37 protein-coding genes are annotated in these 41,653 nt (G+C 40.6%); 23 read left to right on the top strand and 14 right to left on the bottom strand.

Annotated elements, in window-relative coordinates:
- Positions 1-187 precede the first annotated feature (187 nt).
- Positions 188-2,206: a putative porin gene (locus ACESMA_RS14730; protein ID WP_372949612.1), complete on the top strand. Its 2,019-nt coding sequence runs from the start codon at positions 188-190 to the stop codon at positions 2,204-2,206.
- A 23-nt stretch (positions 2,207-2,229) separates the two neighbouring features.
- Positions 2,230-3,636: a transglycosylase SLT domain-containing protein gene (locus tag ACESMA_RS14725; protein WP_372949611.1), complete on the top strand. Its 1,407-nt coding sequence runs from the start codon at positions 2,230-2,232 to the stop codon at positions 3,634-3,636.
- Here the strand turns inward: ACESMA_RS14725 and ACESMA_RS14720 are convergent.
- Genes ACESMA_RS14720 through ACESMA_RS14710 form a run of 3 tightly spaced genes read right to left on the bottom strand, consistent with a single transcriptional unit; the run spans position 3,623 to position 6,557 of the window.
- A complete protein-coding gene (locus ACESMA_RS14720) occupies positions 3,623-4,246 on the bottom strand; it encodes an NUDIX hydrolase (protein WP_372949610.1) in 624 nt (207 codons plus the stop codon). The two genes, ACESMA_RS14725 and ACESMA_RS14720, sit on opposite strands and share 14 nt — an antisense overlap.
- A gap of 15 nt (positions 4,247-4,261) precedes the next feature.
- A complete protein-coding gene (locus tag ACESMA_RS14715; protein WP_372949609.1) occupies positions 4,262-5,515 on the bottom strand; it encodes an ABC transporter permease in 1,254 nt (417 codons plus the stop codon).
- A 19-nt stretch (positions 5,516-5,534) separates the two neighbouring features.
- Positions 5,535-6,557 carry a lysylphosphatidylglycerol synthase transmembrane domain-containing protein gene (locus tag ACESMA_RS14710; RefSeq protein ID WP_372949608.1) on the bottom strand — a complete coding sequence of 341 codons (1,023 nt, stop codon included), beginning with the start codon at positions 6,555-6,557 and terminating at the stop codon, positions 5,535-5,537.
- A gap of 185 nt (positions 6,558-6,742) precedes the next feature.
- Here ACESMA_RS14710 and rsmA point away from each other — a divergent pair, with 185 nt between their 5' ends.
- The 5 genes from rsmA to ACESMA_RS14685 are packed head-to-tail and all read left to right on the top strand — an operon-like array spanning position 6,743 to position 11,200.
- A complete protein-coding gene (gene rsmA, locus ACESMA_RS14705) occupies positions 6,743-7,498 on the top strand; it encodes a 16S rRNA (adenine(1518)-N(6)/adenine(1519)-N(6))-dimethyltransferase RsmA (protein WP_372949607.1) in 756 nt (251 codons plus the stop codon).
- A 13-nt stretch (positions 7,499-7,511) separates the two neighbouring features.
- Positions 7,512-8,870 carry a magnesium transporter gene (gene mgtE, locus ACESMA_RS14700; RefSeq protein ID WP_372949606.1) on the top strand — a complete coding sequence of 453 codons (1,359 nt, stop codon included), beginning with the start codon at positions 7,512-7,514 and terminating at the stop codon, positions 8,868-8,870.
- Between the two features lie 12 nt (positions 8,871-8,882).
- Positions 8,883-9,359 carry an ATP-dependent zinc protease gene (locus tag ACESMA_RS14695; RefSeq protein WP_372949605.1) on the top strand — a complete coding sequence of 159 codons (477 nt, stop codon included), beginning with the start codon at positions 8,883-8,885 and terminating at the stop codon, positions 9,357-9,359.
- Positions 9,356-10,228, top strand: a complete 873-nt coding sequence (gene rimK / locus ACESMA_RS14690; protein WP_372949604.1) for a 30S ribosomal protein S6--L-glutamate ligase — start codon at positions 9,356-9,358, stop codon at positions 10,226-10,228. The genes ACESMA_RS14695 and rimK overlap by 4 nt, the downstream gene beginning before the upstream one ends.
- A gap of 3 nt (positions 10,229-10,231) precedes the next feature.
- The gene (locus tag ACESMA_RS14685; protein ID WP_372949603.1) at positions 10,232-11,200 is read left to right on the top strand and encodes a succinylglutamate desuccinylase/aspartoacylase family protein; all 969 of its coding nucleotides are present in this window, start codon (positions 10,232-10,234) and stop codon (positions 11,198-11,200) included.
- 65 nt (positions 11,201-11,265) lie between these two features.
- On the opposite strand, the gene ACESMA_RS14680 is transcribed toward ACESMA_RS14685, so the two are convergent.
- Positions 11,266-12,519, bottom strand: a complete 1,254-nt coding sequence (locus ACESMA_RS14680) for an ABC transporter permease (RefSeq protein ID WP_372949602.1) — start codon at positions 12,517-12,519, stop codon at positions 11,266-11,268.
- A 276-nt stretch (positions 12,520-12,795) separates the two neighbouring features.
- Between ACESMA_RS14680 and purH the strand changes: the two genes are divergently transcribed.
- From purH to ACESMA_RS14645, 7 genes are all read left to right on the top strand, one after another.
- Positions 12,796-14,385 carry a bifunctional phosphoribosylaminoimidazolecarboxamide formyltransferase/IMP cyclohydrolase gene (purH, locus tag ACESMA_RS14675; protein WP_372949601.1) on the top strand — a complete coding sequence of 530 codons (1,590 nt, stop codon included), beginning with the start codon at positions 12,796-12,798 and terminating at the stop codon, positions 14,383-14,385.
- Positions 14,386-14,405: 20 nt separating this feature from the next.
- Complete coding sequence (locus tag ACESMA_RS14670; RefSeq protein WP_372949600.1) at positions 14,406-15,428, top strand: rod shape-determining protein; 1,023 nt, start codon at positions 14,406-14,408, stop codon at positions 15,426-15,428.
- Positions 15,429-15,449: 21 nt separating this feature from the next.
- A complete protein-coding gene (gene mreC, locus ACESMA_RS14665; protein WP_372949599.1) occupies positions 15,450-16,295 on the top strand; it encodes a rod shape-determining protein MreC in 846 nt (281 codons plus the stop codon).
- Positions 16,279-16,779 (top strand): rod shape-determining protein MreD, encoded by a 501-nt coding sequence (locus ACESMA_RS14660; protein WP_372949598.1) that lies wholly within the window; start codon positions 16,279-16,281, stop codon positions 16,777-16,779. Before mreC ends, ACESMA_RS14660 begins: the two co-directional genes overlap by 17 nt.
- A gap of 7 nt (positions 16,780-16,786) precedes the next feature.
- Positions 16,787-18,595, top strand: a complete 1,809-nt coding sequence (mrdA, locus tag ACESMA_RS14655; RefSeq protein WP_372949597.1) for a penicillin-binding protein 2 — start codon at positions 16,787-16,789, stop codon at positions 18,593-18,595.
- Between the two features lie 10 nt (positions 18,596-18,605).
- The gene (gene rodA / locus ACESMA_RS14650) at positions 18,606-20,033 is read left to right on the top strand and encodes a rod shape-determining protein RodA (RefSeq protein ID WP_372949596.1); all 1,428 of its coding nucleotides are present in this window, start codon (positions 18,606-18,608) and stop codon (positions 20,031-20,033) included.
- Positions 20,034-20,209: 176 nt separating this feature from the next.
- Positions 20,210-21,508 carry a KamA family radical SAM protein gene (locus ACESMA_RS14645; protein WP_372949595.1) on the top strand — a complete coding sequence of 433 codons (1,299 nt, stop codon included), beginning with the start codon at positions 20,210-20,212 and terminating at the stop codon, positions 21,506-21,508.
- Between the two features lie 11 nt (positions 21,509-21,519).
- Here ACESMA_RS14645 and ACESMA_RS14640 read toward each other — a convergent pair whose 3' ends face one another.
- The gene (locus tag ACESMA_RS14640; RefSeq protein WP_372949594.1) at positions 21,520-22,200 is read right to left on the bottom strand and encodes an ACP phosphodiesterase; all 681 of its coding nucleotides are present in this window, start codon (positions 22,198-22,200) and stop codon (positions 21,520-21,522) included.
- A 90-nt stretch (positions 22,201-22,290) separates the two neighbouring features.
- On the opposite strand from ACESMA_RS14640, the gene ACESMA_RS14635 reads away from it, so the two are divergent.
- The 3 genes from ACESMA_RS14635 to ACESMA_RS14625 all read left to right on the top strand — a co-directional run bounded on the left by ACESMA_RS14635 (position 22,291) and on the right by ACESMA_RS14625 (position 25,770).
- Positions 22,291-23,622 carry a cyclic 2,3-diphosphoglycerate synthase gene (locus tag ACESMA_RS14635; protein WP_372949593.1) on the top strand — a complete coding sequence of 444 codons (1,332 nt, stop codon included), beginning with the start codon at positions 22,291-22,293 and terminating at the stop codon, positions 23,620-23,622.
- Positions 23,623-23,758: 136 nt separating this feature from the next.
- Positions 23,759-24,679 carry a carbohydrate kinase family protein gene (locus ACESMA_RS14630; protein WP_372949592.1) on the top strand — a complete coding sequence of 307 codons (921 nt, stop codon included), beginning with the start codon at positions 23,759-23,761 and terminating at the stop codon, positions 24,677-24,679.
- A gap of 167 nt (positions 24,680-24,846) precedes the next feature.
- A complete protein-coding gene (locus ACESMA_RS14625) occupies positions 24,847-25,770 on the top strand; it encodes a 2-oxoadipate dioxygenase/decarboxylase family protein (protein ID WP_372949591.1) in 924 nt (307 codons plus the stop codon).
- Between the two features lie 3 nt (positions 25,771-25,773).
- Here the strand turns inward: ACESMA_RS14625 and ppk2 are convergent, their stop codons facing one another.
- On the bottom strand, positions 25,774-26,583 hold the full coding sequence (gene ppk2 / locus ACESMA_RS14620) for a polyphosphate kinase 2 (protein ID WP_372949590.1): 810 nt from the start codon (positions 26,581-26,583) through the stop codon (positions 25,774-25,776).
- A 189-nt stretch (positions 26,584-26,772) separates the two neighbouring features.
- Between ppk2 and ACESMA_RS14615 the strand changes: the two genes are divergently transcribed.
- Complete coding sequence (locus ACESMA_RS14615) at positions 26,773-27,768, top strand: SMP-30/gluconolactonase/LRE family protein (protein ID WP_372949589.1); 996 nt, start codon at positions 26,773-26,775, stop codon at positions 27,766-27,768.
- Positions 27,769-27,789: 21 nt separating this feature from the next.
- On the opposite strand, the gene ACESMA_RS14610 is transcribed toward ACESMA_RS14615, so the two are convergent.
- The 6 genes from ACESMA_RS14610 to ACESMA_RS14585 form a co-directional block, all read right to left on the bottom strand.
- Positions 27,790-29,097 carry an NAD(P)/FAD-dependent oxidoreductase gene (locus ACESMA_RS14610; protein ID WP_372949588.1) on the bottom strand — a complete coding sequence of 436 codons (1,308 nt, stop codon included), beginning with the start codon at positions 29,095-29,097 and terminating at the stop codon, positions 27,790-27,792.
- A 71-nt stretch (positions 29,098-29,168) separates the two neighbouring features.
- On the bottom strand, positions 29,169-29,468 hold the full coding sequence (locus ACESMA_RS14605; protein ID WP_372949587.1) for a hypothetical protein: 300 nt from the start codon (positions 29,466-29,468) through the stop codon (positions 29,169-29,171).
- A 1-nt stretch (position 29,469) separates the two neighbouring features.
- Positions 29,470-30,192, bottom strand: a complete 723-nt coding sequence (ric, locus tag ACESMA_RS14600) for an iron-sulfur cluster repair di-iron protein (protein ID WP_372949586.1) — start codon at positions 30,190-30,192, stop codon at positions 29,470-29,472.
- A 99-nt stretch (positions 30,193-30,291) separates the two neighbouring features.
- Positions 30,292-31,560, bottom strand: a complete 1,269-nt coding sequence (locus ACESMA_RS14595) for a hypothetical protein (RefSeq protein WP_372949585.1) — start codon at positions 31,558-31,560, stop codon at positions 30,292-30,294.
- 105 nt (positions 31,561-31,665) lie between these two features.
- Positions 31,666-31,875, bottom strand: coding sequence for a hypothetical protein (locus tag ACESMA_RS14590; RefSeq protein WP_372949584.1), 210 nt, complete (start codon positions 31,873-31,875; stop codon positions 31,666-31,668).
- 26 nt (positions 31,876-31,901) lie between these two features.
- Entirely contained in the window at positions 31,902-32,807 is a 906-nt protein-coding gene (locus tag ACESMA_RS14585; protein ID WP_372949583.1) for a lysophospholipid acyltransferase family protein, read from the bottom strand.
- A 96-nt stretch (positions 32,808-32,903) separates the two neighbouring features.
- Between ACESMA_RS14585 and ACESMA_RS14580 the strand changes: the two genes are divergently transcribed.
- Positions 32,904-33,680: a glycerophosphodiester phosphodiesterase gene (locus tag ACESMA_RS14580; protein WP_372949582.1), complete on the top strand. Its 777-nt coding sequence runs from the start codon at positions 32,904-32,906 to the stop codon at positions 33,678-33,680.
- A 159-nt stretch (positions 33,681-33,839) separates the two neighbouring features.
- Here ACESMA_RS14580 and ACESMA_RS14575 read toward each other — a convergent pair whose 3' ends face one another.
- Positions 33,840-35,624, bottom strand: coding sequence for a peptide MFS transporter (locus ACESMA_RS14575; protein WP_372949581.1), 1,785 nt, complete (start codon positions 35,622-35,624; stop codon positions 33,840-33,842).
- 205 nt (positions 35,625-35,829) lie between these two features.
- Between ACESMA_RS14575 and ACESMA_RS14570 the strand changes: the two genes are divergently transcribed.
- The 4 genes from ACESMA_RS14570 to ACESMA_RS14555 all read left to right on the top strand — a co-directional run bounded on the left by ACESMA_RS14570 (position 35,830) and on the right by ACESMA_RS14555 (position 40,753).
- Positions 35,830-37,365 (top strand): hypothetical protein, encoded by a 1,536-nt coding sequence (locus tag ACESMA_RS14570; RefSeq protein WP_372949580.1) that lies wholly within the window; start codon positions 35,830-35,832, stop codon positions 37,363-37,365.
- A 15-nt stretch (positions 37,366-37,380) separates the two neighbouring features.
- Positions 37,381-39,141, top strand: coding sequence for a hypothetical protein (locus ACESMA_RS14565; RefSeq protein WP_372949579.1), 1,761 nt, complete (start codon positions 37,381-37,383; stop codon positions 39,139-39,141).
- Positions 39,142-39,307: 166 nt separating this feature from the next.
- Positions 39,308-39,811 (top strand): response regulator, encoded by a 504-nt coding sequence (locus ACESMA_RS14560; RefSeq protein ID WP_372949578.1) that lies wholly within the window; start codon positions 39,308-39,310, stop codon positions 39,809-39,811.
- Positions 39,812-39,922: 111 nt separating this feature from the next.
- On the top strand, positions 39,923-40,753 hold the full coding sequence (locus tag ACESMA_RS14555) for a hypothetical protein (RefSeq protein WP_372949577.1): 831 nt from the start codon (positions 39,923-39,925) through the stop codon (positions 40,751-40,753).
- Between the two features lies 1 nt (position 40,754).
- Here the strand turns inward: ACESMA_RS14555 and ACESMA_RS14550 are convergent, their stop codons facing one another.
- A complete protein-coding gene (locus tag ACESMA_RS14550; RefSeq protein ID WP_372949576.1) occupies positions 40,755-41,588 on the bottom strand; it encodes a hypothetical protein in 834 nt (277 codons plus the stop codon).
- Positions 41,589-41,653 lie beyond the last annotated feature (65 nt).

Here is a 41,653-nt window from a genome sequence, read left to right as displayed (position 1 = left end):
CCCGCCAGCGCCGATGGTACTGCGTAAAAGTGGGAGAGTAGGCCGCTGCCGGATTTATCCAAAGCCCGTGTTCATCTGAGCATGGGCTTTTTTATTGGTAAATCCTGTTAATTTTCCTGAAAAGTATTGAAGTTATTTATTTCGTTTGCCTGCTTTTTTTAGTTTTGTTCTGCTTTTGCACTACGATATGCACAAAATACGTTTTATAAAAATTCTATATATAATCTGGATTTTTTTTCCAGTGCTGGCTTTTGCACAAACAAGGCCTCAATTAAGGGGAGCAGATGGTTCACAAAATCTGCCCGATATACAAAATCAGCGAGAAACCGGATCACCTCAAAAACAATTGGAGCCCGGAATTAAATTATGGTACCTCGACGGTTTTGGCGCATTTAAAGATTCCACAAAATTAGATACCCTTCAGGACTACTTTCATCTATACCATCCTGTTTTTAAAAATACTGTTACAGCTACTTATGTTGGGAATTATGCTACTCCCTATCTCGATAATAATTTTTTCAACCGTAAATCCAATTTGGATTTTTATTTCCTTCAAACCAGAGAAGCTTATTTGCTAACACCGCAATCCATACAATATTACAATACCCGAACACCTTATACTCTCCTGGATTTTACCCAAAGTGAACACAGAACACGCAAGAATGAAACCCGTTTTAATGTGCTGCATTCCCAAAATGTCAGTCCATGGTGGAATTTTACTTTCCGGTTCGATCAGGCACGGTCTGCCGGGCAGTATAAAAATCAGGAAACCAAAAATAATTTTGTTACGCTGTATTCAAGTTACAATAAAGATCGGTTAAGTTTTCACGGAGGATTCATCAGCAATAGTATTTTGAACAACGAAAACGGTGGTTTAGACAAAGATGCAAATTTAATGGAAGAACCAGATACCGATTTTCTGGATGTGAACCTTACTTCGGTTCGTTCTGAATTTGGCAGTAACTATTTTTTTGCTACCGGTGAATATCGGTTTGGCCGGTTTGACGAAATTATTATTGAACGGGAAATTTTGCTGGAAGAAGACGAGGAAGAGGCAGAACCGATTACAGTACAGGAATTTAAACCATTTGCCGGAATTATATATTCGTTTGAATATCAAAATCATAGTAAAGAATATTTTGATGAAGAGGATACCACCAATACTTTTTTCCAACATGCCTATTATGGTCAGGATTATATTAAAGATTCTATTCGTTTTTTTCAGATAAGAAACGTTGTTCAATTAAAGCAATACGAAAATCCTGAACGGAAAACCAGTTTTGGCAAACGGGTTTTTCTGGGACAAGAGTTTACAAAAGCAACTATGCCCGGTCTTGAGTTTGGAACTTTCCAACCAACCACTAAAAGATATTCCAATGTTTATGTTGGCGGGGGAATTTTTAGAGAAACAGGAAAATTTTGGACCTGGAATTTCGATGGACGAATATATCTTTTAGGTCGAAATGTCGGACAAACTGAAATCAACGGAAACATTTCCAAACCATTTACATTTTTGAGAGATTCCCTGGCATCACTCAGAATTAGAGGAAGTATTGAAAACCTGATGCCCCACTATTTTCAGGAGGAATTTTATTCGAACCGAATTCGGTGGAACGAAGATTTGAAAATGGAACAACGAATGACAGTTAACGGAACACTTAAAATTCCCCGGAGAAAAATAGAACTAAGTGCCAATTATGCCCTTATAAATAACTTCATTTACAACAACACGGAAGGAATTCCTTCACAATTTGGCGGACAATTGCTGGTTTTGTCTGCCTTTGCCGATAAAGATTTTAATTTTAGAAATCTGCATTTCAGAACAAGGTTGCTTTGGCAAAAACCATCCAATGAAGATATTTTGCATCTTCCCGATTTTTCAGGCTTTGTTTCAACATATTTTAAGTTTGTAATTTCCAAAGTGCTTTTTACACAGGTTGGTTTCGATGTTAGGTACAACACAGCCTATTATGCCGATGCTTATCATCCGTCAACCGGACTGTTTTATTTGCAAAACGAAACAAAACTGGGCGATTTTCCTTATATTGATGCATACGCAAACCTGCGCCTAAAGCGTACCAGGTTGTTTTTTAAAATGATGAATGTTGGTACTGAATTTATAAATAAAGAGTACTACACAACTCCGGGTTACCCCATGAACCGTATGACATTCAGGTTTGGCGTTGCATGGGCATTTTACGACTAATGAACTGGTGGGGAAAATATAAATTGCAAGTAAAAATTGCTTTTCTTTTTGTTCTTGTTGTGTTGCTTTCTGCTTGCGGAGGAGAAAAAAACAAGCAGCGCAAAGAAAAAGAAAAAGATGAATTGTCTGTTCTTAAGCGAATTCAGGAAACCGGTATTTTAAAGGTTGTAATCGATTATAACTCTACCAACTATTTTGTATATCGTGGAAAACCAATGGGTTACCAATATGAACTTATACTTGCATTATGCGAAGATTTGGAAGTAAAACCCGAGATTACAGTAAGTAATAATATGGCCGAAACTTTCGAAGGCCTGAATACCGGACGTTTCGATTTGGTGGCCAAAAACCTTACGGTAACCCGGGCCAGAAAACAGGAAATTGCTTTTACCAAACCCCTGAAACAAACGAGACAGGTTATCGTACAGCGAAAAGTTTCAAAGCAAAACCCCGACTCGGTATTCCTGAATTCAACATTGGAACTGGCCGGGAAAAAAATCCATGTTCAGCAGAATACAACTTATTACAGAAGATTGGCTCATCTGTCAGAAGAAATAGGTCAACCCATTGAAATTGTGGAAGACTCGGTGAACGGAGTGGAACAATTGGTGGCCATGGTTGCCCGAGGTGAAATTAACTATACGGTTTGCGACGAGAATGTGGCCCTGCTCAACCAATCCTATTATCCAAATCTGGATGTTTCGCTGAAAATAAGTTTTCCGCAGAATATTGCCTGGGCGGTTAAAAAAGATGCTCACGATTGGAAAGAATTCCTCGACAGATGGATTGTTCAATTTAAAAAAACCAGCGAATACCGTCAGATTTACAATCAGTATTTTGAAAGCCCGCGAACAGCGGGGCGCTTCAACAGTGGCTTTCACAGCATATCGGGCGGAAAAATATCTGTATATGATCCCATTGTAAAAGAACTGGCCGCAAAACATGGCTGGGACTGGCGGCTGATTTCATCCATTATGTATCACGAATCGCGTTTTGACCCCGAGGCTGAATCATGGGGCGGTGCTTACGGTCTGATGCAACTTATGCCAGCCACTGCTGAATCGCTGGGTGTAGATAGCATTTTAGACCCCCGACAAAATATTGAAGGAGGTATTTTATTGCTAAATTGGCTGGATGAACAGTTCAGTTCTACTATTCCCGATTCAACAAACCGGATAAAACTTGTTTTGGCCTCATACAACATTGGTCTGGGACACGTGAAAGATGCTCAAAGGCTGGCCAAAAAGAACGGCAAAAACAGCCATGTTTGGGAAAATAATGTGGATTATTACCTCAGAAACAAATCTTCGGAAACCTATTTTAAAGACCCGGTGGTAAAATGGGGCTACGCAAGGGGAGAGGAAGCGTACAATTTCGTTTACCGGGTAATTGGAAATTATGAGCATTACCGAAATCTTATTCCGGAGTAAGTCCATCTTCTATGGCATCATAAAACTCAGCCAAAATCATCGCCGTGGCGCCCCAGATAATTTCACCTTCAAAATGAAAACAGGGTACTTTCAATTTTCCGGAAACCGTTTCCAATTCGGTTTCGTCCAGGTTATTCAGGAACTTTAATAATGGAAACAGGATGGTTTTCTCCACTTCAGCAGGATTGGTTTTAAAGGTAGGTTTTTGGGCCAGCCATCCTACAAAAGGGTGAATAAGAAATCCACTTACATCTACAAATAATTCGGACAATGAGCCCAATATTTCAATTTTGTCGGCAGTTACACCAATTTCCTCCCAGGTTTCTCGCATGGCGGTTTCCAGGGGCGTTTCTCCGGGTTCATGCCTTCCGCCCGGAAGCGCAACCTGGCCTGCATGGTGTTTCATGTTTGCAGGCCGTTTTATGAGGCAAACGAATAGTTCATCGCCTTCAGAAAAAAGCAAAAGCAACACGCTGCTGGGTTTCAGCCGTTTTTTGTCGCTGTCGGCAGCGCGGAGTTTCCGGTTTGGAGGCATCATTTTTTGGTGAGATACTATTCCGCGTAAATTTCCGGCAAGTGCTTTTTTTATCTCTTTTTTCGAAATGGGCATAAACGTTTTTAAAAATTAATCGAACCGAATGGTTTTTTCGGGTGAAATTTTGCTTACCAGGTAACTGGGAACCACAAGCATTAGTGTTGTGGCCACAATGGTTCCTAGGTTTAAAAGAATAATATAAAGCAATGAAAAATTAACCGGCACCACATCGACATAATAGGTGGTTGGATTGAGTTTAAGTACTTCAAAATAGTTTTGCACCACAATAAACCCAATTCCAATGGCATTTCCCCAAATCATTCCGCGCGAGGTCAGAAAAACCGACAGGTACAGAAAAACCTTGCGGATGCTCCAGTTGGGGCTTCCGAGGGCTTTTAGTACGCCAATCATTTTGCTGCGTTCAAGAATGAGAACCAGCAATCCGGAAATCATGTTGAATCCGGCAACCACTGCCATCAGAAAAAGAATAATCCACACGTTCATGTCGAGAATGGAAAGCCAGTCGAAAATTTGCGGATACTCACGGGTAATGTTGGTAGTGCGCAAAATGGCATCGTTTTCAATACTGTAATCGAGCACTGTGTTTCGAACGTCCTGTTCAATTTCATCAATTCTGAAGAAATCGGAAATGACCACTTCAAAACCGCTTATCTGGTCGGGCTGCCAGTTGTTGAGCCGCTGCACCTGCTGCAAATCGCCCAGCACAAAAAGGTTGTCGAATTCCTCCATGCCCGTATTGTACAATCCGCAAATGGTAAGTTGCAACATGCGCGGATTGCTTTCATCTTCGTTTATAAAATAAAGTACAACGCGGTCGCCAACAGAAACCTCAAGCAATTTGGATACCTGGTCAGAAATCAGAATTTCTTCTGATCTCACTGAATCGTTAATACCCGGAAGGTTTCCATCTGTCAGATTTTTGCTGAAAAAACTCCAGTCGTAACCCGAATCAACTCCCTTGAGAACAATTCCCTGAATGTATTCGTCGGTTTTAATCATGCCGGGTTTGGTTGCAAAAACCTGCACCTGGCTCACTCCGTCGAGCGTTTTTAGTTCATCCAGAAAAGGTTGTTTTTGTGAAACAGGCCGGGTTTCGAATGAGTTGTTCGAGTCGAAATTCACCACCTGAATGTGTGATCCGAATCCGATAACTTTGTTTCGGATTTCATTTTTAAAACCGGTTACCACAGCAACGGAAATAATCATTACGGCAAGTCCCAGCGCAATTCCCACAAGGGCAATGCGTATAATTTTCTGCGACAAAAACTTTTTATTGCTTTTTTCGAAAAATAACCTGCGCGAAATGAAAAGTTCTGTATTCATATTCAGGTAAATAACCTGGTTAATTTATTTCCTCTGTGGTCACCGGCTCAGGCGACACCAGTTTTCTCCGATTTATAAACGGTAAAATAAGTACCGAAATTATTCCGATAACGATTATCATCCCGGTCATACTGCCATGGGCTACAAAGGCAAAAATTACACCGTTTGCTTTGGCAATACCGTAAAGTGCCAGTGCCTCGATGGCCATAAAATGCCAGGCGCCAATTCCACCCTGTACCGGAGCCACCATGCCAAAGCTGGCAAAAACAAAGGTGGTGAGCCCGGCTATCAGGCCCAGGTGGCTGGTAAAATCGAATGCAAAAAATACGGAATAGAGCATTAGGTAATACAATAACCAAATGGCCACCGAATGGAAAATGAACCACCCTTTTTTATCGATTGAGCGGATGGAAATGAAACCTTCTTTCAGGTTCATTAAAATGGTAAAAACCTTTTTGTAGAATAACGTATGTTGCAATGTTTTTCTGAAAATATAGGCCAGAATGAAAAGGGCGACCAGACCAAGAATTAATATGGGCGATGTAATCAGCGCCAGGAGCTTTGTTTTAATTTCCGGATTTTCTCCCAAAAAACGCAGCATGTGACCGAATTGGGAAAAAATGACAATCACAAGCAACACGAGCAGCGAAACCATATCAACAGCACGTTCGGCAACAACAGTCCCCAGCAGCTTGGTAAACGAAACCTTTTCATAACGCGACAGTACTCCGCAACGTGAAAGTTCTCCCATGCGTGGAAAAGCCATGTTCATAAGGTAGCCCACCATTACGGCCAGAAAAGTGTTGATAAACCGTGGTTTGTGACTGATGGGTTCAATCATTAATCCCCAACGTATGGTACGGCTGATGTGACTGATTAAGCCAATGCAAAGCGAGATAAAAATCCAGAAGTAATTTACATCATTTTTCAGAACCGATTTCATGTGCTCGATGTCCTGATCTTTATATATTAACCAGAATATAAATGCACCAATGGCAAAAAAAGCCAGAAAATTAATGATTTTTAAAACTATCTTTTTCAATATTAACTTTTTACGCCAAATTGCCCATCCAATTTTATATTTCCTGAATTTTATTAATTTCGGGTTGCGAAAAATAAGGGACAGTTTCGGCTGTTTTGTAGCTGACAAAAATATAAATTTGTTTGGTTTTTTACGTTAAAAGCAGTTTTTAGAAGGAAACCCGGAAATGAGCGAATCGGAGTGTAATGAATATGGTCAGGCCCAAAAAAAAGTTAGGTCAGCATTTTCTGAAAGACCGGAATATAGCCCGGAAAATTGTTGACAGCCTGGGCGCCACCGTTCCCAATGTATTGGAAGTGGGGCCGGGAATGGGAGTATTAACTGCATTTTTATTGCAACGCCCCGGTTTTAATCTTCATGTAGTTGAAATCGATACTGAATCGGTGGAATATCTTCAAAATCATTTTCCTGAGCTGAATAATAAAATTTATTCCTGCGACTTTTTAAAATGGAATGCTGCCGAATTGCCCCAACTTTTCAGCATTATCGGAAATTTTCCATACAACATATCTTCACAAATCTTTTTTCGGATTTTGACCTGGCGAAACCGCGTTCCAGAAGTTGTTTGCATGGTGCAAAAAGAAGTGGCAGAGCGATTAAGTGCCCCTCACGGTAGCAAAACGTATGGAATTTTAAGTGTGCTGCTTGGCGCTTTTTACGATATTGAATATTTATTTACCGTTTCTGAGCAGGTTTTTATCCCTCCCCCGAAAGTAAAATCGGCCGTTATCAGGCTGCGTCGTTATCCGCTTGAAAAGCTGCCCTGCAACGAAGAGTTGTTCTTCAGAATTGTAAAAGCGGCTTTTAACAAACGACGAAAAATGCTCCGGAATTCCCTGGGTGAGCTGGAACTGGAAATCCCGGAGCAATTTGCCGATAAACGGCCCGAGCAACTTTCTGTTGCCGATTTTATCCGGCTGACAAAAATGGTTGAAATCTGAAAAAATTCAGACTATGGAATTTGAAATTACACGAGAATATATTGACAGATTAAAAGATCTGATCGAAGGAAAAAATGCAGAAGAACTGAAAGCTACCATGGAACCGCTTCACCCGGCCGATATTGCCGAGGTGATGGACGATTTGACCATGGACGAGGCCAAATACCTTTACTTGCTGCTGGAAGGCGAAAAAGCTTCCGACGTACTCATTGAAATACCTGAAAATGAACGGAAACGTTTCCTTAGAGTTTTACCATCCGAACTGATTGCCAGCAAATTTATCGAGTACATGGACTCCGATGATGCTGCCGACGTTTTGGCTGATCTCGATGAAGAACAAAAGCAGGAGGTGCTCAAAGAAATTGAGGACACCGAGCAGGCCGGCGATATTGTGGATTTGCTGGAATACGAAGAGGATTCTGCCGGTGGTATTATGGCCAAGGAATTGGTTTCGGTGAACGAAAACTGGACTGTGGCCACTTGTTTAAAGGAAATAAGCAGGCAGGCAGAAGAGGTGGATGAAATTTACTACATCTATGTTACCGACGACCAGCAACGATTGAAAGGTGTGCTTTCCCTGAAAAAGCTGATTCTGAACTCCACCAACACCAAAATTTCCAATTTATACGAACCCGACGTAAAAAGTGTGAGAACAAATACCCGCCAGGAAGAGGTGGCCGAAATAATGGATAAATACGACCTGGTGGCCATTCCGGTGGTTGACGACATTGGCCGGTTGAAAGGGAGAATCACTTTCGACGACGTAATCGACTTTGTGCGTGAAGAAGCTGAACGCGACTACCAGATGATTTCGGGTATTACCGGCGATGTGGAACCTGACGATAAACCCTGGGAACTGATTCGTGCGCGATTTCCGTGGTTATTAATAGGCTTAATTGGTGGAATAATGGGCGCATTGGTTCTCGGAAATTACGAAGCGGAAATCAGTCACGTAACCGAGCTGGCCTTTTTTATACCGCTAATTGCCGCAATGGCCGGGAATGTAGGAGTACAATCTTCATCAATTGTTGTACAAAGTATTGCCAGCGGGGTAAAAGATGTGAGCACCACCGGAAAACGCCTTTTGAAAGAATTGTTGGTGGCCTTTGCCACGGCTTCCATTTTTGCCATTCTCATTTTTTTGTACAATTATTTTGTGCAGGGAAATATTAACCTCACACTTTCTGTTTCCATTTCTCTGTTTATTGTTATGCTTTATGCATCATTTTTCGGAACTTTGATACCGCTGATATTAAACCGCTTTAAAATCGATCCGGCACTGGCAACCGGCCCGTTTATTACAACAATGAATGATGTTTTGGGATTGTTTATTTATTTTGGAGTAGGAAAAATGTTTTTCGAATTTTTATAAAAAGAATTGGTTTTGAACAAGGAACGTATTATCATAGGTCGGAAAGACAAAGCAGATTTTCCCCAGCTCGAGTTGGAAGGAATTGAAGTGAAGATCGATTCCGGCGCATATACTTCCAGTTTTCACTGCCATCAAATTGAACAATTCACACAAAACGGAAAAGAAAAAGTAAGATGTTCCTTTCTCGATCCGGATCATCGCATGTACCACGAAAAGGAATTTATTTTTGATGTGTTTAAAATTCGCCGGGTTAAAAGCTCCAACGGGCAGGTGGAAGAACGCATCTCCATTAAAACCGATATTTTGTTGTTTGAAAAGGAATATTCCATAGAACTTACACTAACCGAGCGAACCGACATGAGACATCCGGTGCTGCTTGGAAGAAAATTTATTTCGAAAAAGTTTTTTATCGACACTTCGCGAAAAAATCTTTCCTTTGCGGGCCATTTTTTAAAAGCGAGAATAAATCAAGAATCGAAATTAAAATGAAAATTGTAATACTTTCCCGTAATCCAAATTTATATTCAACCCGAAGACTGGTTGAGGCTGGTATTCATCGCAAACACGAAATGCTGGTGATTGACCACACCAAATGCGACCTGATTATTGAAAAACGTAAACCGGTTATTATATATAAGGGCAAAATACTCGACAGTGTTGATGCAGTTATTCCGCGAATTGGCGCTTCGGTAACTTTTTACGGAACTGCCGTAGTCCGCCAATTCGAAATGATGAAGGTTTTCTCGGCCATTGAATCACAGGCTCTGTTGCGGTCGCGCGAAAAACTGCGCAGCCTGCAAATTCTTTCCCGTGCCGGTCTTGGACTTCCCAAAACTGTTTTTACCAACTATTCCCGAAATGTTAAAGAAATAGTTCAGGCGGCAGGCGGTGCGCCGGTTGTGGTAAAACTGCTCGAAGGTACTCAGGGTTTGGGCGTGGTTTTGGCCGAAACCGATAATGCTGCCGAATCGGTAATTGATGCTTTTAACGGACTCAAAGTTAGGGTAATTGTTCAGGAATTTATTGAAGAAGCCAAAGGCGCAGATATTCGTGCATTTGTGGTGGACGGTGTGGTGGTGGGCGCCATGAAACGGCAGGCAAAAAAGGGCGAATTCCGCTCTAACCTGCACCGGGGTGGCACTGCCGAGGTGATTGATTTGAACGAAGAAGAGGAAAACGCAGCTTTGAAAGCCGCGCGTGTTATGGGACTGGGAATTTGCGGTGTGGATATGCTGCAATCAAAAAACGGACCTCTAATTCTCGAAGTAAATTCATCGCCAGGTTTAGAGGGAATTGAAAAGGCTACAGGAAAAAATATTGCCAAAACAATCATTCGTTACGTTGAGCGCCATGTATAACCCATGAGAAAGAAAAATCATAAAACGATTACCATTCTGGGAGAGGAAATAATTCCTGGTAGGAAAAAATATCTGAATCTCGACATTGCCCGCCTGCATACCTACACCAAACTTGAAGTGCCGGTTGTTGTGGAACGTGCAAAAACCGACGGGCCGGTTTTACTGCTCACAGCCGGAATTCACGGTAATGAGCTGAACGGTGTGGAAATTGTGCGTGAACTGCTGGCCAAAAAATATACCCGACCCCATGCCGGAATGGTGATTTCCATTCCCACGGTTAATATTTTCGGGTTCATCAACCAAACCCGCGAATTTCCGGATGGAAAAGATCTGAACCGCGCTTTTCCTGGTTCCCAAAAAGGTTCACTGGCAAGTATTTTTGCCCATCACCTGATGAACGAAATTTTGCCGCATGTGGATTATTGTATCGATTTTCATACCGGAGGTGCACGCCGGTTTAACTCTTCGCAAATTCGTGTTTCAAAAGGCAATGAAGAGTTGTTGCAACTGGCCAAAGTGTTTAATCCGCGGTTTATTGTATATGCTACCCAACGCGATAAATCGTTCCGCGAGGCTGCCTCAAAAAATGGAAAAAAAGTGATGCTTTTCGAGGGAGGTAAGTCGCATGATTTTAACCAGCGGATTACCAACCGCGGTGTTTTCGGAACAATGCGGGTAATGCAGCATTTGGGCATGCGCGATTTTTCGGCAGAAATTCAGGCAAATGGTATTCAGCCACCGGTCATCATCAAAGAATCAACCTGGATTCGGGCAAGGCAGGGCGGTCTGTTCCGGTTTTTTGTGAAAGACGGTTCCAAGGTGGAAAAAGGGCAGGTAATGGGCACCATTTCCGATCCGTACGGAAAATATGAGTTTAAGGTAAAAATTCCGCATTCGGGTTACATCATCGGGCTGAACCACGCGCCGGTGGTTTATAAAGGCGATGCGCTGCTGCATTTGGGAGTGGTTTAAATCAGTTCCGCTGTCATACTATGACTTTGAGTCATGGTATGACTCATGGTATAACTTGCTCTGATTTACACCGAATTCATCGCCTCCACTGGATTCAACCTTGATGCTGCTCTGGCCGGCATCAGTCCTGCAATAAAACCAATTACACTGGAAATCATCAGCCCGGTAACAATGTTGCCTGCCGTTAAAATGATGGTGAATTCAGTAGCGTAACTTACAATCACGGTTCCTATGAAAATCAGAATTAGTCCTACAATACCTCCTATTATTGAAAGCACAACCGCTTCAAAAATAAATTGCAGCAATATGAAATATTTTTTGGCGCCAAGCGATTTTTGAATTCCGATAATTTTAGTGCGTTCCTTTACCGAAACAAACATAATGTTGGCAATGCCGAAACCGCCTACAATTATGGAAAACCCGCCAATTATCCATCCGGCCATGTTAAACACAATAAAAAACTGATCGAACTGGTTTGAAATCAAACTCACTTCGTTCATGGCAAAATTGTTCTCTTCCAGGGGTTTCAGTCGCCTGATGCTTCGCATAACGCCTTCCAGTTCAGCAATAAACCTCCCCTGATCGATACTGGGTTTGGCTTTCACACAAATGCTTTGGTTCATGTCTCGGTTTCGTACATCGAGCATATAAAACGATTTGATGACGCTGATGTGAATGTAATTGTCCATGCTGGTACCGAACATATCCTGGCCGGTTTTCTCGTAAACGCCAATCACCTGAAACCGGAATCCCTGAATTTTAATAAATTCTCCAACGGGATTTTGCCCGGGAAAAAGTTTTTCGGCAATTACCGCTCCAATTAGCGTTAACGGTGCACCCGACTGCATTTCACTTTCCGTAAAATAGCGGCCATCGGAAAGTTCCAGGTTCCAAACATCAATCAAATCATAGGTTGTTGCCAATACCGTTGCATTGTCCAACTGGTTGCTTGCATATTGTGCCGTACGGTTGAATCCGTAAAAAAAGGCAGCACTTTGGAAAGATGAACCCCGCCGCATAATTTCATCCACATCTTCTATTTGCGGAACAGGGCGGTTCAGGTATTTCCACCAGGGGTATTCGGTTTCCCCCTCGGGCGGTGCCCACGGCCATTTCTGAATGTAAACCATGTTGCTGCCCAGTGCATTCAGGCTTTCCCGAATGTAACGTTCAAGCGAGTCGATGACAGTAAAAACCGAAATAATAGCAAAAATGCCAATTGTAATTCCAAGTAACGACAGGAATGTTCGTAACCTGTTTGCCTTTAATGCATTAAAAGCAAAGGAGAAACTTTCAAATATCAGTCTTGTCAGCAACATTTACTATTTCATTCAAATTATTCTTTCAACTATTAGTGTTAATTTTTCTTAATGATTACATTTTACGCTTTGATTAGGAAAATAAACTTTCTATTTTTCATCTGTTTGTAATTGTTTATTTTTTAAGGTAACAGATGGAACTTGCATAATAATAATCATTCTTTTATGTGCAAAGACTTACTCATGCTCGTTTCATTCATCAGATAAAATTTTGTTGGATAACGCTAAATGCTTTGATTTTTCTATCTTTGCAAACGAATTTGAAAAAAGAAATAAATGGCTGATAATAAAAAAATTAAGACCGCCCTTGTTTCGGTTTACCACAAAGAAAATCTCGATGGGATTATAAAACGCTTAAATGAATTAGGTGTTCAATTAATCAGCACCGGCGGAACCAAAAGTTTTATTGAATCGCTGGGTATTCAGGTAACCTCGGTTGAAAGCCTCACCGGTTATCCTTCCATTTTGGGAGGCCGTGTTAAAACCCTTCACCCGAAAATTTTTGGTGGCATACTTTCGCGCCGTGATAATCAGGGCGATGTGAGCCAGCTAACGGAGTACGCCATCCCGGAAATTGATTTGGTGATTGTGGATTTGTACCCGTTTGAAAGCACCGTTGCTTCGGGGGCTTCGGAACAGGAAATCATTGAAAAAATTGATATTGGTGGTATTTCGCTCATCAGGGCGGCAGCCAAAAATTTTAAAGATGTGGTGATTGTTCCCTCCCAAAATGAATATCAATCCCTGTTGGATTTACTGAATGAAAAAAACGGTGAGTTTTCGCAGGAAGATCGCAAGTGGTTTGCCGGAAAAGCTTTTTCGGTTTCATCGCACTACGATGCTGCCATTTTCAGCTATTTTAACGATGAGGGAAGCGATGCAGAACGAATCAGTCTGAATAACGGGCAGGTTCTCCGTTACGGAGAAAATCCACATCAAAAAGCTACTTTTTACAAATTCAATAATGTTCCTTCTGAAGTAACACTGGCCAACGCGCAGGTGCTTCAGGGAAAGGCGCTTTCATACAACAACATGCTCGATGCTGATGCCGCATGGAAAGCTGCCAGCGATGCATTTCATTCGGTTACACATATCGAAAACAAGGTGGCGGTTTCAGTAATTAAACACCTTAATCCTTGTGGGCTTGCAGTTACCGGAAATATGCTGGAATCGCTCGAACTGGCCTGGGCAGGTGATCCCATCAGCGCATTTGGCAGTATCATTTGTTTTACCGAAACAGTTACGAAGGAAGTTGCTGAATGGTTCGGCAGTAAGTTCGTGGAAATTGTAATTGCTCCTGAATTTACAGAAGAAGCGCTGGAAGTTTTTGGAAAGAGGAAGAACCTTCGCCTGCTGGTTTCACCGGTAAAACCCGAAATAACAAATGAGAAATTGTACCGTTCTGTTAGCGGAGGAATGCTCGTTCAGGATGAAGACGAAGGAATGGACACCCAATTTGAAAAAGTGACGCAAAAAGAATTCGGTTCAGAAAAGATAAATTTGGCCAAATTTGGTGTAACTGCTTGCAAACACTTAAAAAGCAATGCCATTGCCATTGTAACACAAAAAGAAAACGGGGCATTTTGGCTTACCGGCGCAGGAATGGGGCAACCCAACCGGCTCGACAGTTTACGCCATTTAACCATGCCACGGTTCAATATGAAGGAAGGCGTTAAACTGGAAGAATCGGTGCTTATTTCCGATGCATTTTTTCCGTTCCGCGACAGCATTGAAACAGCCAACGAATACGGCGTGAAATACATTGTGGAACCGGGTGGAAGCATTCGCGATCAGGAAGTAATTGACGCCTGCAACGAATTTGGCATTGCCATGGTATTTACCGGAAGAAGACATTTTAAACATTGATATTTAATTAATTACAGAAGATGGGATTATTTTCGTTTTTAACTCAGGAAATTGCCATTGACCTGGGAACAGCCAATACAATAATCATCCACAACGACAAAATTGTGGTGGATGAACCCTCCATTGTTGCCATCGATTTGAAAACCGAAAAAATGGTGGCTATTGGAGAAAAAGCCCGGCAAATGCAAGGGAAAACCCATGCTAACCTGAAAACCATCAGGCCATTGCGCGATGGTGTAATTGCCGATTTTAACGCAGCGGAACAAATGATCAGGGGCATGATAAAAATGATCAATCAGAAGCCACGGATGTTTTCGCCGGCTTTGAAAATGGTTATTTGTATCCCGTCGGGCAGTACCGAAGTGGAAGTTCGTGCAGTGCGCGATTCGGCAGAACATGCAGGCGGACGCGAGGTTTACATGATTTACGAACCACTTGCAGCCGCCATTGGTATTGGTTTGGATGTGGAAGCTCCCGAAGGAAATATGGTGGTTGATATTGGCGGTGGAACTACCGAAATTGCCGTTATTTCGCTGGGTGGAATTGTAACCAACAAATCCATTCGCATTGCCGGCGACGATTTGACTTCCGACATTATGGAATACATGCGTCACCAGCACAACATTAAAATTGGTGAACGAACTGCCGAAGAAATTAAAATTCATGTGGGTTCGGCGCTTTCGCAACTGAAAGACCCGCCACCGGATTTTATTGTTCAGGGGCCAAACCAAATGACAGCGCTTCCCATTGAGGTGCCTGTTTCCTACCAGGAAATTGCGCATTGCCTCGAGAAATCCATTTCCAAAATTGAAACGGCAGTTTTGGCTGCACTTGAGCAAACTCCACCCGAACTTTATGCCGATATTGTAACCAAAGGAATTTGGCTGGCCGGTGGTGGCGCGTTGCTTAAAGGCCTCGATAAAAGATTAACCGATAAAATTGGTATTCCTTTCAGGGTGGCTGAAGATCCTTTGCGGGCAGTGGTGCGCGGAACCGGAATTGCTTTAAAGAATGTAGATAAATTTTCATTCCTGATCAGATAATATTCAGGATATTTTTGAAATATGAGGAGCCTAATCAGGTATTTGCTGAAAAACCATGCTTTTGTGCTTTTTATTCTGTTGGAAACTCTTGCTCTGGCAATGGTTTTTAATTACAACAGTTTTCAAAAGGCAACTTACCTGAATTCGGCAAACCGGGTAACCGGGAAAGTTTATGCGATTTACCAGTCGGTTACCGGTTATTTTGGATTGACGAAAATTAACCGGGAACTTGCACAGGAAAATGCCCGGCTCAGAATGTTACTTGAAAATCAACCGGAATTTATTGCCAATACTGATAGTATTTTTCTGAATCTGCCTGAATCAGATTCGGTTTACCGGTTTATTCCTGCAGAAATAATCAGTAATTCGGTAAACAGGCCATTTAATTATATTACGCTGAACAAAGGAAGCAGGCACGGCATAAAACCAGATATGGGAATTATTTCAGCCAGCGGAATTGTTGGAGTTGTTGGGCAGGTTTCCGCATCGTATTCCATGGGATTGTCGGTGCTGAACCAACGCTGGAGCATTTCAGCCAAACTGAAAAAAAACGGCTACTACGGTTCTTTAATCTGGGACGGCATTGATTACCGGATGGCCAATTTTAACGAAATTCCTTTGCATGTAGATGTTGCTGTTGGCGACACAGTAGTTACAAGCGGTTATTCTTCCATTTTTCCTGAAGGAATTCTTGTGGGAACTGTTACCGGGTTTTCTGAGCCGGATGGAGAAAATTACTATTCCATACAAGTGAGATTATCTGTAGATTTTAAATCCCTTTCGCACGTTGAAGTGGTTGAAAACAGGTTGAGAAATGAGATTGACGAATTGGACAAAAAATTAAGGGAAGATGGGCAGACTGATTAAATACGGGATAATGTTCATTTCTCTGGTACTCTTCCAGGTACTTGTTCTTAATCAGGTTCAGGTTAGTGGTTACATAAATCCGTTTATTTATATTTTGTTTATTTTATTGCTGCCTGTTAGCACGCCAAGATATTTGCTGATGATTTTGGGGTTTTTACTTGGCCTTTCTGTTGATGTATTTTCAAACAGTTTGGGCATTCATGCGGCTGCAACAGTATTTATTGCATTTGTCCGGCCATTTGTAATCCGCTCTATTTCAAACCGCGAAGAAGACAGGAATGAATATCCCGGATTACGGCAAAACAAATTTACCTGGTTTTTAGCTTACGTTGCCATCATGGTATTTGGGCACCATTTTATACTTTTCTACCTTGAATATTTTACATTTTCTCATTTTTTCACCACCTTTTTAAGATTCTTGCTAAGTTCGGTATTTTCCATTTTTGTTATAGTTTTGAGCCAGTTTTTAATTTTTAGGGAGTAGGTTAAGGGTGAATAATTTTTCGAAACGGAGTTATATAATTATTGGCATTTTTTTGCTTACAGGCATTATTTTTATGATTGGGTTGTTCAGGTTGCAAGTGCTTGATCCAACTTATAAAGTTTTTGCCACTAACAATGTATTGCGCGAAATTATTCAATACCCTGCACGCGGATTGATTTACGACAGGAATGGAAATCTGCTTGTGCACAATAAGCCTGCCTACGATTTGCTTGTCACACCCCGCGAGGTTAAAGACTTCGATACGCTATATCTTTGTAACCTGCTCGATATTAGCAAAGATGATTTGGAGTTAAGAATAAAAACAGCCAGGGAATACTCGTGGTACAAACCTTCCATTATTGTTAAACAGATACCACCCGAAACGTATGCCATTTTGCAGGAGCGGATTTACCGTTTCCGTGGATTTCATACCCAATCGCGAACGTTGCGCGAATACAATTATTCTGTGGCAGCGCATGTTTTGGGCTATGTTGGCGAAGTAAACCAGGCCGACCTGGACCGGGACATGTATTACAATCAGGGCGATTACATTGGTGTGAGTGGAATTGAAAAAACATACGAAGAGTGGTTGCGGGGAGATAAAGGAATTAAAAAATACCTGGTTGATGTACATAACCGCATTCAGGGAAGTTTTCTCGATGGCAAAGAAGATGTTCCTGCACAGGTTGGGAATAATATGGTAACTTCTTTGGATATTGAACTGCAAATGTATGCCGAAAAACTAATGGAAAACAAAATTGGAAGTGTGGTAGCCATTGAACCCTCCACCGGTGAAATTCTTGCCCTTGTGAGTGCTCCGGCCTACCATCCCGGAATGTTGGTTGGCAGGGTGCGCGGTTCAAACTATGCTATGTTGCTTACCGATTCGCTTAAACCGCTTTTTAACCGGGCACTTCTGGCTGAATACCCTCCCGGCTCCACTTTTAAAATGCTGAATGCACTTATTGCTTTGGAGGAAGGAAGTATTGATTTAAATACCCGCTTTTCATGCAGTGGCACTGCTTCCGTTCCAATCAGGTGTACCCATTCCCATGTTTCGCCGCTTGGTGTGGTGGATGCTATTCGTGAGTCGTGCAATCCGTTTATGTGGAATACCTTTCGTTCCATAATCAACAGCAGAAGTACATCGGCCGAGGGTTTTAATCTTTGGAAAGAATATGTAGATAGTTTTGGTTTCGGGAAAAAGCTGGGAACCGATTTAGTGAATGAGAACAAAGGAAATGTTCCTTCTGTAGAATATTATAACCGCTATTTTGGAGAAGGGAGATGGCGCGCTCTTACAATCCGTTCACTTGCAATCGGGCAGGGCGAACTGGGAATTACCCCGCTTCAACTTGCAAACTATGCAGCCATTATGGCCAACAGGGGGCATTATTTTATCCCTCACACGGTAAAAAACATTGAAGGCCAAGAGATCAGTCCGGAATTCAGAAACAGGGTGGAAACAAAAATTTCTCCCGAACATTTTGAACCCATCATTGACGGAATGCAAATGGTAGTTGAAAATACCAATGCTTCGGTTTTTATGCGAATACCAGAATTAACCATATGTGGCAAAACCGGAACGGTACAAAATCCACATGGTAAGGATCATGCTGCTTTTATGGCCTTCGCACCACGGGAAAACCCACAAATTGCCATTTCTGTTTATGTTGAAAACAGTGGTTTTGGGTCAACTTTTGCTGCGCCCATTGCCAGTTTGCTGGTTGAAAAGTATTTGAAAAGAGACATTGCAGAAAGCCGGAAGTGGGTGGAAACCCGGATGCTTGAAATAGATTTAATAAACAGAAATTAAACCAATTAAAATGCCAAGACGGAATAATTTGTGGGCTAATATCGACTGGTTGACTGTGGCGGTTTATCTGGTGCTGGTATTGCTTGGCTGGATAAACATTTATGCTTCTGTTTACGATGCTGAGCACCACAGTATTTTCGACATAACACAGCGGTATGGCAAGCAGTTAATCTGGATTGGCGCAGCATTGCTCATTGCATTTATTATCCTACTGATTGAAACAAATTTTTATGTCTTCTTTTCCTACATAATTTACGGGGTTGTAATTCTGCTGCTTATTTTGGTGCTTTTTGCAGGAACTGAGGTGAATAATTCAAAATCGTGGCTTTCGTTTGGTGGTTTTGGCCTGCAGCCGGCCGAGTTTGGAAAGTTTGCCACAGCACTGGCTCTTGCCAAATATATGAGTTCGTTCGGGTTTAAACTTCAGCGCTTTAAATCGTTATTTGTGATGGGCGCTGTTATTTTTCTGCCCGCCACACTTATTTTGCTTCAGAACGATACCGGTTCTGCGCTGGTTTATTTTGCTTTTGTACTGGTATTGTTTCGCGAAGGCCTTTCAGGAGTGGTATTGTTTTTTGCCACACTTGTCGGATTACTCTTCATTTTTTCCCTGGTTTTGTCCGACTTGGTTTTGTATGCCCTGCTGGCTGGTTTGGCAGTGCTGATTTTTCTTTTCGTAAATGCAGGTATGAAACATTTTTACAGGGTACTACTGTTTTTTATTATATCCTTTGTGTTACTCACAGCCCTTAATTATTTTACCCGTTCCGGTTTCGGAATTGCACAATTGCTGGCCGGAATGATTTTTTTGTCCGGGTTGGGGTTAATAATTTACGGAATACATCACCGGTTGAAAAGTTATGCCCTGGTTGCCCTCGTTTTTGTTGGCTCAGTTTTGTTTTCAGTAACAGTTGATTATGCTTTTAATAATGTGCTGGAACCTTACCAGCAGGCACGGATAAACGAACTTTTAGGCATTGAGTCCGATCCGTTGGGGGTTGGGTACAATGTCAACCAGAGTAAAATTGCCATAGGTTCAGGTGGTTTTTGGGGAAAAGGATTTTTAAACGGAACTCAAACCAAATTTAATTTTGTTCCCGAACAAAGTACCGATTTTATTTTTTGTACGGTAGGCGAAGAATGGGGATTTGTTGGGACTTCTGTAGTTATTTTACTGTTTATGCTTTTGCTGGTCAGACTTGTATTACTGGCCGAAAGGCAACGTTCAGGGTTTTCGAGAATTTATGGGTATGCTGTAGCCGTAATCCTCTTTTTTCATTTTATGGTAAATATTGGAATGACCATTGGTTTGATGCCGGTTATCGGAATTCCGCTTCCATTTTTTAGTTATGGAGGTTCTTCGCTGTGGTCTTTTACCATTCTGCTTTTTATATTCCTGAGGCTTGATGCCAGCAGGCTCGATTACCTTTCAAATTGAAAGCGCACGTTTAAAACCTGACAAAGGTCATGTGATTTAATTTCCGCAAAAACTTCGAATTTTGTATTTTCGCGCTACTTTGAAAAAAATCATCATTTTTTGGTAGTCACTGATGATCTGGAGGGATCATTCTCAAAAAAGATTGAACAGGCAGTTCTTTATAAAATTATTGGCTTATGACAGAATATAAATCTTTTGCATTGCATAACTTCAAAGCTATTCCACAAATGGAATATTTAACTGAAGAACAGAAATTTAATATTGAAGTAGTAGGATCGGTTTTGCCATTTAAGACCAACAATTATGTGGTAGATGAGCTTATTGACTGGGATAATTTTGAAAAGGATCCGTTTTTTATCCTCAATTTTCCACAGAAAGAAATGCTCGATGACGCCAGTTTTAATGCAGTTGCTGCTGTTTTAAAAAGTGGTGCTTCAAAAAAAGAAGTGCAGGAGGTAGTTCGAAAAATCAGGTTAAAACTCAACCCAAATCCTGCCGGTCAGGAAAACAATGTTCCCGTTTTCGAAGGAAAAAAACTCAACGGCATTCAGCATAAATACCGCGAAACCATGCTCTTTTTTCCAACCCAGGGACAAACCTGCCATGCTTATTGCACATTTTGTTTCAGGTGGCCACAATTTGCACTCAACGAGTTCAAATTTGCAATGAAAGAGGCCGATACACTTGTGCAATACGTAAAGGCCAATCCGCATATTACCGATGTACTGTTTACCGGAGGCGATCCGGCCGTAATGAAAACCCGATTTTTTGAAACCTATTTTAACGCACTGCTCGAGGCTGATATTCCCAACCTTAAAAATATTCGAATTGGCACCAAATCTTTGGCTTACTGGCCATACCGTTTTACTACCGACAGCGATGCCGGTGACCTGCTCCGCCTGTTCAAAAAAATGAAAAAGAAAGGAATTAATATAGCTTTGATGGCTCATTTTAACCACCCGGCAGAATTAAAAACTGATGCGGTAAAAGATGCAGTTAAGAGGCTGATTGATGCAGGAGTGCAAATCCGTTCGCAGTCGCCGGTGTTACAACACATTAATGCTCGTGCCGATATTTGGGCCGAAAACTGGAAAGAGCAGGTAAAAATGGGAATTATTCCGTACTACATGTTTATTGCCCGCGATACAGGTTCGCAAGACTATTTTGCCGTTTCACTGAACCAAACGTGGCAGATTTTCAGGAATGCATACAACCAGGTGAGTGGAATTTGCCGCACGGTGAAAGGCCCCAGCATGTCCTGCGACCCGGGGAAAATCCAGGTTGTTGGCGTTTCAGAATTAAAAGGGCAGAAGGTGTTTGTGCTTAACTTTTTGCAAGGCCGGGACCCCGCCTGGGTGGGAAAACCTTTCTTTGCCAAATACGACCCAAATGCCATTTGGATTGATGACCTGGAACCTGCTTTTGATGAATCGAAATTCTTTTTTGAAGATTCGTATTTCCAGATGCTGGCTTAATCAGACCAATATTATCCGGTTAAAATCCATGGTTTTTTTACTGGAATTCCTGATTCCGATTCTGCAAAATCAATCAGCTCATTCATAAACCTGGTAAAACGGGTTTCAATGAAAAGGTAGTTGGCATCCATTACTTCAATGGCCTTTTCGGCTTTTGGTGGAAGGGATGTGTATCGGCTCATTATTTCCAGCGATTGTTGAATTCCCTCCTTTTGAGCGTACGATTCCAGCCTTCGGTTTTTTATCAATACCGGTAAAAATCCCTGTACACGTGGTGGCAGATAAAAAACATGTTTAAGCAATATGGCATGAGTTTTACGGGCAAACCGCCGCAAGGTTAAAGGATGATAGTTTTTCCAGCCAGAGGCCAGTAAATGGTCGAATATTAAATCGGTAACAACCCCTGAATAGAGACCAAATTCTTCCCTGAAAAGTTTTTTTACTTCTCTGAATAATTCATGCTCATCAGTAAAAGAATCTATTCTCCGGTGTAAAATAATTCCTTCCCTGATTTTTCCCGGATATTTAAGGAAATTCTTTCCCTTAACGTAGTCTCCGATAAAATTGCCGGTAACCAGTTTTTCATCATCGCCCGATAAATAGATATGCGCCAGAAAATTCACCCTGTTTGTTTTTGAAAAGAACGTCAGGCTTTCCAAAATGTTTTTCCCAAATGCATGATGTGATAGCAACGGGCAATATTTATTTTTTTGAGCCTGAGATTTGTCCTGTTTTTTGTACAGGGAATCCGTTAATTTTTCGCGAAATTAAAAAACAGACCTATGGCAAAACAAAAAGTAATTATCATTGGCGCCGCCGGGCGCGATTTTCACAATTTCAACACTTTTTTCAGGAATAATAACGATTATGAAGTGGTGGCATTTACCGCAGCACAAATTCCCGATATTGAGGACCGCCGCTACCCGGCCGAACTCGCAGGTGCATTTTATCCTGACGGAATTCCGGTTTATGCAGAGGAAAAACTGGAAGAGCTGATTAAAAAACTGAAAGTTGATACCTGCGTGTTTTCATACAGCGATATTCGCCATCAGCATGTTATGACAGTTTCTGCACGCGTAAATGCAGCCGGCGCATCGTTTATGCTCCTGGGGCCCAAACAAACCATGCTGCAATCTTCCAAACCGTTAATTTCGGTTTGTGCTACACGTACCGGCTCAGGCAAAAGCCAAACCAGCCGGAAAATAATTCAGATTTTAATGGAGCAGGATTTGCGTGTGGTAGCCATTCGGCATCCCATGCCTTACGGAGATTTGGTAAAGCAAAAAGTTCAACGTTTTGCAGCTATTGAAGACCTGAAACGGCATAAATGCACCATTGAAGAAATGGAGGAGTATGAACCGCATATTGCCCGAGGAAATGTGATTTATGCCGGCGTAGATTACGAGGCTATTTTAAAAGCTGCTGAAAACGATCCCGATGGGTGCGATGTTATTTTATGGGATGGCGGAAACAATGATTTTTCGTTTTACGAAGCCGATTTGTCCATTGCCGTGACTGATCCGCACCGTGCAGGGGCCGAACTAACTTATTATCCCAGCCAGGTGGTTTTGCGCACCAGCGATGTAATTATTATCAACAAAATGGACACCGCCAATCCGGAAAAGGTGAAACAACTCAGGGAAAATATTGCCTCGGTAAACCCAAATGCAGTGGTAATTGACGCTGAAAGCCCTGTTCGTGCAGATAAACCTGATGTTATTAAAGGTAAAAGGGTTTTGTGCGTTGAAGACGGCCCTACACTAACTCATGGCGAAATGAAAATTGGAGCTGCTGTGGTTGCTGCTGAAAAATACGGAGCTGCAGAAATAGTTGACCCAAGACCTTTTACAACAGGAAAACTTACCCGCACTTTTGAACTTTACCCCAATATTGGAAAATTGCTCCCGGCAATGGGATACGGTGATGAACAGGTAAAAGATTTGGAAGAAACCATTAGAAATACGAAATGCGACTCAGTTATTATCGGAACGCCCATAGATTTGAACAGAGTGGTTAAAATTGACAAACCATTTACCCGCGTATTTTACGATTTGGAAGAAATTGGTCATCCAAACCTAACCGATGTTTTAGCTGATTTTGTCAAAAAAAGGTAAAGATCTAATCAGTTGAGCCTCTTGAATGTCTGATTCTTTTCCAGGGTTTTAACCAAGGTTTGCTGCAGACTTGTTTTTGCAAAATTTGAATCCTTATCGATTTATACCTATTTTTGTCGCCGGCAAATAAAAATTGATGAGAAAAAAAATTGTTGCATTTGGAGAGGTGGTTTGGGATATTTTACCCGATGGAAAGGTTTTGGGCGGAACCCCTTCCAATTTTGCGTTTCGGTGCAATTCATTTGGCGAAGAAGGTCACTTGCTTTCACGTGTTGGCGACGATGAACTCGGGCATCTGGCGCTTAAACGGCTCAAAGAGCTGGGGATTTCAGTTGCTGATGTGCAAATCGATTCTGAATTTCCTACCGGAACAGTAAACATTACCTTCGAAAAAAAACATGAACCGGTTTTTGATGTTACTCCCGATGTGGCATTCGACCATATCGAATTTTCTACTGAAGCATTGAAACTGGTTCGCGATGCTGATTGCCTTTTCTTTGGTTTATTGCCTCAGCGTTTTGGCATTTCAAAAAATACCATTCGCGAGCTGATTAAAGAATCTCCATCATCAATTAAATTTTTTGATTTAAAACTATTTCAGCATTTTTTTAATGTGTTGGTCATTGAAAACCTGTTGCAATCGTCTCAAATTGTGCGTATTAAAGAGAAAGAAATCGGATTTTTGAGCGAAAAGCTCAGCTTGAAACAAGGAACCCTTGAACAGTTTGGAGAACAGTTGGTAAAAAAATATAATGTTGATCTTGTTTTAATTACACGCGGATTTCATGGTGTTTTTGCGTTCCACAAGGAAGAAGGAGCTTTTTCTGATTCAGGTTATATTATAGAAATGAAGGATAACATTGGTTCCGGAATGGCCTTTTCTGCCGGATTTCTTCACTACTATCTTCAGGAAAATTCCCTGCAGGAAGCGTTAAACTTCGGAAATGCAGCCGGAGCTTTAAATGCGACAAAAGTTGGTGCAACTTCTTTTTTCAAAAAATCAGAAGTGCTCCGGTTTATGAAAAAAACAAAAAAGCGGTCTTCGGAAAAAATATAACCCTGTTTTTATTTCCATTTAAACAATATTTTTAAACACATATTTTATGGTAACCCTAAAGGTTAAAATCATGTTTAAAAGAGTATGATTTAAGCCATGGATCGGGTGTTATAAAAAATCCTGAGCTTTTATCACAATTTGAAATTAATGAACAAAAATGTAATGCAATGAAACGCAATGCAAGTCAGATAGGAAAAAGTCTGGTGGACAAATTGTGGGAGGCTTTTCTTTTACAGGTTCCCTACGCAAATGATTATTCAGGGTTGGTTAACCGCAAAGGCGGACAGATTGTTTTGGACCATTTGGGATTCCGAACGTTGAATTGGCATACAGGAGAGCAACCGGAAGGAATTTTGGCAATCAGGCACATTATCGAATGTTTGGGATATAATCCGGCAGGTAAATACGTACTTCCAAAGAAGAATCTGAAAGCCATTCATTTTGAGGCAGAAACAGCAGGACTTCCCAAATTTTATGTAAGTCAGCTCCAGGTTTCCCAATTACCTGGCTGGGCGCAAAACCTGTTTCCCGATGTACTTTCAGAAACGCCATATCTGCTTTCTGATACCGGTATCGAACTTTTAAGTAAGCTAAAAGCTGATAAAATTTTAAATACCGAAGCGGCTGAAATTCTGGTTGATGAACTTGTAAATTATTTTCGCAGGCCCTGGAATCCTCCTTCCAAAGAAACAGTGTTGAAACTAAACGATATTTCGCATTATGCCGCCTGGGTTTTGTTGCATGGCAATTCACCCAGCCATTTTGCGGTGAGTTTAAACCATCAGGGTATTAATGACTGGCCCGATTTGGAATCTACATTCCATGCATTGAAAAAAGCAGGCATTCCCATGAAAGAAAAAATAGAAGGCGAAAAAGGAAGTATTTTGCAGCAAACAGCAACTTTAGCGGTTAAAGAAGATTTAAAAGTAAAAATAGAAAACGAACTTGATGAAATCAACTGGACTTATGCATACCTCGAATTTATTCAGCGTGGTTTTATGGAAGAAGATGGCCAGCGAACTTTATTTCAGGGTTTTATTGAAAGCCAGGAGCGGCACCTGTATAACTTAACCCGAACCCTGGATAATTAAGTTTCAATAAACATCCGGAACATAAGTCATTTCTTCAATGGGCGGACGAACATAGCCTTTGCTGTCTTTTCGCGGAGGCAATTCTACTGCATCGGGTGTTAAATCTTCATACGGAATCATCGATAACAAATGATGGATGCAATTCAACCGGGCTCGTCTTTTATTATCTGCATCAACCATGTACCAGGGGCTTATTTTTGTGTCAGTGTAAGCAAACATTTCATCTTTTGCTTTGGAGTAATCCACATACATTTCGCGCGATTTTAAATCCATTGGGCTAAGTTTCCAACGCTTGGTCGGGTCTGCCATCCGGGCTCTGAAACGTTTTTCCTGCTCCTCCTCGCTTACCGAAAACCAGTATTTAATGAGAATGATTCCTGAGCGAATAAGCATCCGTTCATAATTGGGGCAGGAGCGAAGAAATTCCCAATATTCATCGTTGGTACAAAACCCCATTACTTTTTCCACACCGGCGCGATTGTACCAGCTTCGGTCAAACAGTACCATTTCCCCGGCTGCCGGAAGATTGGGTACATACCGTTGAAAATACCACTGGGTTTTTTCACGTTCGGTGGGTGTGCCCAATGCAACTACCCGGCAAATACGCGGATTTAATACCTGGGTAATCCGTTTTATGGTTCCCCCTTTGCCTGCCGCATCGCGCCCTTCAAAAATTACAACAACCCGTAAACCTTTGGTTTTTATCCACTCCTGAAGTTTTACTAGCTCAATCTGGAGCCTGTTTAGCTCATTATTGTAAAGCTTTTTCGAAACTTTTTTGGGTTTACCGGTTGGTGTTTCTTCCCTTTCCATATTTTTTTTGTTTGTATTGGTTTAATCGATTGAATAAAAGTACAAAAATGATTAGTATTGGAAGATGAATTTTTAACCAAATTTAGTGTGAGTTACTTTTTTATGGAAAATTCATTTGTTTTAGCCAAATAAGTATTGTTCGCCCCGCATTCATTTTGTAAATTACAATCAAATTTTAATTGAATTGAAATGAAAAGATTACCGCTTACTTTTTCAATCCTTGCCTTTTCGTTTATTAGTTATTCCCAACAAATAAAAACGGAAAGCCGGATAATTGTGAAAAATCCGCTCATCCATCAAATTATTCCTGAAAATGCGGTGGTGGAAATTCTTGCTGATGGATTTGAATGGACGGAAGGTCCGCTTTGGTTACCCGCAGAAAACAAACTTATCTTTTCCGATATTCCATCCAATTCCATTTTTGAATGGTCGGAAAAAGCTGGAAAGAAACTTTATCTGAAACCATCAGGTTTTACAGGAAAAGAAAAACGTGAAGGTGAGCCGGGTTCAAATGGTTTGTTGCTAAACGCTTCAGGCGAGTTAATTCTTTGTCAGCACGGCGATCGCAGAGTGGCGAAAATGGATGCCTCGCTTTCCAATCCCAAAGCAAATTTTATTTCCCTGACAGATAATTACAACGGGAAGAAACTGAACAGCCCAAATGATGCGGCTTACCATAAAAACGGCGATTTGTATTTTACCGACCCGCCTTACGGACTGGAAAAAAATGTGAATGACCCGGCAAAAGAACTTGATTTTCAAGGGGTTTTTCAACTGGAAAAAACCGGAGAAGTTGTTCTTTTAACCAAAGAGCTTTCCCGTCCAAACGGAATTGCTTTTTCACCCGATTATTCAAAATTGTATGTTGCCAATTCTGATCCTGCCCGGGCAATCTGGATGGTTTATGATTTAGATAAAAGTGGCCTTTTGAAAAATGGCAAACTTTTTTTCGACGCCACAGCAATAACTAAAAATTTCAAAGGTTTGCCCGACGGATTGAAAGTTCATCCTAATGGCTGGGTTTTCGCAACGGGGCCGGGCGGAGTGCTGGTGTTTACTCCGGGGGGAGAACATCTTGGAACAATTTTTACCGGCGAAGCAACCGCCAACTGTGCATTTAATACTGATTATTCTGAACTGTTTTTAACAGCCGATGATTTTTTGCTTAGGGTAAGGTTGAAATAAAAATTACCAGGGAAACTGGTTTTATTTCGGGCTGACATTTTGTTTCTTCGGTTTAATTATTAGCCTCAGCGAAAGGTTGTATGTAAAATAATTAGTGAGCCAGTTGATGAAAATAAAAAACCGGTTTTTGATGCCAAGAATGCTCATCAGGTGCACAAACATCCAGATTACCCAGGCAAAAAATCCGCCAAACTTTGCAAAAGGTAGCTCCACAACCGCCAGGTTACGGCCTACAGTTGCCATTGTTCCTTTGTCTTTGTAGGTGAATGATTTCTGTTCTTTCTGAGCGACTTCGGCCATTAAATTTCTTGCCAGGTTTTCGGCCTGCTGAATGGCAACCGGCGCCACCTGCGGATGCCCGTTGGGGTATTGCGAAGTTTCCATAAAAGCAATATCGCCAATAGCAAAAATGTTATCCATGCCCTTTACTTTGTTGAACGCATCAACAGCAATTCTTCCGCTTGGGGATACAACTTTCGGAGGTATTCCGTTCAGTGTTGTTCCCTTCATTCCTGCCGCCCAAACCACATTTGAGCTTAGAATAACTCCTGAATCGGTTATAACTTTATTCCCTTCGCAGAATTTCACCAAAGTGTTGAGTTGTACCTTTACTCCGAGTTTCTGCAGGTAGTTTTTCGCTTTTTGTGAAGAAAACTGCGACATGGTACCCAACAACCGGTTGGTAGCCTCAATCAGGAAAATATTCATTTTCGAAAAATCGAGCTCAGGATATTCTTTGGGAAGAATGTTGTTACGTAGTTCGGCAATGGCTCCGGCAAGTTCAACTCCGGTAGGACCACCTCCCACAATGGCAATGTTTAACGCAGCTTCCGATACTTTCTCGTTCTCTGAAACCAGGGCATTCTCATAGTTTTTTAAAATCTGGTTTCGGATGTACAGCGCTTCAGAAACGGTTTTGAGGCCAATGCTGTTTTCTTCAATTTTGTTGTTGCCAAAAAAGTTTGTTGTGGTCCCCAGGGCAATCACCAATTTATCGTATTTAAACCGCCCGATCTTTGTTTTTACGGTTTTGGTTTCCGTTTCCACTGCTTCTATTTCTGCAATGCGGATAAAAACGTTCTTTTTTTTCTGAAAAATTTTACGGATGGGAAAACTGATGCTGCTGGGTTCCAGTCCGGCTGTGGCCACCTGGTAAAGCAATGGTTGAAACTGGTGGTAGTTGTTCCGGTCAATCAGTAAAACCTGAAATTGGTTCGATTGGCCAAGCAGCCGGGCCAGTTTTAATCCTCCAAAGCCAGCTCCCAGAATAATGATTCGCTGTTGCCCTTTTTCCGAAGGGGGAATGTTTATATCAACCTTTTGTTGCATAACCAAAAATCATTTTAGAGGCATTTTGACAATCTTTTGAAAATGGGGTGGAAGAGGGAATGGTTTGTTTTTTAATCCATGCCTCCTGTGCAGTCGAGGCAAGCCAGCGCGTAGCTGTCGTATTCATCATAAGCCGGACCGGGTTTTCCGTTGAAAACTATAATGCGGTCGAGCCTTATTTTTGGGCCGTTTTCAAACACAAGAAATTCTCCACTGCTTTTGTTGGTTTCAATTTCTTTTACCTTTCCTTTTGTATTTTCTAAGGTATTTTCTTCCTCAAAATAATGAACTGAGATGGAATTCTTTTCAGAAATTGTTTTTTCAATTTGTTTCAGAAAATCCAGGTCAACCTGTAAATATTTTGTGTTCATCTTAATTAAAACTTTCTTCCATTTTTTTTGCTTTCGGAAAAAGAATGTTGTTTTCAAGGTGAATGTGCCGGTGCAAATCTTTTTCAAAATCGGCCAGGTGCTTCATGGTTACTTCGTAGGTAGTGCAACCATCGGCAGGCACCTGATAGTTGTTGGTCAATTCTGATATTCTCACATATCTTTCTCCTTCATTTTCGTGCTCTGCCATCATGGCTGAAATAGGACTGGAAACATTGCCAAATGACGGAGTCGCCAACCTTTTGTTTTCATTTTTTGCCAGTTCCATTTGTTTTACATACGGGAACAATAAAAGTTCCTCCTTTTGCATGTGCATGGTTAATTCGCCGGCCGATTCAAAAAATTCATCCCTCACGCGGACAAGTTCAGGATGATTTTCTCCGTGAACCCCGGCAATTTTGTCAAGGTTTTGTTTTAAAAACGGAATATTTTTCTGCACATAAGCATGATGGCGATTTACAATGTATTCAGCCAAAGTGCTTAATTCCATACTGTTAATATAATCTGTATCCGGATCTGAATCCTGAAGCACCGTCTCCAATTGGTTGATAAGTTCTTCTTCTTTTATACCGGATTTGGTACATACTTCTGAAATGGTTTGATTTCCACCGCAACAATAATCTATTTTGTTCGCCTGAAACAAAGTGGCGGTTTTAAAATTGGTTTTTACCACTTCGCCTACCGGAGTATCTGATGTAATTTTCATGATGTAAATTTTAAAATTATGCTCTGCAAAGATATAAAAAAACCATTAGTGGACAAAAAGGTCTATTAGTAATTTATGAAATAATACTGAAATTTATGATTATCCTTTGACAAGAATGTAGGCTCCGAACAAGGAGTCTTTAAAACCTGAGGTGACAGGGAAAAATCCGGATTCAATTTTTGAATTTTTGAGTTTTAATGGATTGGTATTTTCCATTTCTTTTTTGAATTCCGAAAAGGATTTATTCGGATTATAAAAAGTTTTAAACACTCCTGTTTTATTGGGTGAAATGTGTTTTTCGAGATGAAGGGATAACAGCCCCATATTTTGCCTGACATTGATTTCGAGGCATGGATTTACGCACAAATTGTTCTTTTCGTCACGGAAAATGAGGGTGTCCACACCAAAAATACCTTCGTAACATTTTGCCAGAAAACTGCTTTCAATCAATTTCACCAAGGATTTTATAATCATTTCAGGAAGTGATTCAGCAAATGCCGTAATTTCAGGATTAATCTCCTGCGGCCATCCATTCAGGAGATTGCCCTGGTACTGGCCCTTCCCATCGGTCAAAAAACGGCTGATTCCCAGGTAGGTTACTTTTCCGTTTTTTAATTCGAATTCAAAGGCTAAATCCAGAACTTTTTCCAGGAGCGGTTCCACTATGGCATAACCCTGTTCGTTAATTATTCCCAGCAGTTTTTCCCATACTTTTTCAGCCACCGGGGTTTTTGTCACTTTTTGTAATCCGCGTCCTGAGCTGCTCCACGGTGCTTTTACCATAATTTTTTCCCAGCGTTTAATACACTTTTCAATTTCTGGTTTTGTATAGCAAACCGTAGAAATCAATTGGGGTGGCAAAATTTTTTCCGGAGGTAATTCCGGCAGAAGTTTTTTCAATAGTTCAAGAGCAAATTTTTTGGAGTAGATTTCACGGTATTCCGGTTTCCAGTTGGCAACCGGCGAGGTTTGAAATTTTTCAGAGCAGGAAGGTTTTAAAGGCTCAACCAAACGATGAGCAGCCGGACTCCAGCCCCACGGGAGTAAACGGTTTTTTGGCTGGCTGATGAAGTCGGTGTTTTTGATTACTTCATTCAATTGCAAAAATCGGGGAGGAGTAATATTTATTTTTTGAAGCGTTGACAGAAATTCAGGTGGTGGAATTTTTTTTACCAAAACTACATCATTTGGCCGGGCGAAAATGAGGGGCAAAGTTCCCAAATCTTCCTCCATTTTTTGCAGCAGCCGGTTGGGTTGCCACGATGGCTGGTCGTTTGCAACTGCATATTCGCAGGTAGGATTGAACAGGTAGATATTTGGTAGTTTTTCGTGGGAAGGTATGTCTGTATAATTAGTTTTTTTTTTCATGGTGGCGCTACAATCCAAAGATCAAGATTTGGGATTTTTAGTTACTTTCAAAATAAAATCCTGAAATAATGTTTCTGTGCGTAAAAACTGGTTGTAGTTTTTTGCTTAATCATTGATGCCAATTTCTTTCTTGATTTTGTCCCAGCGGCCTTTTTTAATTTCTTTTAAAAGCGAATCCAGTTCTTCTTGTGTTGCTTTAGATTTTGAGGTTAACTCTTCATATTTTAAATAATCAAGTATAGATTGGACTTTGGATGCTTTGTCACCCACTTTTATCCTGACAAGGAGTTCGTTATTTTGTCTTTCAACTATCATTTTTTATTTCAAATATAGTGATTTTATCATTTATGCGATAAATCTTTCATCGGCACATCCTCAGGCCTTTTGTGTTTCCAACGCCGGTGCGACCATAGATAATAGGCAGGTTGCTCGCTAATGGTTTTTTCCATCTTCTGAATATAAGCCATCATTATTTCTGTTTCGCTGTATTCCTTTGCATTTTCAAACAGCACTTCAAAAGTAATTTCGTAAAATCCTCTTTTTATTTTAACGGTATTCTGAAAAATTACCGGATAGTTAAACCGGCGCGATATGGCGGCTGGTCCGGGGTAAAACGGGGTTTCCTGGTTAAGAAACATCATCCAGAATTTGGTGTTTACAGGAGGTGTCTGGTCGCCGGCCAGCCAAACAAAAACCGGTTCATTTTCTTTGTCTGCCTTAATAACCCTGCGTAAAACAGTTGAGTTTGGAACCAATTCAGCGCCAAAACGGGCCCGGTTGCTGTTTATATATTTATCGAAATGAAGATTATGCAGTGGTTTGTAAACCCCCAAAATTTTATACTGCACAAAAAGCGGGAAAACACTGCCCCATTCCCAGTTGTTATGATGACTGGTAAGAACAACCACACTTTTTCCCTGGTCAAAATACCTGTTAATTAATTCCGGATTTTTTACCTTCATTCTTTCCTTAAAATCACGCTCTGTTATACTCCCCATTTTAATGGCTTCAAGTGTGATGTCGCAGAAATGCCGGTAAAATTTTTTTGTTATGGTTTTTAATTCAGCATTTGATTTTTCCGGAAACGAATTTCGAAGATTTTGGGCTACTACTTTTTTGCGGTAACCAATAATATAATAAACCACAAGGTAAAACAGGTTGGAAAATCCGTAAATCAGCCAAAAGGGTAGCCTGGCAACCAATTTAAGTGAAATTATTCCAATGTGTAATGAATTTCCTTTGCGCATAACTTTTTGAAAAGAAGTGTAAAACTACATTTTTTCGCATAAAAGCAGACCAAATACTTTTTTCCTTTTTATCTTCGACACAAAAAATTTATAATAATGAGAAGTCTGATAACAATTTTACTTATTTCCATTAGTATGGGATTATTGGCACAGCAAAAGTTTATTGCTCACCGCGGAGCTTCATATCTGGCCCCTGAAAATACAGTAGCTTCGGCAAACCTTGGCTGGGAGTTGGGGGCCGATGCCGTTGAAATTGATGTTTACCTGACCAAAGATAACCGGGTAATGGCCTTGCACGATAAAGACACCAAACGAACCACCGGAGGTAAACGGAACCTGGCGATCAAAGATACACCATCGCTGATGTTGCGCGATTTGGATGTTGGAAGTTGGAAGGATGCAAAGTACAAAGGCGAAAAAATTCCGTTCATTTCTGAGTTAATTGAGACTGTTCCCGACGGGAAAAATCTTGTGGTTGAAATAAAAACCGGAAGTGAAATTCTGCCTCATTTAAAAAGGGAAATTGAAAAAAGCGGCAAACTGGATCAGATGATTTTTATCTGTTTTGGCTGGGAAACCATTCTCGATACAAAAAAAGAATTCCCCAATAATAAATGTTATTGGCTTAGTTCGTCGAAACAAGGTCTAAAAAAGAAAATGGAAGAAGCTGCCGCAGCCGGTTTGGAAGGAGTGAACCTGAATTACAAAATTATTGACGGGGAAGTTGTTCAAAATGCAAAAGAACTGAATCTTGAAGTTCTGACGTGGACCGTGAACGATCCTGAAATTGCAAAAAGAATGACCGAACTTGGCGTGACAGGGATAACCACCGATCGCCCCAAATGGCTGAAGGAAGAGATGAAAAAATTATAAATAAGAGACTGGCTAAAAAGTGAAATTTCCTTTATTTTTGTCATGTTGAGCGTAGTCGAAACAATTGTATTTCAAATAAATAAACACTTCGACTACGCTCAGAATGACCTCAAAGAGGACTTTTTAGGCAGCCTCTTCGTTTTTACAATTGGTTAAATTTTATTTGGTCAGCCTTTCCAGTCGTTTCATAATGGAGAATATAAATGCAGCCGAAGCCAGACAGCATATCACAAAAATAGCCCAGAGCTGCCACAATTCCAGCCGGTCCCAGAAATAGCTTCCAATTCCCAGCAATTTGTTTCCAACCGCAGTGGCCAACAACCAGCCTCCCTGCATTAATCCCTGGAATCGTATCGGAGAAACTTTCGAAACAAATGAAAGTCCCATGGGGCTGAGGAAAAGTTCAGCAATAGTTAGCACCAGATAACTGCTCATCAGCCAGTACGGAGAAACCCGCGATGTATCAGGAACGGCTTCACCCTGCAGTTGTACAGGAGAAACCACATCAAGCGAGGCCACCAGCATTATCAGAAATCCGAATGAAGCGATAATCATCCCGATTCCGATTTTTTTGGGAGTTGAAGGTTCTTTTCCACGGTTGGCAAGCCAGGTAAAGAGGCCCATTACCAAAAACGTGAGCGAAACAATAAACAGCGGGTTAAACGACTGGAATATTTCGGGTGCAATGGAATGTTGCGGATCGCCGTGGCTGTAGAAAATGTACGTCAGAAATCCCAGTCCGGCAAACAAAACACCACCGAGGATTCGCATTTGTTTTTTCAATTTTTTGCTCAGCACCATCACAAGCCCTGCAACAGTCCCTATAAATGCCAGAATATACCACAAATTGAAAAACAGGTAGGTAAACGGGCCAACTGTTTTTACGGTATAGTCGCGGGCAAACATGGTTTGTGTAAGGCCGTTTTGGTGAAATGACATCCAGAAGAAAATGACCACTACAAAAACCAGTAGCAGAGCCGTTACTCGCGGTAGTTCCTCTTTGGTTGATGCCTGCATCATCCAGGCCACAAAACCTGCGAAAAGACCAAATGCAAATGCAATGTCGGCATTGCCAAACGCAAAGAAAATGGCAAACCCAACTACCAAAATCGTTCCAAGCGAAATTCCAATTTTTTTGAAACTTTTTTCCACTTTCACCTCTTTGGCGGAAGTGGTAACTTCTTTATTTGGAAGAAGTTTGCTAAACAAGATGTAAACCAGCAACGAAACCAGCATGGCGCCGGCAGCTACGGCAAAGGCATAATTGTAACCTTTGGAGAAAACATCAATGTAGTCCTGGGCAAACTTATTTATGTCGGTAATTGGACCGTTGAGACTAACACTGCTCGCCAACTCGGCAAACTGAGTTGAATGGGTTAACTTACCGCTGATAACCTGATGGCATAATGCCGGCAGACTTCCATCGTGCACAAAACCATTGGTTTTTAACCACCAGTCGCGCACGGCAGTTGCAGCAAACGGAGCGAAAAATGCACCTACATTTATTCCCATGTAAAATATGAGGTAAGCTTTGTCGCGCAGCTTTTCATACTTTGGGTTATCGTACATTTGCCCTACAACTGCTTGCAAATTGCCCTTAAACAGTCCGTTCCCCAATGCAATGGTAAAAAGAAAAATAACAGTCATTGAAAGAGGCATTCCGGGAATGGCCATTAGCAAATATCCGATAAACATGATAATTATTCCGCTCAGAATGACTGTTTTGTACTTTTTTGTGGCGTCAGCAATTATTCCTCCAAGCAAAGCCAGGGCATAAATGGCAAAATAAAACGAACTGTAAATGCTGCCAGCCGTTTCTGCGTTTACACCGTATTTTGCCTGTAAAAAAAGAACGAGGATAGCCATCATGGTATAGAAACCAAAACGTTCGCCCATATTGGCGAAAAAGGCGACTATCAGGCCTTTAGGATGATTTTTAAACATTGGTTTTTGATTAAAAAGTTTTTTAGATTGAATTGTCACAGAACAGGCAAATATAAAGATTCAATATTGATGCAAAACTTGATAAATATCAGTTTAATTGAATTGAAAGAAAAATAAAAAGAGAAAAAAACATAAAGGTCTTTTGCTTTTATCCGTTTTAATTCCATAACTTACACTTAATTATTTAACCATTAAATTAGTGAATATGTCAAAAGAAGTTCTTCCAAAAGAGTTAATGAATTCTGTATTAGGTAAGCTTTATGATGTGCTTGCCAATGGTGATGGCGATGTAGTTCCGCCATCTGATGATAACTATCTTGCCTGGCTTTCTATTGGTGTCCCTTATCCAGCCGAAGAGTTGGATTTTCTTTCTGAAGGATTGACCGGAGTTGTAAAGAGAAATTCCGAAAAAAGAGCAACCGAAGGAGATGAAGAAAAGGACGATGAGGAAAAAAGTATTGAAGAAATTAATCAATTGCTTGCCCAGGATACGGCCAGAAAATATCAGCAGGCTGAAAATTTTTCCCGTATTGTTGATATGATTCCCGACACATCGGGCGTTACGGGTGATGTGACCATGAATGTTTGGAACCCCGAAAATACGCTTTCGCAGGCCTATGAACATATTCTGAAATTCAGCCAGGTGGCTAATATTGAGCCGGATGAAAAACTAAAAGCGAAAATTGAAAAATTAAGAGGCCTTCTGCAAGTGAAAAAAATCAAAAAAGATATTATTACGGACGAAGAAACAGAAGTGCTTGAAGAAAGCCCATTGGTTATGAGATACCATGAGAAAATGCAAAATTTTCTTACGGTAGCTTTGGAGTACAACAGCCATCGGGTCAATGCCTTAACCGCAAAAGATCCAGGTGCTGTTCATTTTTGGGCAATGAATGCTCCTATTCTCAGGAATAAAGTTTTAGCTGCCAAAAGAGATTGGGTGAACAACGGTTACAAAGAGGAATATGAAAAAATTTCAGCATTCATTTCTCAGGTTGAAGGAAGAAGCATGCTGGCGCTAAAAGAACGTTACCTCGATGATTTGGAGAAAACCAAACTTACCGGATTAGCATCAGGCGCCGATTTCTTATATGCAAGTCTCGTTCCCGGAAGTTTTGCCAAAACAGATAATGGATGGACACAATTCCGGTTTTCAAGCAGCGATTACAGTTCCAATTTCAGTTTCTCAAGTAAAAAGGGTTCAGCAGGTGGTGGTTTATCGCTTGGCTTTTTTAATATCGGAGGTGGAGGGAAATATGAAAAACGCCAATCAAGTAGTAAAATAGATGCAAGCTCATTTTACCTCACATTTAAAATTGCCCAGGTACCCATTGTAAGGCCCTGGTATAATGTAAATTTTCTAACCAGCAAATATTGGCGGTTCGACAAGGCTAATCCCGAATTTAAAAACCAAATGGTGTCTGATGGCGGTTCACCACCCAATGGTATGATTCCTGCCTATACAACCACGGCAATTTTTGTGAAAGATTTGGTATTAAATTTTGGCTCCATGCAAAGCGAAATGCAATCGCAAATGAAAAAAGCAAGTGGCGGCGGATTTGTAGGATGGGGTCCATTCCATCTCGGAGGAAGTTACAGCTCATCAAGCGGTTCAAGAGACTTTGAGCGAAATACAGAATCACAGGGAATTCGTATTGACGGAATGCAGTTGATTGGTTTCAAATGCCACATGCTGCCCAAATCGCCCGACCCAAATCCGGAAATAAAAGAGTGGGTATAATTTAAATTAAAAACGATGTCGCAACTCGCAACAATTTTTGCAAGAATAAAGTCCTATTTTCAACAAAATGTAATAAGCAGCAGCAGGGAGGAAGACTACAAATTCTTCTTCCCTTTGTTTTCTTTGGGATACACAAACGAAGATTTTATGTTTCTCGATACCTCACAGGCAGGTGAAGAGGGCCGAAAATATTATGACGAACTTCTGGATTTTTCCCTGATGGCAAATAATATTCCGCGACAGGAAATTATTTGGCAAACCAGTGGTGAAAACCGGGATTTACTGTATAAAGTTTACGAGGAAATTTTAAATAGCATGAGGTTGATTGACCCTGACAGTATTTCAGGGGCAAAACTTGTTGGCTCAACCATTTTCGATCGCGGTCTGAATTCATTGTCTGAATTGGAAACAAAAGAATACCGCACCTACTATTCATTGTATCAAAAACTGGATACAGAAATTCTTGAATTGCTGAAAAAAGGAATTGAAACAGGTGATGCAAGTTCCACCGTTGAAGTTGAATTGAAACAAAAAATGAAAGAACAACTTTTACAGCAGTGGATTCAAAACGGGAAGAAAAATGAAGTGGAAAAGAAGGTTGAACAGCTTTTAAAGGCAGAAGCTGAACGCTTTATCAGAAAGTTCAATGAAGTAAAAGGGAAACTCACCACATCGCTCCGTGAACATGTAAACGGGTCTTTTTACTTAACTACCTGTTTCCCCGGCAACCTTTACAATTCAGACAAATTAGCCTGGAAAAAAATTGAAATTTCCCGCGATGAAATTCAAAAACTCGTGGAGAGTTCGAAAGAAGAAGGCTATCATGCTATTTTTGAGCTTCAGGACCTGGAATTGGACAAAATCAGTTTCGACCTCATTTTTGTTAATGTTTTGCGCGAATGGTTCGATGAAGAACTTTTAAGCTCTCCATTCTGGGATATTGCTTTACTCAATAAGGAAAGCATTAAAATACCATATTTTTCCACTCAATTGGTTTTTGTAAGGAATATTGAAATTAAACTGCGCGAGAATTCTGCCAAAAACATTCAGGCGATTCAGAAAATGGAAGTTCAAAAGAATTTTGGGCCCTTTTTGCTGAATAAAACACTGATGACCAAAGGTTCATTTCAGTTGAAATCGGTAAATAAAACCATGCATCTGGAACGGAAAGCGATTTTGAGTGCGCCTGTTGTTACCAAAAAAAATGAAACAGCAGCAAAAACAATGAGTTCGGTTGCGTTGCACAGAAACCGGATTCAGGTACTCAACAAAAACCAAAAAGTTTTAGTGCGCGATCACCGGAAAAAAACAGTTGAAGCAAAACCGGTTGTGGCAAATTATCTGGCCATAAATCCAATGATTACCCGGGCTGTGTTTTTGGTGAACTTGGTAAACGTTACCTTATATTGCCGGCACAAAGAAACGCGCCAGTTGCTGGATTTGGAACCTGATGAGATTGAAATTTTCAGAAACAGCAAAAAAGAAAATATTACAGTAAAAAAGAATAACAACAATACGCTGAGTCTGGGATTGCAAATGAACCAGGAATATACCATTAAGCTGGTGGCTGAAGATTTGGAGCCTGCCGAAGTTAAAATTGTTTTTAACCAGCAGGAACAAAAGGCAAAACAAGCACGCCGGTTTTTATACACAATGCCAACTGAAACTAAAAAGCAAAATCAATTTGCTGAAAATGAATTTCAACTGGTTGCAGTGGTTTGTAAACGAATCAGCGAAGATTATCCGGCACCGGTTCCATATGCTGACTATTTTTAATTGAATTCATACTTCAGAAGTTTTTTTCAGAAATTTTTAATCGAAACAACTATTTCGGAAAACATTGGGTTGAAATCTTCAAGGTGAAGTTTATTCTGAAGTTCAATGTATTTCTCGATTTTAAGTTTTAATTTTAACGCGATTAAAAATAAAAAAAAACAGGATAATGGCCGCAAAAAAAACAAACCTTATTTATGTTGTTGAAGATAACCAGGTTTACAACAAGTTTATTACCGAATACCTTAAAAAACAAAATTTTACAAATATAAAACCTTTCTTTTCGGGTGAGGATTGTGTTAACGCAATAAATCAGGGTGAAAAGCCTGACATTATTGTTCAGGATTATTTTCTGGAAAAAATGAATGGAATTGATGTTTTGAGGCAGGTGAAAAAGAAAAGCCCGGATTCGGAATTTATTTTCCTGACCAACAACGAAAGTATGGAAGTAGCTGTAAATACCATAAAATTTGGTGCTTACGATTATATCATCAAAGATAAAATTACCCCGGATAAGTTGATGGACCGTATTCGAAAAATCGTTAAACTCAAAACCCTTGAAAAAAGAAACAAACAAATACAAGTTGGGATAATACTGTTTTTAACCGGTATATTTTTAATTGTATTTTTTGCTGTACTCTATTTTGTAGTTGATATTTTTAACGTCCATTAATGTTTTATCTGCAATTCAAACCGGTTAAATTTTTGTTGCTGTAAAACATCACACCTGAAGCAACCTTTTCAATCCCTGGTGTATCTGTTTTTAAACGGAAATCTATTATTGATGAAAAGAATAGTTTTACTTTTGCTTGTTGCTTCCATCTTTTCCTGTTCAAAAAATGAAGATGAGGTTTATTCTGTCTTGTTTGAAATTAACGATTCCAATTACCCAACCCGTTATAGGAAACTAACCCCCCTTGAAAGAGAAAACAAGCAAAAAGAGTTTGAACAGGGCCAATTCACTTTTGCTGAAATTGATTCATTCGGTTTCGTGGGGTGGTCGTACAACAGTGATTATGAGGATCGGAAACAACTCTACAGCAACAAGTTTGTCGATGTAGCAGGTTTAATTACTGAAGCAAAGCTTTATTTGGTTGAGAAAAGCGAGTTTACCGGAATTTTTGATACGGCGCAGTTGGTTCCGCAAAAAATTGATGCGCGGTTTCTGGATTTCAGTGGTGCTTATACCAGAACAGATTCTATAATTTACAACCATTTGGGAATCAGTTTTGGTGAACAAAAAATTCAAGGGCTTGAAGTATATAATTCATTACTGAACATTTCGGCCAATGCAACTGGTGTTCATCACATTTTCGGCCACTGGTATCCCGATGTTTATATTCCTCCAACCGACCAGGTTTCGGTTGAACTGGCCAGGACGGTTTTAACGGGGCGCGAATTAACCGGCTACAATGGCTGGCATCAGAAATTAACCCATACCATTGCTGAATCCGATTTGAACGAATACCGAAAAATAATTTACCCGTATATTACCAAAAATCATTTGGAACTGCGTGTTTGCTGGGGATTCAAACCGTCGCACTGGCAGATTTTTATGGATACCACAACGGGTGAAATATTGCTGGAACAGGACACAAATTTTTACCCCCTTTAGGTTAATATTCGTATTTGTAAATGAAGTTTCCCCCGCACGGAGAAAAGCCGGGGTCGATTCCGTAATAGAATGTATGTTTTTCGATAAGCCGGTCCAATTCATAAAAGTTTTTTTCTACAACTTTGCCATCTTCTGTAATTTCATCGATAAAACCTTTTGCTGTATAAAAGTACTTTTTTACAAAGCTGGTTTTTCCGGTTCTGATGATTCTTTTTTCTTCATACAACCTGCCATTTTTGTAGGCATAAACAAACGTATCGTAAACATTTTTTTTGGCTTCATCCTGAAAACTTTCTTTTTTCACCAGCCTTCCACTTCGGTCAAATTCAAAACCGTGCGCATACTGAAATTTCCATTCATTAGTGTTGAAATACCAGAATTCCTCCCACCGCAATTTACTGCCAATATATTTGTAAATGATTTTATGGCTGAGTGTGCCGTCTGAATTATACCGATGCTTTTCTGAAAGCAGGTTTCGCGAGTAAATGTAACGGGTTGAATTTTGATATTGCCATTCATCCGAACGGTAGTAAAAAGTGCTGTCAGTTAATTGTTGGCTGGATTCGTTAAATTCCCGTTTGTTCATTATTTCCGGAATCCCGATATAAGAAATTACTTCCTTTATTACATTCCCGTTTTTATCGTAGGAAAAAGTTTTTGAAGAAATCTCCTTCTCCGGATTTCTTTGGCAAAAAGTGGTTTCCTTTTTATAACGAAAATTTCCTTGTTCATCAAAAATCAATGAGGTATCAAATTCATCATTCCGGCAGGAAGAAAGCCAGATTAAGGAAAGAATTGCCAAAATTGATGTAATTTTAAAGCCAGATAACTTCATTTTTGCTGTTGATTTATTATCATGATGTATTGAATTGAAAATTGGTTGCGTTTTTTAAAATTAAA

It is taken from the genome of Mariniphaga sp. (genome assembly GCF_041687215.1).
Taxonomy (GTDB): Bacteria; Bacteroidota; Bacteroidia; order Bacteroidales; family Prolixibacteraceae; genus Mariniphaga.
The sequence above is the reverse complement of the archived record's forward strand: the minus strand, read 5'-3'. Positions and strand labels throughout refer to the sequence as shown.

Bases quoted from the DNA above. Each gene is read 5' to 3' on its own strand.
- ACESMA_RS14730 (WP_372949612.1), top strand. From the start codon at position 188: ATGCACAAAATACGTTTTATAAAAATTCTATATATAATCTGGATTTTT.
- ACESMA_RS14720 (WP_372949610.1), bottom strand. From the start codon at position 4,246: ATGCCCATTTCGAAAAAAGAGATAAAAAAAGCACTTGCCGGAAATTTA.
- ACESMA_RS14715 (WP_372949609.1), bottom strand. From the start codon at position 5,515: ATGAATACAGAACTTTTCATTTCGCGCAGGTTATTTTTCGAAAAAAGC.
- rsmA (WP_372949607.1), top strand. From the start codon at position 6,743: ATGAATATGGTCAGGCCCAAAAAAAAGTTAGGTCAGCATTTTCTGAAA.
- mgtE (WP_372949606.1), top strand. From the start codon at position 7,512: ATGGAATTTGAAATTACACGAGAATATATTGACAGATTAAAAGATCTG.
- rimK (WP_372949604.1), top strand. From the start codon at position 9,356: ATGAAAATTGTAATACTTTCCCGTAATCCAAATTTATATTCAACCCGA.
- ACESMA_RS14685 (WP_372949603.1), top strand. From the start codon at position 10,232: ATGAGAAAGAAAAATCATAAAACGATTACCATTCTGGGAGAGGAAATA.
- ACESMA_RS14680 (WP_372949602.1), bottom strand. From the start codon at position 12,519: ATGTTGCTGACAAGACTGATATTTGAAAGTTTCTCCTTTGCTTTTAAT.
- purH (WP_372949601.1), top strand. From the start codon at position 12,796: ATGGCTGATAATAAAAAAATTAAGACCGCCCTTGTTTCGGTTTACCAC.
- ACESMA_RS14670 (WP_372949600.1), top strand. From the start codon at position 14,406: ATGGGATTATTTTCGTTTTTAACTCAGGAAATTGCCATTGACCTGGGA.
- mreC (WP_372949599.1), top strand. From the start codon at position 15,450: ATGAGGAGCCTAATCAGGTATTTGCTGAAAAACCATGCTTTTGTGCTT.
- ACESMA_RS14660 (WP_372949598.1), top strand. From the start codon at position 16,279: ATGGGCAGACTGATTAAATACGGGATAATGTTCATTTCTCTGGTACTC.
- rodA (WP_372949596.1), top strand. From the start codon at position 18,606: ATGCCAAGACGGAATAATTTGTGGGCTAATATCGACTGGTTGACTGTG.
- ACESMA_RS14645 (WP_372949595.1), top strand. From the start codon at position 20,210: ATGACAGAATATAAATCTTTTGCATTGCATAACTTCAAAGCTATTCCA.
- ACESMA_RS14635 (WP_372949593.1), top strand. From the start codon at position 22,291: ATGGCAAAACAAAAAGTAATTATCATTGGCGCCGCCGGGCGCGATTTT.
- ACESMA_RS14630 (WP_372949592.1), top strand. From the start codon at position 23,759: ATGAGAAAAAAAATTGTTGCATTTGGAGAGGTGGTTTGGGATATTTTA.
- ACESMA_RS14625 (WP_372949591.1), top strand. From the start codon at position 24,847: ATGAAACGCAATGCAAGTCAGATAGGAAAAAGTCTGGTGGACAAATTG.
- ppk2 (WP_372949590.1), bottom strand. From the start codon at position 26,583: ATGGAAAGGGAAGAAACACCAACCGGTAAACCCAAAAAAGTTTCGAAA.
- ACESMA_RS14615 (WP_372949589.1), top strand. From the start codon at position 26,773: ATGAAAAGATTACCGCTTACTTTTTCAATCCTTGCCTTTTCGTTTATT.
- ACESMA_RS14610 (WP_372949588.1), bottom strand. From the start codon at position 29,097: ATGCAACAAAAGGTTGATATAAACATTCCCCCTTCGGAAAAAGGGCAA.
- ACESMA_RS14605 (WP_372949587.1), bottom strand. From the start codon at position 29,468: ATGAACACAAAATATTTACAGGTTGACCTGGATTTTCTGAAACAAATT.
- ric (WP_372949586.1), bottom strand. From the start codon at position 30,192: ATGAAAATTACATCAGATACTCCGGTAGGCGAAGTGGTAAAAACCAAT.
- ACESMA_RS14595 (WP_372949585.1), bottom strand. From the start codon at position 31,560: ATGAAAAAAAAAACTAATTATACAGACATACCTTCCCACGAAAAACTA.
- ACESMA_RS14590 (WP_372949584.1), bottom strand. From the start codon at position 31,875: ATGATAGTTGAAAGACAAAATAACGAACTCCTTGTCAGGATAAAAGTG.
- ACESMA_RS14585 (WP_372949583.1), bottom strand. From the start codon at position 32,807: ATGCGCAAAGGAAATTCATTACACATTGGAATAATTTCACTTAAATTG.
- ACESMA_RS14580 (WP_372949582.1), top strand. From the start codon at position 32,904: ATGAGAAGTCTGATAACAATTTTACTTATTTCCATTAGTATGGGATTA.
- ACESMA_RS14575 (WP_372949581.1), bottom strand. From the start codon at position 35,624: ATGTTTAAAAATCATCCTAAAGGCCTGATAGTCGCCTTTTTCGCCAAT.
- ACESMA_RS14570 (WP_372949580.1), top strand. From the start codon at position 35,830: ATGTCAAAAGAAGTTCTTCCAAAAGAGTTAATGAATTCTGTATTAGGT.
- ACESMA_RS14565 (WP_372949579.1), top strand. From the start codon at position 37,381: ATGTCGCAACTCGCAACAATTTTTGCAAGAATAAAGTCCTATTTTCAA.
- ACESMA_RS14560 (WP_372949578.1), top strand. From the start codon at position 39,308: ATGGCCGCAAAAAAAACAAACCTTATTTATGTTGTTGAAGATAACCAG.
- ACESMA_RS14555 (WP_372949577.1), top strand. From the start codon at position 39,923: ATGAAAAGAATAGTTTTACTTTTGCTTGTTGCTTCCATCTTTTCCTGT.
- ACESMA_RS14550 (WP_372949576.1), bottom strand. From the start codon at position 41,588: ATGAAGTTATCTGGCTTTAAAATTACATCAATTTTGGCAATTCTTTCC.